This is a genomic window from Paraburkholderia phenoliruptrix (genome assembly GCF_902859825.1).
Taxonomy (GTDB): domain Bacteria; phylum Pseudomonadota; class Gammaproteobacteria; order Burkholderiales; family Burkholderiaceae; genus Paraburkholderia; species Paraburkholderia phenoliruptrix.
The window spans coordinates 57,672-114,694 of the sequence record NZ_CADIKB010000023.1 but is presented as its reverse complement, the minus strand read 5'-3'; the positions used below and the strand labels follow the sequence as shown (position 1 = coordinate 114,694).

General features: G+C 64.9%; 50 protein-coding genes (2 of these 50 cut by a window edge). 28 read left to right on the top strand and 22 right to left on the bottom strand.

Going from position 1 to position 57,023, the window contains the following annotated elements; genetic code table 11:
- The 9 genes from tadA to HV711_RS21380 all read left to right on the top strand — a co-directional run.
- Positions 1-572, top strand: partial view of a tRNA adenosine(34) deaminase TadA gene (gene tadA / locus HV711_RS21420; protein WP_082201432.1) — the 3' portion only. The gene continues 112 nt to the left of window position 1, outside the view; 572 of the gene's 684 nt are visible here — the last part of the coding sequence; the start codon falls outside the window, past its left edge; its stop codon occupies positions 570-572.
- A gap of 48 nt (positions 573-620) precedes the next feature.
- A complete protein-coding gene (ldcA, locus tag HV711_RS21415) occupies positions 621-1,550 on the top strand; it encodes a muramoyltetrapeptide carboxypeptidase (protein ID WP_035479717.1) in 930 nt (309 codons plus the stop codon).
- A 309-nt stretch (positions 1,551-1,859) separates the two neighbouring features.
- Complete coding sequence (locus HV711_RS21410) at positions 1,860-2,684, top strand: GntR family transcriptional regulator (RefSeq protein ID WP_028361132.1); 825 nt, start codon at positions 1,860-1,862, stop codon at positions 2,682-2,684.
- 350 nt (positions 2,685-3,034) lie between these two features.
- Positions 3,035-4,525, top strand: a complete 1,491-nt coding sequence (locus HV711_RS21405) for an NCS1 family nucleobase:cation symporter-1 (protein WP_035479719.1) — start codon at positions 3,035-3,037, stop codon at positions 4,523-4,525.
- A 90-nt stretch (positions 4,526-4,615) separates the two neighbouring features.
- Positions 4,616-5,443, top strand: coding sequence for an aspartate/glutamate racemase family protein (locus HV711_RS21400; protein ID WP_035479721.1), 828 nt, complete (start codon positions 4,616-4,618; stop codon positions 5,441-5,443).
- A gap of 194 nt (positions 5,444-5,637) precedes the next feature.
- Positions 5,638-6,588 (top strand): allantoinase PuuE, encoded by a 951-nt coding sequence (puuE, locus tag HV711_RS21395; RefSeq protein ID WP_035479723.1) that lies wholly within the window; start codon positions 5,638-5,640, stop codon positions 6,586-6,588.
- Positions 6,585-7,106 carry a 2-oxo-4-hydroxy-4-carboxy-5-ureidoimidazoline decarboxylase gene (uraD, locus tag HV711_RS21390; RefSeq protein ID WP_013588125.1) on the top strand — a complete coding sequence of 174 codons (522 nt, stop codon included), beginning with the start codon at positions 6,585-6,587 and terminating at the stop codon, positions 7,104-7,106. The genes puuE and uraD overlap by 4 nt, the downstream gene beginning before the upstream one ends.
- Before the next feature lie 87 nt (positions 7,107-7,193).
- Positions 7,194-8,207 carry an allantoicase gene (gene alc / locus HV711_RS21385; protein ID WP_035479724.1) on the top strand — a complete coding sequence of 338 codons (1,014 nt, stop codon included), beginning with the start codon at positions 7,194-7,196 and terminating at the stop codon, positions 8,205-8,207.
- On the top strand, positions 8,204-8,716 hold the full coding sequence (locus HV711_RS21380) for an ureidoglycolate lyase (RefSeq protein WP_013588127.1): 513 nt from the start codon (positions 8,204-8,206) through the stop codon (positions 8,714-8,716). The genes alc and HV711_RS21380 overlap by 4 nt, the downstream gene beginning before the upstream one ends.
- A 422-nt stretch (positions 8,717-9,138) precedes the next feature.
- Here the strand turns inward: HV711_RS21380 and HV711_RS21375 are convergent, their stop codons facing one another.
- Together HV711_RS21375 and uraH are read right to left on the bottom strand one after the other, a co-directional pair.
- A complete protein-coding gene (locus HV711_RS21375) occupies positions 9,139-10,332 on the bottom strand; it encodes a urate hydroxylase PuuD (RefSeq protein ID WP_035479726.1) in 1,194 nt (397 codons plus the stop codon).
- Between the two features lie 197 nt (positions 10,333-10,529).
- Entirely contained in the window at positions 10,530-10,883 is a 354-nt protein-coding gene (gene uraH / locus HV711_RS21370; RefSeq protein WP_035479729.1) for a hydroxyisourate hydrolase, read from the bottom strand.
- A gap of 261 nt (positions 10,884-11,144) precedes the next feature.
- On the opposite strand from uraH, the gene HV711_RS21365 reads away from it, so the two are divergent.
- Positions 11,145-11,306 carry a hypothetical protein gene (locus HV711_RS21365; RefSeq protein WP_156946588.1) on the top strand — a complete coding sequence of 54 codons (162 nt, stop codon included), beginning with the start codon at positions 11,145-11,147 and terminating at the stop codon, positions 11,304-11,306.
- 110 nt (positions 11,307-11,416) lie between these two features.
- Positions 11,417-12,826 carry an 8-oxoguanine deaminase gene (locus HV711_RS21360; protein WP_035479731.1) on the top strand — a complete coding sequence of 470 codons (1,410 nt, stop codon included), beginning with the start codon at positions 11,417-11,419 and terminating at the stop codon, positions 12,824-12,826.
- A gap of 78 nt (positions 12,827-12,904) precedes the next feature.
- Here HV711_RS21360 and HV711_RS21355 read toward each other — a convergent pair whose 3' ends face one another.
- Positions 12,905-13,837 carry a LysR substrate-binding domain-containing protein gene (locus tag HV711_RS21355; protein WP_006051768.1) on the bottom strand — a complete coding sequence of 311 codons (933 nt, stop codon included), beginning with the start codon at positions 13,835-13,837 and terminating at the stop codon, positions 12,905-12,907.
- Positions 13,838-14,084: 247 nt separating this feature from the next.
- Here HV711_RS21355 and HV711_RS21350 point away from each other — a divergent pair, with 247 nt between their 5' ends.
- The 4 genes from HV711_RS21350 to HV711_RS21335 are packed head-to-tail and all read left to right on the top strand — an operon-like array spanning position 14,085 to position 19,001.
- Positions 14,085-15,707: an ABC transporter ATP-binding protein gene (locus tag HV711_RS21350; RefSeq protein ID WP_035479733.1), complete on the top strand. Its 1,623-nt coding sequence runs from the start codon at positions 14,085-14,087 to the stop codon at positions 15,705-15,707.
- Between the two features lie 46 nt (positions 15,708-15,753).
- The gene (locus HV711_RS21345) at positions 15,754-16,860 is read left to right on the top strand and encodes an ABC transporter permease (RefSeq protein ID WP_013588132.1); all 1,107 of its coding nucleotides are present in this window, start codon (positions 15,754-15,756) and stop codon (positions 16,858-16,860) included.
- A 48-nt stretch (positions 16,861-16,908) separates the two neighbouring features.
- Positions 16,909-17,838, top strand: coding sequence for an ABC transporter permease (locus HV711_RS21340; protein ID WP_013588133.1), 930 nt, complete (start codon positions 16,909-16,911; stop codon positions 17,836-17,838).
- 56 nt (positions 17,839-17,894) lie between these two features.
- Entirely contained in the window at positions 17,895-19,001 is a 1,107-nt protein-coding gene (locus HV711_RS21335; protein WP_013588134.1) for a BMP family ABC transporter substrate-binding protein, read from the top strand.
- 132 nt (positions 19,002-19,133) lie between these two features.
- On the opposite strand, the gene HV711_RS21330 is transcribed toward HV711_RS21335, so the two are convergent.
- On the bottom strand, positions 19,134-19,343 hold the full coding sequence (locus tag HV711_RS21330; protein WP_006051763.1) for a dodecin: 210 nt from the start codon (positions 19,341-19,343) through the stop codon (positions 19,134-19,136).
- 201 nt (positions 19,344-19,544) lie between these two features.
- Here HV711_RS21330 and HV711_RS21325 point away from each other — a divergent pair, with 201 nt between their 5' ends.
- The 5 genes from HV711_RS21325 (at position 19,545) to HV711_RS21305 (ending at position 25,968) form a co-directional block, all read left to right on the top strand.
- Complete coding sequence (locus HV711_RS21325; RefSeq protein ID WP_035479735.1) at positions 19,545-20,633, top strand: NAD(P)-dependent oxidoreductase; 1,089 nt, start codon at positions 19,545-19,547, stop codon at positions 20,631-20,633.
- A gap of 97 nt (positions 20,634-20,730) precedes the next feature.
- The gene (locus HV711_RS21320) at positions 20,731-22,323 is read left to right on the top strand and encodes an ABC-F family ATPase (protein ID WP_013588136.1); all 1,593 of its coding nucleotides are present in this window, start codon (positions 20,731-20,733) and stop codon (positions 22,321-22,323) included.
- A 162-nt stretch (positions 22,324-22,485) separates the two neighbouring features.
- Positions 22,486-23,910 (top strand): aldehyde dehydrogenase family protein, encoded by a 1,425-nt coding sequence (locus HV711_RS21315; RefSeq protein WP_035479738.1) that lies wholly within the window; start codon positions 22,486-22,488, stop codon positions 23,908-23,910.
- A gap of 129 nt (positions 23,911-24,039) precedes the next feature.
- On the top strand, positions 24,040-25,230 hold the full coding sequence (locus HV711_RS21310) for an NAD(P)H-dependent flavin oxidoreductase (RefSeq protein WP_035479739.1): 1,191 nt from the start codon (positions 24,040-24,042) through the stop codon (positions 25,228-25,230).
- Positions 25,231-25,299: 69 nt separating this feature from the next.
- Entirely contained in the window at positions 25,300-25,968 is a 669-nt protein-coding gene (locus HV711_RS21305; RefSeq protein ID WP_013588139.1) for an OmpW/AlkL family protein, read from the top strand.
- Positions 25,969-26,043: 75 nt separating this feature from the next.
- On the opposite strand, the gene HV711_RS21300 is transcribed toward HV711_RS21305, so the two are convergent.
- The 3 genes from HV711_RS21300 to HV711_RS21290 all read right to left on the bottom strand — a co-directional run bounded on the left by HV711_RS21300 (position 26,044) and on the right by HV711_RS21290 (position 29,112).
- Positions 26,044-26,247, bottom strand: coding sequence for a DUF1289 domain-containing protein (locus HV711_RS21300; protein ID WP_013588140.1), 204 nt, complete (start codon positions 26,245-26,247; stop codon positions 26,044-26,046).
- Between the two features lie 95 nt (positions 26,248-26,342).
- Positions 26,343-27,704 carry a phospholipase A gene (locus HV711_RS21295; RefSeq protein WP_035479742.1) on the bottom strand — a complete coding sequence of 454 codons (1,362 nt, stop codon included), beginning with the start codon at positions 27,702-27,704 and terminating at the stop codon, positions 26,343-26,345.
- A 112-nt stretch (positions 27,705-27,816) separates the two neighbouring features.
- Complete coding sequence (locus tag HV711_RS21290; protein ID WP_015002443.1) at positions 27,817-29,112, bottom strand: Nramp family divalent metal transporter; 1,296 nt, start codon at positions 29,110-29,112, stop codon at positions 27,817-27,819.
- A 595-nt stretch (positions 29,113-29,707) separates the two neighbouring features.
- Between HV711_RS21290 and HV711_RS21285 the strand changes: the two genes are divergently transcribed.
- The 4 genes from HV711_RS21285 (at position 29,708) to HV711_RS21270 (ending at position 33,811) form a co-directional block, all read left to right on the top strand.
- Positions 29,708-30,808 (top strand): polyamine ABC transporter substrate-binding protein, encoded by a 1,101-nt coding sequence (locus HV711_RS21285; RefSeq protein WP_013588143.1) that lies wholly within the window; start codon positions 29,708-29,710, stop codon positions 30,806-30,808.
- A 92-nt stretch (positions 30,809-30,900) separates the two neighbouring features.
- Positions 30,901-32,067, top strand: a complete 1,167-nt coding sequence (locus HV711_RS21280; protein ID WP_013588144.1) for an ABC transporter ATP-binding protein — start codon at positions 30,901-30,903, stop codon at positions 32,065-32,067.
- Entirely contained in the window at positions 32,064-32,993 is a 930-nt protein-coding gene (locus HV711_RS21275; protein WP_035479744.1) for an ABC transporter permease subunit, read from the top strand. The genes HV711_RS21280 and HV711_RS21275 overlap by 4 nt, the downstream gene beginning before the upstream one ends.
- Positions 32,993-33,811 carry an ABC transporter permease subunit gene (locus HV711_RS21270; RefSeq protein ID WP_013588146.1) on the top strand — a complete coding sequence of 273 codons (819 nt, stop codon included), beginning with the start codon at positions 32,993-32,995 and terminating at the stop codon, positions 33,809-33,811. The genes HV711_RS21275 and HV711_RS21270 overlap by 1 nt, the downstream gene beginning before the upstream one ends.
- A 65-nt stretch (positions 33,812-33,876) precedes the next feature.
- On the opposite strand, the gene HV711_RS21265 is transcribed toward HV711_RS21270, so the two are convergent.
- The 3 genes from HV711_RS21265 to HV711_RS21255 all read right to left on the bottom strand — a co-directional run bounded on the left by HV711_RS21265 (position 33,877) and on the right by HV711_RS21255 (position 38,241).
- Entirely contained in the window at positions 33,877-35,280 is a 1,404-nt protein-coding gene (locus tag HV711_RS21265; RefSeq protein WP_028361145.1) for a methyl-accepting chemotaxis protein, read from the bottom strand.
- 363 nt (positions 35,281-35,643) lie between these two features.
- A complete protein-coding gene (locus HV711_RS21260; RefSeq protein WP_015002449.1) occupies positions 35,644-36,645 on the bottom strand; it encodes an alpha/beta fold hydrolase in 1,002 nt (333 codons plus the stop codon).
- A 96-nt stretch (positions 36,646-36,741) separates the two neighbouring features.
- A complete protein-coding gene (locus tag HV711_RS21255) occupies positions 36,742-38,241 on the bottom strand; it encodes a flavin-containing monooxygenase (RefSeq protein ID WP_035479746.1) in 1,500 nt (499 codons plus the stop codon).
- A gap of 182 nt (positions 38,242-38,423) precedes the next feature.
- Between HV711_RS21255 and HV711_RS21250 the strand changes: the two genes are divergently transcribed.
- Positions 38,424-39,113 carry a TetR family transcriptional regulator gene (locus HV711_RS21250; RefSeq protein WP_051224034.1) on the top strand — a complete coding sequence of 230 codons (690 nt, stop codon included), beginning with the start codon at positions 38,424-38,426 and terminating at the stop codon, positions 39,111-39,113.
- 94 nt (positions 39,114-39,207) lie between these two features.
- On the opposite strand, the gene HV711_RS21245 is transcribed toward HV711_RS21250, so the two are convergent.
- From HV711_RS21245 to HV711_RS21235, 3 genes are all read right to left on the bottom strand, one after another.
- Complete coding sequence (locus tag HV711_RS21245; protein WP_035479747.1) at positions 39,208-40,404, bottom strand: tetratricopeptide repeat protein; 1,197 nt, start codon at positions 40,402-40,404, stop codon at positions 39,208-39,210.
- Between the two features lie 92 nt (positions 40,405-40,496).
- Positions 40,497-41,177, bottom strand: a complete 681-nt coding sequence (locus HV711_RS21240; protein WP_013588153.1) for a PspA/IM30 family protein — start codon at positions 41,175-41,177, stop codon at positions 40,497-40,499.
- 447 nt (positions 41,178-41,624) lie between these two features.
- Entirely contained in the window at positions 41,625-42,305 is a 681-nt protein-coding gene (locus tag HV711_RS21235) for a plasmid mobilization protein (RefSeq protein WP_035479812.1), read from the bottom strand.
- A gap of 467 nt (positions 42,306-42,772) precedes the next feature.
- Between HV711_RS21235 and HV711_RS21230 the strand changes: the two genes are divergently transcribed.
- Complete coding sequence (locus HV711_RS21230) at positions 42,773-45,274, top strand: penicillin-binding protein 1A (RefSeq protein WP_035479813.1); 2,502 nt, start codon at positions 42,773-42,775, stop codon at positions 45,272-45,274.
- Positions 45,275-45,497: 223 nt separating this feature from the next.
- Here the strand turns inward: HV711_RS21230 and HV711_RS21225 are convergent, their stop codons facing one another.
- From HV711_RS21225 to HV711_RS21215, 3 genes are read right to left on the bottom strand one after another with little or no spacing between them, the layout of a single operon-like run.
- The gene (locus tag HV711_RS21225; protein WP_035479750.1) at positions 45,498-47,069 is read right to left on the bottom strand and encodes an efflux transporter outer membrane subunit; all 1,572 of its coding nucleotides are present in this window, start codon (positions 47,067-47,069) and stop codon (positions 45,498-45,500) included.
- Between the two features lie 2 nt (positions 47,070-47,071).
- On the bottom strand, positions 47,072-50,215 hold the full coding sequence (locus HV711_RS21220) for an efflux RND transporter permease subunit (RefSeq protein ID WP_035479751.1): 3,144 nt from the start codon (positions 50,213-50,215) through the stop codon (positions 47,072-47,074).
- Positions 50,212-51,375: an efflux RND transporter periplasmic adaptor subunit gene (locus tag HV711_RS21215; protein ID WP_035479752.1), complete on the bottom strand. Its 1,164-nt coding sequence runs from the start codon at positions 51,373-51,375 to the stop codon at positions 50,212-50,214. Before HV711_RS21215 ends, HV711_RS21220 begins: the two co-directional genes overlap by 4 nt.
- Positions 51,376-51,590: 215 nt before the next feature.
- On the opposite strand from HV711_RS21215, the gene HV711_RS21210 reads away from it, so the two are divergent.
- On the top strand, positions 51,591-52,208 hold the full coding sequence (locus HV711_RS21210; protein ID WP_013588159.1) for a TetR/AcrR family transcriptional regulator: 618 nt from the start codon (positions 51,591-51,593) through the stop codon (positions 52,206-52,208).
- 82 nt (positions 52,209-52,290) lie between these two features.
- On the opposite strand, the gene HV711_RS21205 is transcribed toward HV711_RS21210, so the two are convergent.
- Entirely contained in the window at positions 52,291-52,503 is a 213-nt protein-coding gene (locus tag HV711_RS21205) for a hypothetical protein (protein WP_013588160.1), read from the bottom strand.
- 264 nt (positions 52,504-52,767) lie between these two features.
- On the opposite strand from HV711_RS21205, the gene HV711_RS21200 reads away from it, so the two are divergent.
- Entirely contained in the window at positions 52,768-53,769 is a 1,002-nt protein-coding gene (locus tag HV711_RS21200; protein ID WP_035479753.1) for a LysR family transcriptional regulator, read from the top strand.
- A gap of 12 nt (positions 53,770-53,781) precedes the next feature.
- Here the strand turns inward: HV711_RS21200 and HV711_RS21195 are convergent, their stop codons facing one another.
- From HV711_RS21195 to HV711_RS21175, 5 genes are all read right to left on the bottom strand, one after another.
- Positions 53,782-54,171: a cupin domain-containing protein gene (locus tag HV711_RS21195; RefSeq protein ID WP_028362408.1), complete on the bottom strand. Its 390-nt coding sequence runs from the start codon at positions 54,169-54,171 to the stop codon at positions 53,782-53,784.
- 157 nt (positions 54,172-54,328) lie between these two features.
- Positions 54,329-55,234, bottom strand: a complete 906-nt coding sequence (locus tag HV711_RS21190; RefSeq protein WP_035479754.1) for an AraC family transcriptional regulator — start codon at positions 55,232-55,234, stop codon at positions 54,329-54,331.
- Entirely contained in the window at positions 55,231-55,461 is a 231-nt protein-coding gene (locus HV711_RS21185) for a DUF2795 domain-containing protein (RefSeq protein ID WP_013588164.1), read from the bottom strand. Before HV711_RS21185 ends, HV711_RS21190 begins: the two co-directional genes overlap by 4 nt.
- Positions 55,462-55,636: 175 nt before the next feature.
- The gene (locus HV711_RS21180) at positions 55,637-55,891 is read right to left on the bottom strand and encodes a hypothetical protein (protein ID WP_013588165.1); all 255 of its coding nucleotides are present in this window, start codon (positions 55,889-55,891) and stop codon (positions 55,637-55,639) included.
- A 258-nt stretch (positions 55,892-56,149) separates the two neighbouring features.
- Positions 56,150-57,023, bottom strand: partial view of a C45 family autoproteolytic acyltransferase/hydrolase gene (locus HV711_RS21175; RefSeq protein ID WP_035479755.1) — the 3' portion only. It continues 464 nt past the right edge of the window; only the last 874 of its 1,338 coding nucleotides appear in the window; its start codon lies off the right edge, out of view — the gene reads right to left on this strand; the stop codon is at positions 56,150-56,152.

The window sequence follows — 57,023 nt, the reverse complement described above, 5'->3', positions numbered from 1 at the left end:
TCGGCGAGGCCACAGCGTCCGCCCAACCTATCTCCGACCGCGACCGCCGCTTCATGGCGCTGGCTCAGGCGGCCGCCGAAGAGGCGCGTGCGGCCGGCGAAGTGCCCGTCGGCGCCGTGCTCGTGCGCGGCGACGAAGTGATTGCCAAAGGTTTCAACCATCCGATCGGTGCGCACGATCCTTCGGCGCACGCGGAAATGATCGCCTTGCGCACCGCGGCGCAGATTGTCGAGAACTATCGCTTGCCCGGCTGCGAACTGTATGTGACGCTCGAGCCCTGCCTGATGTGCGCGGGCGCGATCATGCACGCCCGCATCGCCCGTGTAGTATTCGGCGCGCGCGATCCCAAGACGGGCGCGTGCGGCAGCGTCGTCGACGCCTTCGCGAACCCGCAACTGAATCACCACACGGAGGTCGTCGGCGGCGTGCTCGAAAGCGAATGCGGCGCGGCGCTGAAGTCGTTCTTCGCCGAGCGGCGCCGCGCCAGCCGCGAAGCGCGTGCTGCGGCGCGCGCGGGTGTCGAAACACCGGGCGGGCATCATGTGCAAAGCGATCCGGACAAGGCGCTGTAGCTGCAAACCGGCCCAACGTTTTCCCAACAAAACACACCGCTCCCGCCGATGACCGTCCACCGCACCTTCGATCTGATCGCACCATCCGGCTATCCGCACGACCCGGCCGTGCTGACTCGCGCGCTGGAACGCCTGCGCGCCCAAGGGCATCACGTGCAAGGCGTGGAAGCGACTCAGCGCCGCTATCAGCGCTTTGCGGGAACCGACGGCGAGCGCGCGGCGGACCTCAATCGGCTCGCCGACGCAGCGCATGCGCTGCCGGATATCGTGCTCGCCGTGCGCGGCGGATACGGCGCGGTGCGCATTCTGGCCGAGCTCGACTATGCGGGCCTGCAACGCCGGCTGGCCGATCAGCCGGTCGCGCTTGTCGGCCACAGCGACTTCACGGCGATTCAGCTCGCGCTCTTCGCCCGCGCTGGGCTCAAAACGTTCAGCGGCCCGATGCTGCTGAGCGACTTCGGCGCGGAACACGTCAGCGAATTCACGATGCAGCACTTCTGGGCGGCGCTGACCGTGCCCTCCGTGACGATCGCGCGGAACGTGCCGCAGGCGCGCGCGGTGGACGTCTGCGGTACCTTGTGGGGCGGCAATCTGGCGGTGCTCACGTCGCTGATCGGCACGCCGTATATGCCGGCGGTACGGGGCGGGGTGCTGTTTGTCGAGGACGTCAACGAGCAACCGTTTCGTATCGAGCGCATGCTTTATCAACTGCATCTGTCGGGCATTCTCGATCAGCAGCAGGCGCTCGTGCTCGGCGATTTTTCGGGCGGCAAGTCGTTCGACTACGACAACGGCTACGACCTCAACGCCGTGATCGACCAGATGAGGTCGGTGACCGGCATTCCGATTGTGACCGGCTTGCAGTTCGGTCACGTGCCGGACATGTTGACGCTGCCGGTCGGAGCCGACGCACACCTTGTCGCGGATAAAGACGGCTTCAGGCTGACCTTGTCCAACTATCCGTGCCTGCGCGGATAGCGCGAGAGACGAAAGCGGGCTTCGGCCCGTTTTTTTATGGACTAAGTACGCAACTAACTGATGACGCTGCAACGCCAGTTGGACCGGCAAACACCGTCTGAAGCACGACAATTTTGTCGACAAAATTGGGTGCGCCAGGACGGTGAAAAGCCTGGCGACTTTGCCGCTGCTTCAATCCCCACATGGATTACGACCGTGCGCGCCCGCTGCGTTCAGCACGGGGCGAGGAAAATTGTCGAAGATGCCAGCAAAAATTGTTGACAATCTTTATGTCCGTTCTATTATGACCAACATACCGAGACGCAAATCATGTCCGACACCGAATCGACCAGCGCGAATAGTTCGAAGCCCGAAGCAATTGCCGAGCGCATCCGCGCCGCGATTCTCGAGCATCGGCTGGCGCCGGGTGCCAAACTGACGGAAGCACAGTTGTGCGAAGTATTCGACGTGAAGCGCGGCCCGATCCGACAGGCGCTCGCGCAGCTTGCGACGGACCGTCTCGTGGACCTGGAGCCGAACCGCGGTGCGTTTGTCGCGAGTCCCTCGCTTCAGGAAGTGCATGAGGTGTTCGAGATGCGCCGCATCATCGAGCTGGCCGTCGTCGAAAAGATTTGCAGCGGGCACGGCATGCGCCGCCTGAAAAGCATCGGCAGCATGATCGGCCGCGAACGCAAAGCGTTCGAGACGCGTGATTTCTCTTCGTGGATTCGCCTGTCCGGCGAGTTCCACACGGAGTTGGCCCAGCTCACCGGCAATACGGTGCTGTGCGACTGCCTGAACGGACTGGTGGCGCGCTCCACGCTGATTTCGGCGTTATACGAATCGCTTGGCCGCAGCCCGTGCTCTTTTGAGGACCACGAAGCCATTCTCGCCGCGCTCGACGCCGGCGATGCAAAAGCGGCGGCGGCATTGATGTCGCGCCATCTGCAAAGCGTCGAGTTGAAGATGCTGGAGCGGCCCGCGCGCGGCGCAGCCGACCTGCATGAGGTGTTCGGCTCGATGAGCGGTGCAACCAGTGTCCCGAAGATCAGCGCAAAGAGCATGGAAACAGGCGGCGCAATGAACGGCGCCGGCAAGGCGTCATTCGAAGAAGCACCCGTCAAGTCGTCCAAACGCAAGTCCGCGCCAAGCTGAGGCACGCGGCCGGCGTGCGCCCGTTGCTGGTGCGCGCCGCACTGAACTGAACCGAATCCAGCGAGCGTTGCGAGGCGGCGCGGGCGCTGTCGGCCGGCGCGCGCACGTCCGTCGCCAGGCGTCGGGCGAGACTGTCAGCAGCCCCATTGCCGGAGATCCGCGGAAGGCCGGCAATGCGATAACCACAAGTACTTCAGTACGGAGACACCCGCGGCGTGGCCATGACGGCAGCGCGCTCCTCTTCCGGTGGAGTGGAAGAAAGCTGCGCGGCGCGCAATACAGCCGCAACTGGCATGGCCAATGCAGTGCCCTTCGATTCGCAATCGACGGTCCCATCACAAGGAGGAATCATGGCTCAGTTCAGTGCAGCGCCCGGCAGTTCCGCAATCCCCCCTTATGCAGACGGTGCAAACGGCGACACTTCCGGCGAGACAGCGCTGCCGGCCGGCTACAGCGAGCGCTTGTATAACGCGGACCTCGCGCCGTTGCGTCACCAGACCTGGGGCGCCTACAACATCTTCGCGTTCTGGATGTCGGACGTGCACAGCGTCGGCGGTTATGTGTTTGCCGGGAGCCTGTTCGCGCTAGGCCTGACGAGCTGGCAGGTGCTGATTGCGCTGCTGGTCGGCATCACCATTGTCAACGTGCTGTGCAACATGATCGCGAAGCCGAGCCAGGCGAACGGCGTGCCGTATCCGGTGGCCTGCCGCGCAACCTTCGGCGTGCTCGGCGCCAACATTCCCGCGGTGATTCGCGGCCTGATCGCGGTGGCGTGGTACGGCATCCAGACCTATCTCGCGTCGAGCGCGCTGGTGATTGTCGTGTTGAAGTTCGTGCCGCAACTCTTGCCCTACGCAGACGTGCATCGCCACGGCTTCATGGGACTGTCGACGCTCGGCTGGTGCGGCTTCATGCTGCTGTGGGTGTTGCAGGCGCTGGTGTTCTGGCACGGCATGGAGACGATCAAGAAGTTCATCGACTTCGCCGGTCCGGCGGTGTATGTCGTGATGTTCATTCTCGCGGGCTATATGGTGTATCGCGCAGGATGGCGCAACATCGGCATCAACCTGGGCGGCGTCAAGTATCACGGCATGGAGGTGCTGCCGGTCATGATTACGGCAACCTCGCTCGTGGTGTCGTACTTCTCGGGGCCGATGCTCAATTTCGGCGACTTTTCCCGCTACGGCAAGAGTTTTCGCAGCGTGCAGCGCGGCAACTTCTGGGGACTGCCGGTTAACTTCCTCGCGTTCTCGCTCGTGACAGTGGTCACCACGGCGGCCACGCTGCCGGTGTTCGGCCAACTGATCACCGATCCTGTCGAAACGGTCGGCCGCATCGACTATCCGACCGCCGTGATTCTCGGCGCGCTGACTTTCACGGTTGCCACTATCGGCATCAACATCGTCGCGAACTTCGTGTCGCCGGCCTTCGACTTCTCGAACGTTGCGCCGAAGCTCATCAGTTGGCGTGCGGGCGGCATGCTGGCGGCGGTCGCGTCGGTCTTCATCACGCCGTGGAATCTGTTCAACAATCCCGCTGTGATCCACTACACGCTGGACGTGCTCGGCAGCTTCATCGGACCTTTGTATGGAATCCTGATCGTCGATTACTACCTCGTGAAACGTCAGAAGGTCGTGCTCGACGATCTGTACACGGTCGCGCCCACGGGTTCGTACTGGTATCGCAACGGCGTCAATTATCGGGCAGTGGCCGCGCTTTTGCCGGCCGCCGTTATCGCCGTGCTGTGCGTGATGGTGCCCTCGCTTGACGGTATGGCGAATTTTTCGTGGTTCATCGGCGCGGGTCTTGGGGCGCTGTTCTATCGCGTGCTGGCACGGTGAGGGTCGGCAGCTAAGGGCAGCTAAGGGCAGCTAACGGAAGCTGAAGGGCAGTGCCGCTGTACTGCTCGCGCAGAGGGAAGAGGAGACGAGATGCGTATCAAACTGATCAATCCGAACACGACGCAGCGCATGACCGATGCCATGGGCCGCTGCGCACGCGAAGTCGCCACGCCGGGCACGGAGGTGATCGCAGTGAGTCCGACGATGGGCCCGCCGTCCATCGAAGGCTATTACGACGAAGCGCTCGCGACGCCAGGCCTTCTCGCCGAAGTCATGGCGGGCGAGCGCGAGGGCTGCGACGGCTACGTGATCGCGTGTTTCGGCGACCCAGGCCTCTACGCGGCGCGCGAGCTCGCGCGCGGGCCGGTGATCGGCATTGCGGAGGCGGCCATGCATGCGGCGAGCGTGCTGGCGCCGGGCTTTTCCGTCGTCACGACGCTCGCGCGCACCTGCGGCATGGCGTGGCATCTCGCCGAGCGCTACGGCATGAAGCGTTTTTGCCGCAACGTCCGTGCGACCGACGTCGCCGTGCTCGATCTGGACAAGCCAGGCTCGGCGGCGCGCCGCATCATCCTCGACGAATGCCGGCGCGCGCTGGCCGAAGACGGCTCGGACGCGATCGTGCTCGGCTGCGCGGGCATGGCCGAGCTATGCGCGGAAATTCAGGACGCGCTCGGCGCGCCCGTCATAGAAGGCGTGACGGCCGCCGTCAAATGGACCGAAGCGCTCGTCGCCCTGCGGCTTTCAACGGCCAAGCGCGGCGACTACGCGCGGCCGCTCGCAAAGCGTTACGACGGTGCGCTGGAATCGTTCAGTCCGTCGGCGGCGGGGCCGAACGCCGTGGCGCCGCGTGCAATGAGTGCCGATTCGCTGCGGGTAAACACCAGCCAGGCCGAGCCGCACATACATTCAGTCTGACACGCACTATCTGTGCGGCTGTATGGGCGCGTCGGGGTGTTTTCGCTACACTGATCCAACTCGGTGCGGGCTGCGCGACGGGCTTTCCGTCGCGCCCACGCAGGCCGTCGCGGCCACGTCGCGCGCGACTCGCGGCGCACCGTACGCCGAGCCTCGCGAACACCCACGTATTGTCACCACGCATTCGTCAAACCATGCCACTCGACCCCAACTATCCACGCGATCTGATCGGCTACGGCCGCCACCCCGTGCAGGCGAACTGGCCGGGGCGAGCGCGCGTCGCAGTGCAATTCGTCCTCAATTACGAGGAAGGCGGTGAAAACTGCGTGCTGCACGGCGATCCCGGCTCGGAGCAGTTTTTGTCGGAGATCGTCGGCGCGGCTGCCTATCCGGCTCGTCACATGAGCATGGAGTCGATCTACGAGTACGGATCGCGCGCCGGCGTGTGGCGCATTCTGCGGGAATTCGAAAAGCGCGGCCTGCCGCTCACGGTGTTCGGCGTCGGCATGGCGATTGAACGACACCCCGAGGTCGCGCGCGCTTTCGTCGAACTCGGTCACGAGATTGCCTGTCACGGCTATCGCTGGATTCACTATCAGGACGTCTCGCCGGAAAAGGAAGCCGAGCATATGCGGCTCGGCATGCAGGCTATCGAACGTGTAACCGGTGAGCGGCCGCTCGGCTGGTACACCGGCCGCGACAGCCCGAACACGCACCGGCTCGTCGCTGAACACGGCGGCTTCCTGTACGACTCCGACTACTACGGCGACGACCTGCCGTTCTGGATGGACGTCGAGGTCACGGGCGGTTCGACGGTGCCGCAACTGATCGTGCCGTACACGCTCGACACCAACGACATGCGTTTCGCGAGTCCGCAGGGCTTTAACACGGCGGACCATTTCTTCACGTATCTGCGCGACGCGTTCGACGTGCTCTACGAAGAAGGCGACGAAGCGCCCAAGATGCTGTCGGTCGGCATGCACTGCCGGCTGCTCGGACGCCCCGGGCGGTTTCGCGCGCTGCAGCGCTTTCTCGATCACATCGAGCAGCATGACCGCGTGTGGGTGACGCGGCGCGTCGATATCGCGCGGCACTGGCGCGAACATCATCCCTATCAGCAAACCAACCGCGGGGCAGCGGCATGAAGGCGATGCAATACACACTGGACCAACTCAACAGCCTTTCGACCGACGCGTTCGTCGCGGCGCTGTCGGGCATTTTCGAGCACTCGCCGTGGGTTGCGGAAATCGCCGCGCGCGAGCGGCCGTTTGCGAGCCTCGACGAATTGCATCGCAAGATGTCGAACATTGTCGAGACAGCAGGCGAAGAGAAGCAGCTCGCACTCATCAACGCCCACCCGGAACTCGCCGGCAAGGCCGCGGTGCGCGGCGAACTCACCGCGGAATCGACGCGCGAGCAAAGCGGCGCTGGCCTGTCGCAATGCACGCAGCAGGAGTTCGACAAACTGCTCGCGCTGAACGCCGCCTATCGCGAGAAGTTCGGCTTTCCCTTCATTCTCGCGGTGCGCGGCTATGACCGTCACGGCATCATCGCGAACTTCGAGGCGCGCGTGAACAATAGCCGCGCCGACGAACTGCGCGCGAGTCTGGATCAGATCTACCGTATCGCCCGTTTGCGGCTCGAAGACCTGATCGACGCGTGATGAACGCGTGAGCGCCGCTGCGCGTGCGCGCGGCGGCGCGTCACCGGAACGTTTTCTAGCCCTAAACAAACATCAAGGAAGACAAAGATGGCACTCCCGATTCTCGACCCCAACGCACCCGAATTCACGCGCCGCTACGTGAATCTGGCGGACCCGCGCCTCGGCGCGCAGGCGCTCGAGGCCAGCGACGAATTCTTCGCCCCGAAGGAGCGCATGCTGAATCCGGAACCGGCCGTCTTCATTCCCGGCAAGTACGACGAGCACGGCAAATGGATGGACGGCTGGGAAACGCGCCGCAAGCGCGTGACGGGCTACGACTGGTGCATCGTCAAGCTCGCGCGTCCGGGCGTGATCAAGGGACTCGACCTTGACACGAGCCACTTCACCGGCAACTTTCCGCCGGCCGCTTCCGTGCAGGCTGCGCGCGTGGTGGACGGCGTGCCGAACCAGTCGACGCAATGGACCGGAATCGTGCCGTCGACCACCTTGCAGGGCAATAGCCATCACTATCTGGAAGTCGGCGACGCGACTGCCTACACGCACCTGCGCGTGAACATCTATCCGGACGGCGGCATCGCGCGTCTGCGCGTGTACGGCCAGCCGCAAGTCGACTGGGCGGGCGCGAGCCGCACCGAGCTGTTCGATCTGGCCGCGATGGAAAACGGCGCCTACCTCGTCGCCGCGAATAATCAGCACTTCGGCGCGGCCTCCACCATCCTCATGCCGGGGCGCGGCGTGAACATGGGCGACGGCTGGGAAACCCGGCGCCGCCGCGAACCCGGCAACGACTGGGCGATCGTCGCGCTGGCACAGCCGGGCGTGATTACGAAGATCGAAGTCGACACCGCGCACTTCAAGGGCAATTATCCGGACCGCTGCTCGATCCAGGCCGCGTATGTCACCGGCGGCACGGACAGCTCGCTCATCACCCAGGCCATGTTCTGGCCGGTGCTGCTCGGCGAGCAGAAGCTGCAAATGGACAAGCAGCATTACTTCGAAAGCGAGATCGCCGCGCTCGGGCCGGTCACGCACGTGCGCTTTAACATCATTCCGGATGGCGGCGTGTCGCGTCTGCGTCTGTGGGGCACGCTCGCATCATGAAGACACTCGCGATCGAACCGTTGACAAAGGAAGCCTTCGCCGCGTTCGGCGATGTGATCGAGCTCGAGGGCGCGAAGCAGATTCCGATCAATCTCGGCACGACGATCCGCTATCACGATCTGGCGAAAGTGGACGTGACGGACGAGAACGGCCGCACGCTCGTGAACCTGTTTCGCGGACAGCCGCGCAGCCTGCCTTTCGAAGTGAAGATGCTGGAGCGGCATCCGCTCGGCAGCCAGGCGTTCGTGCCGCTGAACGACAAGCCGTATCTCGTCGTCGTCGCGCCGGTGGGCGAGCTCGACGAATCGAAAATCCGTGCTTTTGTCACGAGCGGTTGGCAGGGCGTCAATTACGCGAAGGGCGTGTGGCATCACCCGTTGATCGCGTTGGGCGACGTGAGCGACTTTATCGTCGTCGATCGTGGCGGGGAGGGACTCAACCTCAACGAGCAGGATCTGGCGCAGCCGCTGTGGTTGACCGAGGATGCATTGAGCGCGGTGGCGGTTTAGGTTTTCGCATCGGTGCGTTCCTGCCTTCCTGCCTTCCGACGGCAAGCGGTAGCGGTGTTTGAAGGGCTCACGGCAGACATGCCGTGAGCCTTTTTTGCTTGCCGGTTCTGTTGCTGCGGAGTTCCGTCGTGTGGCGCCAGGCGCCGCCTCGCAGTTCACGCACGCAAACTGCCGAAGGGCTGGGGGCAGGCGTGCCACTGCTGTGGCGCAAGCTGCTGTGGCCCAAGCTGTGCCCCACACCTCGCCACGGGCGCCGCGTTTTGGCCGCGGCCGGCCGGCAGCTTTCGACCGAGCGCCGAGGCGTGAGGTCCACGGTAAGTCCATCTGTCCAACCAGCAAAAAAGCGGGCTTCCCGCTTGCGCGAAAAGCCCGCTTTGAGACATTCACCGGCCGGGACAACAAGCGGCCCGGCCCCGCTTCAATCACTTCGCCGCGCCCCCCTGGAACCAGGCCGCGATCTTCATCCGCTCGTCGTCGGTCATGTGGGTCACGTTGCCGAGCGGCATCGCCTTGAGCGTGACCGCTTGCTGGTAGATCCGCCGCGCGTTCTGCGAGATTTCATCCGGCGTATCGAGCAGCACGCCGGCGGGCGCGCTGCCCATCATCGTCGGATGCGCGGAGTGGCATGCCACGCAGCGCTGCTGCAACACCGGCGCGATGTCGGCCACTTTCACCGTGGGCGCGTTCGCGGCCTGCGCCTGCGCGACCATCGGCTTCGGCATGGTCCAGAAGAGGGCGCCGAACATCAGCGCGATGCCCACGAGCGGCAGATACCACAGCACCTGGCCGCGATGACGCATCACGAAGAACTGACGGATCAGCGCGCCGGCCAGCATGATCACGACGAGCACGGCCCAGTTGTACGGATGCGTGTACGTCATCGCGTAGTGGTTCGACAGCATCGCGAAGACCACCGGCAAGGTGAAATACGTGTTGTGCACCGAGCGCTGCTTGCCGCGCTTGCCGTAGATCGGATTGGGCGTGTCGCCCTTCAGCATCGCGTCGACCATCTTGCGCTGGCCCGGAATGATCACGAAGAACACGTTCGCCGACATGATCGTTGCGAGCATCGCGCCCATGATCAGATAGGCCGCGCGTCCCGCAAAGATATGACACGCGAGCCACGCCGCGATCAGCACATACACGCCGACGCAGATGCCGAGCACCTTGTCCTTGTTGCCGAGCATCCGGCACAGCGAGTCGTACACGATCCAGCCCGCCGCGAGAAAGCCGAGCGCCGACGCGACGGCGACCACCGGGCCCATGTCGAGCACATTCCTGTCGATCAGATACGTGGACGGCGAAAACAGATACAGCACGGTGAAAAGACCGAAGCCCGACAGCCACGTGGTGTACGACGGCCACTTCGACCAGTGCAGGTCGTCCGGCATTTCGGGCGGCGCGACCGTGTACTTCTGCATGTTGTAGAAGCCGCCGCCGTGCACGTGCCACAGTTCGCCGAACACGCCGCGCCGGCGCTGGTTCGGGTCCTGCGGCGGTTTCAGGCTGTTGTCGAGCGCGACGAAATAGAACGACTCGCCGATCCACGCAATGGCGGCGATGACGTGAAACCAGCGAATCGCGAGATTCAACCAGTCGGTGATAAAGCCTTCCATGAAACTCCTCCACTTCTGATTCGTTGTTCGCGCAGCGGCGGGCCGTGCCTCGCGCATCCGCCTGACGGATGGATTGCGCCTGCCGGACGCCGCCCCGCGGACTGCGGGTGAAAGACGCCATGCGCTCAGTTCGCACGGCGTCGTTTTGCCGGGTTTTTATTGGGCTCTTGCGTAGAACACGTATTGCGCCGACGCGCTCAGCTGCCCCGATAGGTGCTGTACGACCACGGCGACACGAGGAGCGGCACGTGATAGTGCGCAGCAGCGTCGGCGATGCCGAAGCGCAACACGACGCGATCCACGAAACGCGGCTCGGGCACCCTCGTGCCGATCGACGCGAAGTAGTCGCCCGCCGCGAACACCAGTTCGTATTCGCCTGCGACAAGCGCGTCGCCTTGCAGGAGCGGCTCGTCGCAGCGGCCGTCGTCATTGGTGAGCGTCGTTTTCAGCGCGCGGCGTGTGTCGCCCGAAAGCGCGAAGAGTTCGATCTTGATGCCCGCGCCGGGACGGCCGTTCGCGGTGTCGAGCACATGGGTAGTGAGCTTTCCCATTCGCAGTTTTCCTTGTGTGTTTGCGAGGTTTCGGCGGCGGCCCGATCCAGATACGTGTGCGGCGGATCGAGGCTCCACGTCAGTGGCTACATACCCGTCGGCGAATTGAAGCGAGCGCCGTGGCAGCCATTGTAAAAAGTTGTTCTGTCCAGCGCGCGCGCGATAAGAAAGATAATAGCTGGCGCATGAAGGACAGTGCGCTGCAAGCCCCGCGACGCTTCAGGCGCATACGATCCCCACTGGATCGTACCGGCGTCAAAAATGACCCACTATATCGGCAGCCTGAAGATGGTTATCGCAGCGGCGCGAGTTGCCAGCGTTATTTTGGCCGTCGAAGGTTACGCCTGTGCGCCGCAGCAACGGCCGGCCCGGGCAGACAGCACGGGCCTGCTGCGCGGCGCACGTCCCGAAGACGGCGCATGACGCTGGGTAACCGGGCCAACGGCGTTCGACGGGACGCGGCGGCGCGGTTCGTGCGCCGTCACATCGCGTTCGGACGACTTTGCACGGAAGCAATCAGGCGGAGAAAACGGATGACGATGCGGATGACGATGGCCGAGGCATTACAGAACACGAACAAGCCGCGCAGAACCCTGCTGGTGAAGCACGCAGACGTGCTCGTCACGATGGACGGCGCGCGGCGCGAGTTGCGCGACGGCGGCCTTTATATCGAGGACAACCGCATCGTCGCGGTCGGGCCGACGGCGCAACTGCCGCCCACCGCGGAAGAGGTGCTGGACATGCGCGGGCATCTGGTGATTCCGGGCCTCGTGAACACGCACCACCACATGTACCAGAGCTTGACGCGCGCGATCCCGGCCGCGCAGAACGCCGAGCTGTTCGGCTGGCTCACGAATCTGTACAAGGTGTGGGCGAATCTCACGCCGGAGATGATCGAAGTATCGACGCTGACCGCGATGGCCGAGCTCTTGCTCTCCGGCTGCACCACGTCGAGCGACCATCTGTATATCTACCCGAACGGCAGCCGGCTCGACGACAGCATCGCCGCCGCGCGCCGCATCGGCATGCGCTTTCACGCGGCGCGCGGCAGCATGAGCGTGGGGCGCAAAGACGGTGGCCTGCCGCCCGATTCGGTGGTGGAGCGCGAGGCGGACATTCTGGACGACACGCAACGGCTCATCGAGACATATCACGACGACGGCCGTTACGCGATGCTGCGCATGGTCGTCGCGCCGTGTTCGCCGTTTTCGGTGAGCCGCGACCTGATGCGCGAGTCGGCGGTGCTGGCGCGGCACTATGGCGTGTCGCTGCATACGCATCTCGCCGAGAACAGCAACGACATTGCCTATAGCCGCGAGAAATTCGGCATGACACCCGCGCAATATGCAGAAGATCTGGGCTGGGTCGGGCGCGACGTGTGGCACGCGCACTGCGTGCAGCTCGACGATGCCGGCATCGAACTCTTTGCGCGCACGGGCACGGGCGTCGCGCATTGTCCGTGCTCGAACATGCGGCTTGCGTCCGGCATCGCGCCAGTCGGGCGGATGCGGCGCGCGGGTGTGCCGGTCGGCCTCGGCGTGGACGGCTCGGCGTCGAACGACGGCGCGCAGATGGTTGCCGAAGTGCGCCAGGCGTTGCTGTTGCAGCGCGTCGGTTTCGGCCCGGATGCGATGACCGCCCGCGAAGCATTGGAGATTGCCACGCTCGGCGGCGCCAGGGTGCTCAATCGCGACGACATCGGCGCGCTCGCGCCCGGCATGGCGGCGGACTTCGTGTCGTTCGATCTGCGTCAGCCGCTCTTTGCCGGCGCGTTGCACGACCCGGTGGCGGCGCTGGTGTTCTGCGCGCCGTCGCAGGTGAGTCATAGCGTGATCGGCGGCAAGGTCGTGGTGCGGGACGGGCAGTTGACGACGCTGGAACTGGGACCGGTCATCGAGCGGCATAACCGGCTGGCGCAAACGCTTGACGAAGCCGCGGCGTAAGGCGCGGTGCGGCGTGCCGCGGGCGCTCCTGCGAGCCGTTGCACGCACGCGCCCGCGGCGACGCCCGGCGCGGCGGCATCAAGGCTTGTCGATCAGCGTTCTGGTCGCTTCGGCGACGAGGCTGCGCAGCCAGCGCACTTCGTCCGAATAATGGACGCGCTCGTGCCAGAGCTGGTAGTACTGCATGGGCGGGAAGTCGAGCGGCGCGGGCACCACGGTGAGCGGCAGGAACTTCGCGTAGTAATCGGCGAAAAGGCGCGTCGTCGTGAAGATCAGATCCGATTTGATCAGCACGTACGGCGCGAGATTGAAGTACGGCAGCGTGACGACCACGTGGCGTTTCAGGCGTTCGCGCGCGAGATGCACGTCGATCGCGCCGCGCTGGCCGACTGAATACGGAGTGGGCGCTAGATGCGGGGCGTTCAGGTACTGGTCGAGCGTGAGGCCGCCGCGCTTGGCGAACGGGTGCGTGTTGCTCATCAGGCAGACAATCTGGTCGACGAACAGGTTGGACAGATGCAGCTGCTCGGGCGGCTCCGGCCAGTTGCCGACGACGATGTCGAGCTTGCCGTCCTCGAGCGCCAGTTCGTAGTCGAACGCGGGGCCGAGCGAATGAAATTCGAGCGTCGCGTTCGGCGCCGCCTGACGGAATCGCTCGACCACCGTCGGCACGAACAGCACGTTGAGATAATCCGGGCAGCCGATCCGGTAGCAGCGGATCGACGTCGCCGGATCGAAGTTGTGTTGCTGGAACTTGATGCGTTCGATTTCCCGCAGCGCGTTCTGCACCGGTTCGAGCAGGCGCAGGCCATATTCGGTCGGCACCATGCCCGACTTGCCGCGCACGAGCAGCGGGTCACCGGTGATGTCGCGCAGGCGGCGCAGCGCGGCGCTGATCGCAGGCTGCGATTGATTGAGTTTGACGGCCGCGCGCGTGACGCTGCGCTCCATCAACAAGGTGTGCAAGACGCGTAAAAGATAGGTATCGATCGCCTCGCGTTGCTGACTCATGACTTCTCCGAAATATATGTTCTGGCTGATCGACGGGGTGGTGGGGTATATGCGTTTTAATATGAACGAAAAGCGGCGTCAAGGGAGGCATACCCGCAGAGCTTGCTGTGGCGGGGCTTTCCGCGAATTTTGTCGGCTCGACTGAGCGGGGCGAATTAGGTATTGTCATCCGGTTGTGGTGACGGATCGTCGGGGCGCAACGCGACGAACGTACCCAACCGGCTTTACTGACGCATGACGGAATCACATGAGCGACTCTTTTTATAGCGACGGCGCTGCCGCGCAGCCGGCACGCGGGACGGCACCCCGGCCGGAACAGGCGGCGCCGCGGTTGATGCTCAAGGGCATCAGCAAACAATATCCGGCCGTGCGAGCCAACGACGACGTCACACTGATCGTCGCGCCGGGCGAGATCCACGCGGTGCTCGGCGAAAACGGCGCGGGCAAGAGCACGCTGATGAAGATCATCTACGGCGCGGTGCGGCCGGACGCGGGCGAAATCCAGTGGGAAGGCGAGACGCTCGAGATCGCGAGCCCGGCGGCGGCGCGCAAGCTCGGCATCGGCATGGTGTTTCAGCACTTTTCGCTGTTCGAGACGCTCACGGTCGGGGAGAACATCGCGCTCGCGCTCGACGAGCCGTTCGACCTCAAGGCGCTTGCAAAACGCATCCGCGAAGTATCGGCCGATTACGGCCTCGACATCGACCCGCAGCGCCACGTGCATAGCCTGACGGTCGGCGAACGCCAGCGTGTGGAGATCGTGCGCTGCCTGTTGCAGAACCCGCGTCTTCTCATCATGGACGAACCCACGTCCGTGCTCACGCCGCAGGCCGTGCGCAAGCTCTTCGCGACGCTGCGCCGCCTCGCCGCGGAAGGCTGCAGCATTCTGTACATCAGCCACAAGCTCGACGAAATCCAGGAACTGTGCGACACCGCGACGGTTATGCGCGGCGGCCGTGTGACCGGCCACGTGAAGCCGAAAGAGGAAACGCACGCGTCGCTCGCGCAACTCATGGTCGGCCATTCGCTGCCGGACTACACGCGCCGCGAGCACAATCCAGGCGAGGTGCTGCTCGACGTCAAGGCGTTATCCGTGACGAGCGACGACCCGTTCGGCACGTCGCTCGACAATGTCTCGTTTGCCGTGCACGCGGGCGAAATTTTCGGCATTGCCGGTGTATCGGGCAATGGCCAGGCGGAATTGCTGTCGGCGCTGTCGGGCGAAAAGCGCGGCGCGAGCCGGCAGCCGGCCGACGCCATCAGGATCTGCGGCAAGCCCGCGGGGCGCCTCGGCGCGGGCGCGCGGCGCGCGCTCGGCTTCGGCTTCGTGCCGGAAGAGCGGCTTGGCCGCGGCGCCGTGCCGGCGATGACGCTCTCCGAAAACGCGCTGTTGACCGCGCATCGTCAGAAGATGGTGAGTTCGGGCTGGATCCGGGCGGGCGCGATGCGCGCGTTTGCAAAGCGCTGCATCGAAGCCTTCGACGTGCGTTGCGGCGGCGCCGAAGCGCTCGCGCAGAGTCTGTCGGGCGGCAATCTGCAGAAGTACATCGTGGGCCGCGAGATTCTCCAGGCACCGAAGGTGCTGGTGGTCGCGCAGCCGACATGGGGCGTCGACGTCGGCGCCGCGGCCTTCATTCGCCAGCAGTTGCTGGATCTGTCGGCGCGCGGCGTGGCGATCCTCGTGATTTCCGAGGAACTGGAGGAGCTCTTCGACATCTGCGACCGCATTGCGGTGCTCGCGGGCGGCAGGCTCTCGCCGGTGCGCGCCACGGGCGCGACCAACGCCGAGGAAATCGGCCGCTGGATGGCGGGCCTCTTCGGCGGCCGCGAGGGCACGGCGCCTTCAGCCGGGCATCCGGCGCACGTCTGAGCCCGCCGGCGCCCCGTACAAGAACCGGACAATAACCACGCTACCCATGATTCTTCCGTATCGACTCGAAGCGCGCACCACCCCGTCGCGCACCATGCAGCTCGCCGTGCCGCTGATCGCCGCGTTGCTGACGCTCGCCATCGGTTTCGCGATCTTCGGCCTCGTCGGCCGCGATCCACTGCAGGCCATGCATGCGTTTTTCATCGAACCGCTGTCGAGCGTGAACGGCTGGTCGGAGCTTCTGCTGAAGGCTTCGCCGCTGTGCCTGATCGGCCTCGGCCTTGCAATCGGTTATCGCGCGAACGTCTGGAATATCGGTGCCGAAGGGCAGATGCTGCTCGGCGGCATTGCCGCAAGCGGCGTGGCGATCTATTTCGATCAGGCCACCGGCTGGTGGATCCTGTTTCTGATGATGCTGGCCGGCGTGATCGGCGGCATGGTGTGGGCGGCCATTCCCGCGCTGCTGAAAAGCCGTTTCAACACCAACGAAATTCTCGTGAGCCTGATGCTTACCTATGTGGCGACGCAGTTGCTGATCTATCTCGTGAGCGGTCCGTGGCGCGATCCGCAGGGCATGAACTTTCCACTGTCGGAAATGTTCAGCGGCGACGCGCTCTATCCGACGCTTTACGGCGACTGGCACTGGAAGTGGCTGCGCGGCACGCGGCTGAACGCGTCCGTGTTCATCACACTCATCGCGATTCCGCTCGTCTGGCTCTTCATGAGGAAGAGTTTCGCCGGCTACCGGATGAACGTCGGCGGTCTCGCGCCGCTCGCCGCGCGCTACGCGGGCTTCTCCGACAAGAAGACCATCTGGATGTCGCTCCTCATCAGCGGCGGACTCGCCGGTCTAGCCGGCATGGGCGAGATCGCCGGGCCGATCGGCCAGTTGCAGGCCACCTGGTCGCCGGGTTACGGCTTCACGGCGATCATCGTCGTGTTCGTGGGACGGCTGCATCCGCTCGGCATCGTGCTCGCGAGCCTGCTGATGGCGCTGTTGTATCTCGGCGGGGAGGCCGTGCAGACGTCGATGCAACTGCCGCAGGCGCTCTCGGGCGTGTTCCAGGGGCTCTTGCTGTTCTGCCTGCTCGGCGCCGACCTGTTCGTCAATTACCGCGTGCGCCGGCGCTCCGTGGCCGCGCAAGCGCACTGACCCGTTCACCGTTCGGCTCCTGCCGCTACCATTTAGCCGCCGCATTCCATGGATATTCAACAAGCCAGCGCGCTCACCTCGAGCGCCGTCACCGCCGCGATTCCGCTGATGTTCGCGGGCGCGGGCGAACTCGTCGCCGAAAAGTCGGGCGTCCTCAACCTCGGCGTGGAGGGCATGATGCTGATGGGCGCCGTAACCGGCTACGCGGTCACCGCGATCACCGGCAGCCCGTGGCTCGGCGTGCTGGCCGCCATCGGCGCGGGGCTCGCCATGTCGCTGCTGTTCGCGTTCCTCACGCTGACCATGCTCGCCAACCAGGTCGCCACGGGTCTCTCGCTGACCATCTTCGGCATCGGGCTCTCTGCGTATGTGGGCAAACCGTATACGTCGGCGGCCGTGCGCGCCAGCATCGACACATGGGCCATTCCCGGTCTCTCGAAGATTCCGGTGCTCGGGCCGGCGCTCTTCAGTCTTACGCCGCTCGATTACCTCGCGTTCGTGATGTTCGCGGTGATCGGCTGGTTTCTGTATCGCACGCGCGCGGGGCTCGTGCTGCGCTCGGTCGGCGAATCGCCGCAGGTCGCGCATTCAGTGGGCTTTCCGGTGGTCGGCGTGCGCTACGGCGCGGTCGCGTTCGGCGGCGGCATGGCGGGGCTCGCGGGCGGCTATTACTCGATCGTCAATCTGCACCTCTGGCAGGAACAGCTCACCTCGGGCCGCGGCTGGATCGCGCTCGCGCTCGTCGTGTTCGCGACGTGGCGCCCCGGACGCCTGCTGATCGGCGCGCTGCTGTTCGGCGCGGTGACGGGCCTGCAGTTCTACGCGCAGGCGATCGGCGTGCCCGTGCCGACGCAGTTTCTCGCGATGCTGCCGTATGTCGCGACGGTCGTCGTGCTGGTGCTGATTTCACGCAACCCGAACACGATTCGCCTCAATGCGCCGGCGTCGCTCGGCAAGCCGTTTTTCTCGGCGGGCTGACGCGCCGCGTTCATGGCCAAAGTTTCAATGACTGGATCAACACGACAGGAGAAAACATGAAGAAAAGAAATCTGCTGACCGCTTTCGCATGGGGCGCCGCCTCGCTCGCGCTCGCTGCGGCCGTTACCGCGCCGCTCGCGCAATCGGCGCAGGCCGCGGACGCGCCGGGCGTCGCGTTCGTCTATCTCGGCAATCCGGGCGATGCCGGCTGGACCTTCGCGCACGACCAGGGCTCGAAGGAAGCCGAAGCGAAGTTCGGCAACAAGATCAAGATCACGCGCGTCGAGAACGTGCCCGAATCGGCGGACTCGGAGCGCGTGTTCCGCGATCTGGCGAACAAGGGCAACAAGGTCATCATCGGGACGAGCTTCGGCTATCAGGATTTCGAGCTGAAAGTCGCGAAGGATTTCCCGGACACGGTCTTCCTGCACGCGACCGGCTACAAGAAGGCGCCGAACTTCGGTACCTACGACGTGCGCATGTATCAGGGCGCGTATCTGGCCGGCGTCGCCGCGGGCTATGTCACGAAGACGAACACGCTCGGCTTCGTCGCCTCGGTGCCGATTCCGGAAGTGGTGCGTAACATCAACGCGTACACGCTCGGCGCGCGCTCGGTGAATCCGAAGGTGCACACCAAGGTCATCTGGATCAACAGCTGGTTCGACCCGGGCAAGGAAAAGCAGGCCGCCGAAACGCTGATCGGGCAGGGCGCCGACGTGCTGCTGCAGAACACCGACTCGAGCGCGACGCTCGCCACCGCGTCCGAAAAGCACGTGCACGCGTTCGGCTGGGATTCGGACATGAAGAAGTTCGGCCCGAACGCGCATCTCGGCTCCGTCGTGGCGCACTGGGGCGTGTACTACGACGCGGCGATCCAGCAGGTGCTCGACGGCAAATGGAAGAACGATCCGGTGTGGTGGGGCATTCCGCAGAAAGCCGTCGATCTCGAAGATCTGAATAGCTCGGCGATTCCGGCCGACGCGCAGAAGAAGGTGGCCGCGAAGCGCGACGAACTCGCGGGCGGCAAGTGGGACGTGTTCTCCGGCCCGATCAAGGATCAGTCCGGCACGGTGAAGGTGCCGGCCGGCAAGACGCTCACCGATCCGGAACTGCAGCGTCTGAACTGGTACGTCGAAGGCGTGGACGGTTCGCTGCCGAAGTAAGCGGACAACGCCTGGCGGGATCGTCTGCTCCCGCCTTGATGACGGAAGAGCTGCGTCCCTTTGTAGGGAAACGCAGCTCTTTTTGTCTGATTCGTGCGATGCGGCGATGCCGCGTGCCGCGCCCGGACGGCGTCAATCGTCGATGCGCAGGCCGACCTTGATCGTCACTTGCCAGTAAGCGACGCGGTCGTTTTCAATCTGGCCCCGCGTTTCCGTCACCTCGAACCAGTGCAGGTTGCGCAGCGTTTTCGACGCCTTGGCGATGGCGGTGCTGATGGCGTCGTCGATCGATTTCGTCGATGAGCCGGTCAGTTCGATCTGCTTGTAGACGTGGTCTGACATGAGGTTTCTCCTTTGATCTTCGTTGGCGTTCAGAAAGTATAGGAAACGCGGCCGCTCACACACGGCCGCTGCATGAGCGCGTGATGTCGCACGCCGCATGCCCGCTATGTCCTTTATGTCCCGCATGGCCGGCATGCCGCGCCTCGCGCCGCGCCGTTATGATGTCCGTCCGATGCAATCTGAACGCGACGAGGTTCGAAAGTGGAAATTGGGTTTTGCGGTCCGGGTCTGATGGGTGCGCCGATGATCCGGCATCTGCTGCGCGCGGGGCACACGGTGCACGTGTGGAATCGCACGCGGGCGAAGGCGGAGGCGCTCGCGGCGCACGGCGCGAAGGTCGTCGATACGCCGCGCGAACTCGCCGGGCGCTGCGACGCGGTGCTGCTGTGTCTCGCGGATGCCGCGGCGGTCGAGCAAACCGTGTTCGGCCCGGCAGGGCTGCTCGATGCGGGCGGAGACTCCGCGCCGCGCCGGGTTCGCTGGATCGTCGATCATTCGAGCATTCCGCCCGCGGCGACGCGCGCGTTGGCGCGGCGGGCGGCGGAGTTGACTGGGGAAACGAGCGGAAAAATGAGCGGAGAACCGGCCGGAGAATCGGCGTTGCGCGCGGGCGCGGGCGCTGCGCCTGAAGCCGGCGCCGCGCTGGCCGCAACCGGGCGAGAAGCCGCGGTTTCGGCAGCGCCGGCAAGCTCAGCGAGCTCAGCGGCGCCAGCGAACACCCCCGCAACACCCGCCACCGCGCCGATCGGCTGGATCGACGCCCCTGTATCAGGCGGCGTGGCGGGCGCCGAGGCCGGCACGCTCGCGGTGATGGCGGGCGGCGCCACGGCCGATGTCGAGGCCGTCAGGCCCTTGCTCGCCGCCTACGCGGCGCGGGTGACCCACATGGGCGACGTCGGCGCGGGCCAGACCGCCAAGCTCTGCAATCAGACGATCGTCACCGCGACCATCGCGGCGATTGCCGAGGCGGTGAGCCTTGCCGCGCGCAGCGGCATCGACGCCGCGAGGCTCCCCGAAGCGCTCGCGGGCGGTTGGGCCGATTCGGTGCTGCTGCAAAGCTTCGTGCCGCGCATGACGCAAGGCGGCTTTGCGCCGATCGGCGCGTTGCGCACGTTCCAGAAGGACGTCGATACCGTCGCCGCCACGGCCTATGAGACCGGCACGCCGATGCCGGTTGCATCGACGGTGCAGCAGTTGTTGCGGCTCGGCGCCGCCATGGGACTGGGCGAGGCCGACTTTTCGGCGTTTATCGACATTCTGCAGACGCCGCGCGGCGACGCCCGCCAGTAGCACGCCGCGCGGCAGGTTGGATCGGCACCGGGTTGAATTCCGGAAACCTGCTAAAATATTGGGTTTTTCGCCGATATCACATTCAAAGGGACGCGCCGTGCTGTCTACTGCCAATATCACCATGCAATTCGGGCCGAAGCCCCTCTTCGAGAACATCTCGGTCAAATTCGGGGAAGGGAACCGCTATGGCCTGATCGGTGCGAACGGCTGCGGTAAATCCACCTTCATGAAAATTCTCGGTGGCGACCTGGAGCCGAGCTCGGGCAACGTCATGCTCGAGCCGAACGTGCGCCTCGGCAAATTGCGCCAGGACCAGTTCGCGTACGAAGACGTGCGCGTGCTCGACGTCGTGATGATGGGCCACACTGAAATGTGGGCCGCCATGACCGAGCGCGACGCAATCTACGCGAACCCCGACGCGACCGACGACGACTACATGCACGCCGCCGAGCTCGAAGCGAAGTTCGCGGAGTACGACGGCTACACGGCCGAAGCGCGCGCGGGCGAACTGCTGCTCGGCATCGGCATTGCCATTGAAGATCACAACGGGCCCATGAGCAACGTCGCGCCGGGCTGGAAACTGCGCGTGCTGCTCGCGCAGGCGCTGTTCTCGAAGCCGGACGTGCTGTTGCTCGACGAACCGACCAACAACCTGGACATCAACTCGATCCGTTGGCTGGAAGACGTGCTGAACCAGTACAACTCGACGATGATCATCATTTCGCACGATCGTCACTTTCTGAACCAGGTCTGCACGCACATGGCGGACATGGACTACGGCACGCTGAAGGTCTACCCGGGCAACTACGACGACTACATGCTCGCGAGCACGCAGGCGCGCGAGCGCCAGCAGGCCGCCAACGCCAAGGCGAAGGAGCGCGTGGCCGACCTGCAGGACTTCGTGCGCCGCTTCTCGGCGAACAAGTCGAAGGCGCGCCAGGCCACCAGCCGTCTGAAGATGATCGACAAGATCAAGATCGAGGAATTCAAGCCGTCGTCGCGGCAGAATCCGTTTATCCGCTTCGAGTTCGAGAAGAAGCTGCACAACATTGCGGTGGTCGCGGAAAGCATCTCGAAGAAGTACGAGCGCACTATCTTCAACAACTTCAGCATCAGCGTGCAGCCGGGCGAGCGCATTGCGATCATCGGCGAAAACGGCGCAGGCAAGACCACGCTGCTGCGCTCGCTGCTCGGTAATCTGCAGCTCGATCACGGCACGGTGAAGTGGGCGGAAAACGCAAACATCGGCTACATGCCGCAGGACACCTACGAGGAGTTTCCCGACGACGTCACGCTGATGGAATGGATCGACGCCTACCGCAAGGAAGGCGACGACGAGCAGATGGTGCGCGGCACGCTCGGCCGGCTGCTTTTCAATGCCGACGACATCCGCAAATCGGTGAAAGTGCTCTCGGGCGGCGAGAAGGGCCGCATGATCTGGGGCAAGCTCATGCTCGGCCGCCACAACGTGCTGATGATGGACGAGCCGACCAATCACATGGATATGGAATCCATCGAGTCGCTGCAGATCGCGCTCGACAAGTTCGAAGGCACGCTGATTTTCGTCTCGCACGACCGCGAGTTCGTGAGCGGGCTCGCGAACCGGATCATCGAAGTGAAGACGGACGGCACGCTGAACGACTTTGGCGGGAATTACGAGGACTTTCTGGCGAGCCAGGGGGTGCAGTAAAGTCCGCCTGGCCGAATCCAGGTCCGTATTCTGGAACGCAAAGCCCGCTTCGTCGAAGCGGGCTTTTTTCATTCGGCCGGCTCGCGCCCGCCGGCGCCCCCAATCTCTTAGTCCCGCGCTGGTTAGAATAGAACCACCATCATCCGACGCCAGGGCCGAATCATGAAGACCTGCGACACCCTCTATATCGACGGCAAATGGATCGCGCCCTGCGGCACGGGCACGATCGACGTGATCGATTCCGGCACCGAGGAACTCATGGGGCGCATCCCCGAAGGCGTCGAGGCGGATGCCGAAAGCGCGATTGCCGCGGCGCGCGTGGCGTTCGACGGCTGGGCAGCGACGCCCGCTGCTACGCGCGGCGAGTATCTCAAACGCATCGCGGCCAATCTGCAAGCGCGCACCGAGGAACTGGCCGCGCTCATCGCCGGCGAAGTCGGTATGCCGCTCAAGCTCGCGCGCGCAATCCAGGTGGGCAGTCCCGTCTATAACTGGAACGCGTACGCCAGGCTTGCCGGGAGCTTCGAATTCGAGGAGCGCGTCGGCAATTCGCTCGTCGTGCGCGAGCCGGTCGGCGTGGTCGCGGCGATCACGCCCTGGAACTATCCGCTCAACCAGATCACGCTGAAGGTCGCCGCGGCGCTCGCGGCCGGCTGCACGGTCGTGCTCAAGCCCTCGGAGATCGCGCCGCTCAATGCGTTCGTCCTCGCGGAGGCGATTCGCGAAGCCGGGCTGCCCGCCGGCGTATTCAATCTCGTCAGCGGTTACGGGCCGGTGGTCGGCGAAATCCTGGCGAGCCATCCATCGGTCGACATGGTGTCGTTCACGGGCTCGACGCGCGCCGGCAAACGCGTGTCCGAACTGGCGTCCGCGACGATCAAGCGGGTCGCGCTCGAACTGGGCGGCAAGTCGGCGTCGGTCATTCTCGACGACGCCGATTTCGCCGCCGCCGTCAAAGGCACGGTCAGCGCGTGCTTCCTGAACTCCGGGCAGACGTGCTCCGCGCACACGCGCATGCTGGTGCCCGAAGCCCGCTACGACGAAGCGCGTGCGCTCGCGAAACAGGCGGCCGACAGCTATGCACCGGGCGATCCGCGCGACGAAAAAACGCGCCTTGGACCGTTGGCGTCGGCGGCGCAGCAGGCGCGCGTGCAGCAGTACATTGCGAAGGGTATCGAAGAGGGCGCCGAGCTCGTGACAGGCGGCGCGGGACTGCCGGACGGCTTGACCAAAGGCTTCTTCGTCAAGCCGACGGTGTTCGGCCGCGTGCATCCGAAAGCCACCATCGCGCAAGAGGAAATCTTCGGCCCGGTGCTGACCATTCTCACCTATAAGGACGAAGAAGAAGCGATTCGGATTGCCAACGATTCGCTGTATGGACTCGGCGGCGCGGTATGGGCCGGCAGCGACGAGCGCGCGCAGCGCGTCGCGCGCCGCATGCGCACGGGCCAGGTTGACATCAACGGCGGCGCGTGGAATATGGCCGCGCCGTTCGGCGGCTTCAAGCAGTCGGGCTTTGGACGCGAGAACGGCATCTACGGCCTCGAGGAATATCTCGAACTCAAGTCGATGCAATTCAAAGTCTGATAAGCATGACCGGCGTCAAGCGCGACACAGACGCGGCGCCTGCATTCGCCAGCCGGTTGACCTGACGCAACCCCGGCTGCCCCCGACGGACGATGATCCACGCTTTGCCAATCGTCCGTCGGGTCAGCCATGCTCCATTCACATTCGTTGTCCCCACTCGTTATTCGCGGCCGCTCGCTACTGCCGATCGTGCAGGGCGGCATGGGCGTCGGTGTCTCCGCACACCGGCTCGCGGGTAGCGTCGCGCGCGAGGGCGCGCTCGGCACCATCGCCAGCATCGACCTGCGGCATCACCATCCCGATCTCGTTGAACGCTGCCGCCAGTCGCCCGAACGCGCCACGCTGGACGAGGCGAATCTTACGGCCCTCGCGCGCGAAATCCATGCGGCGAAGACACTCAGCGAAGGCCGCGGCATGATCGCCGTCAACGTGATGAAGGCGGTCAGCGCGCAGGCGGATTACGTGCGCGTCGCCTGCGAAAGCGGCGCGGACGCGATCGTGATGGGCGCAGGCTTGCCGCTCGATTTGCCGGAGATGACGCAAGGCCACGACATCGCGCTGATTCCGATTCTGTCGGATAGCCGCGGCGTCTCACTCGTGCTCAAGAAGTGGATGAAGAAAGGCCGTTTGCCGGACGCGGTCGTGATCGAACACCCCGCGCATGCGGGCGGGCATCTCGGCGTGAGCAACATCGCGGATATGAACGACCCGCGCTTCGACTTCATGCGCATTATCGAGGAACTGGGCGCCGTGTTTGTCTCGCTCGGACTCGATCGCCGGGACGTGCCGTTGATTCTCGCGGGCGGCATCAATAGCCACGAGGCCGTGCGCAGGCTGCTCGACGCCGGCGCGAACGGCGTGCAGCTGGGCACGCCGTTCGCCGTGACCGAGGAAGGCGATGCGCATCCCAACTTCAAGCGCGTGCTGGCTGAGGCGGCCCCGGAAGACATCGTCGAATTCATCAGTGTGACCGGCTTGCCGGCGCGTGCCGTGAAAACGCCATGGCTCACGCGCTATTTGCGGCACGAGGCGCGGATTCGCGAGAAGGTCGGCGCGCTCAGGCATGCGTGCCCGACCGTGCTCGAGTGTCTGAGCGTGTGCGGCTGGCGCGACGGCGTGGAGAAGTTCGGCCACTTCTGCATCGACACGCGGCTTGCCGCGGCGCTGCGCGGCGACGTGGCAAACGGCCTCTTTTTCCGCGGCAAGGAAGCGCTGCCGTTCGGCTCGGCCATTCGCAGCGTGCACGACCTGATCGAACTGCTGCTGACCGGCGTGATGCGACCGGCTGTCGCAGGCCGCTGGGCGTTCTCGCTCGGTTGATGGGCGTCAAACGGCCGCCCGGCCGCAGCTTCGACAATCCACGCACATCACCACTATTCGGGGAAGCAAATGAAACTCTTGCTCAGCAACACAGTCAGGGCTGCCGTTGTGGCCTCGGCCATGTTTTGCGCGGCCGCGTTGACGACTGAGGTCCATGCAGAGGCGAATGCCGCCGGCGACGACGCGATGAGCGGCATTCACGCCGGCGACGTGCTCGTGCGTCTGCGCGCGATCAGCATCATGCCGAGCGTCTCGACGACAGGCGCGCTGTCCACGCTGAACACCGACGTGAACAACGCGACCGTGCCCGAGCTGGATCTGACCTACATGATCCGCGATTACCTCGGCGTCGAACTGATTCTCGCGACTTCGCGGCATCAACTGACGTCGAGCATCGGTGGGTTGGGCGGCGTGAATGTGCTGCCGCCGACCTTGCTGCTGCAATATCACTTCAATCACGCCGGGCGCGTGCGCCCCTACGTCGGCGCGGGGATGAACTACACGCTGTTCTACAACAACGGCCTGCACGCGGGCGGGCAGCCGGTGTCGATCCGCAATCACAGCTTCGGTCCGGCGTTGCAGGCGGGCGTCGACGTGCAGGTCACGAAGACGCTGTTCGTCAACGCGGACATCAAGAAAATATGGATGCACACGGACGCGTCGCTCGGCGGCCAGCCGCTTGGCCGCGTGAGCATCGATCCGGTGGTGGTGGGGCTTGGCGTCGGCATGCGCTTCTGACGACGCGGGCCAGCGCATGAACTAAGCCTGCAGGCGGCTATGCCGGGACGTCTGAAGCGGCGCCCGGCGAATGTCTCACAGCCTGTCGTTCTGAAAGCGCATGGCCGTGCCTTCCTGCTCGATGCGCGTCCACACGGCGCGCTTTTCTTCGTCGCTCATGAACACCCAGTTGGATACCTCGCCGGCCGTGCGGCCGCAGCCCTTGCAGACTTCGTCGAAAAGGGTCGAGCACACGCCGATGCAGGGGCTGTCGGGAAGAGCATGAAGATTGGAAGCCATCGGAAACCTTGCAGCAGGAAAGCGGAGTTCCGCTATGTTAACCGATACGCGGCGCGAGCCCAGGTGCGCCGAGCCGCGCACTCGCCCCCGCCACTTCATCGCGCAATGCTGTAACCGATCCGCGCCATCCAGTGCTGACGGTTGTTGTAGTCGAGCAGATCCTCGCCGTAGCCGTTGAAATAGCCGATCCACAGATAGCCGCCCCACGCGCTGCCGATGAGCTTCGCGAGCGGATAGGTGAATTGCGTGTCGACGCTGCCGTACCAGTGCTTCGTGCCTTTGCGCAGCGTGGTGGCGAGTTGCCAGCCGTCCGGGCTGCCGTATTTGACGAGCAGGTCGACGTAGCCGCGATAGGCTGCAATATCGGGGTTGTTCTTTGTGCCGAAGTAGTAGTAGATCTTCGGCGACACCGTCAGATGGTTCGCCGTCAGATCGCCGAATTCCCATGTGGGGCGGATAAAGGGCATGTTGATGCTGCGCGAATTGTTTCCGCCTTTGCCGTTCGATTCATGCGCGACGCCGGCGGCGAACCCCATCCTCGTGAAGAACGGGCTGCGCCAGCCTGTGTCCGGCACGTAATAGAACAACTGCGGCGAATACGTCGTGTCGCGAAACGGCCGCGAAGCCGCGGAGAGGTCCCATACCGACGTCTGCGTATAGGCGAAGTACAGGTTGTCGGTGAACGCTTTGGAGCGCAGGTCGTCCGGAATACGCAGGCGATACTTGAAGCTCAACTGCAGCCGCGCATTCGTGTCGCCGTTGTGGCCGGCGGCAAAGTACACCGGCTCGTAGTAGGAGAGGTGAGCGAACACGCCGCGCCCGGTCGTCGACAGCGAGTCGCCTGGCGGGGAGATTGCGTCGCCCGAGGGGCCGTCGAGCACCGCGGCCGTCGCCGCGGCCTGCGCGGGCGTGCTCGCGTGCGCTTCGCTGCGCTCGGCCTGTGCGATCGCGTCCTGGTCGCGGCCGCGATTGATGACGACGAGCGCGGGCGAAGCGTCGAAACCCAGCGGGTCGATGCGCACTTCGCCGCGCGCCGCGTCCGGCCAGGGCGCCGTAAAGCGCACCTTGCGGAACTGGCCCGGCCGCAGACGCAGCGTGTCGGGCACGCCCGCCTCGCGTGCGAGTTCGAGCGGCCGCGGGGATTGTTCGCCGCCGCTCAGGTTCACGCGCAAGGTGTACGGAACGGTGACGGTGAGCGGGGTGGCGTCGTCGGCGGAATAGAGCAGTGTGAGCTGCAGCGGCTCGTTGGCGGCGGCGATGCGCGCCGGCTGCAGCAGCGCGACCGTGGCGGCCGCGTCGCCTGAGTGCGCGCTCAACAAGGCCAGCACCGCGAGAGCGCCCGCGAGTCTGCCGCGGCCGACGTGCCGGGGCGCGCGGCGTTGCGTCATGAAGGCGCGGTCGGTGATGCGATTGAGTGAAGCAACAAGACGCGCGAGGCAGAAGGAAACAGGAGGCATGGGCTGTCGTCCAGGGCGAGGGCGCGCGAGCGAAACGGCGCGAGGCTTGTAGGGCCGCGGGTGCGCGGCAACCACGGGCGAACGGGTCGCCGCCGCCGTGCGAGTGCGCGTATCAACTGCCGAACGCCACCTGCCACAGCAGCGCGCCGTTGAGCAGGATGATGAAGCCCGCCGACAGCCACGCCAGCACGAGCGGCACGCCGTGCACGCGCCAGCCGCGCATCAGGCGGGCATCGGATGCATAGCGGATCAGCGGCACGACGGCGAGCGGCAATTGCAGGCTCAGCACCACCTGGCTTGCGACCAGCAACTGGTTCGAGCCTTCCTGGCCGAACATCGTCACCGCGACGAGCGCCGGTCCGATTGCGAGCGCGCGGGTGAGCAGCGCGCGCTTCCAGCGCGGCAGACGCAGTTGCAGAAAGCCCTCCATCACCGCCTGGCCCGCCAGCGTCCCCGTGACGGTCGCGCTGAGGCCGCACGCGAGCAGGGCGGCCGCGAACAGAATGCCCGCCCAGCGCGTGCCGAGGAGCGGCGCGATCAGACGATGGGCGTCCGCGAGATCCGTGACGTCGCGGTGGCCGCTCGAGTAAAACACCGCCGCCGCGACGATCAGCAGTGCCGCATTGATCACGAAAGCAAACAGAAGGGAGCCGATGGTGTCGATATTGACGACATGCAGCGCGGCCCGGATCTGCGCGTCGCTGTGGTCCGGCGCATGGTGCTTGACGAGCGACGAGTGCAGATAGAGGTTGTGCGGCATCACCGTCGCGCCGACGATGCCCGCCGCCAGCCACAGCATGCCCGCGTTGCGCAGCAGCGCGCCGCTCGGCGCGGTACCAGCGAGCGCTGCGTGCCAGTCGGGCCGCGCGAGCGCCAGTTCGATCACGAAGCACAGGCCGACGAAGCCGATCAGCGAGGCGATGACCGCTTCCAGCTTGCGGCCGCCTTTCTGCTGGAGCGCGAGCAGCGCGAACGTGCAGACCGCCGACATCAGGACGCCGACCGTCAGCGAAACGCCGAGCAGCAACTGCAACGCGACGGCGCTGCCGACCACCTCGGCGACGTCGCAGGCGATGATCGCCACTTCGCTCGTCAGCCACAAAAAGATCGTGCGGCGCCGCCCGGAACGCTCGCGGCAAACCTGCGCGAGGTCGCGCCCGGTGACGACGCCAAGCCGCGACGACAGCCATTGCAGCAGCATCGCCATCAGGCTCGACAGCACCACCATGCCCAGCAGTTGATAGCCGTAGCCGGCGCCCGCGCCGAGCGCCGTCGCCCAATTGCCGGGATCGATATAGCCGACGGCGATGAGCGCGCCCGCGCCGACGAACGAGAACCAGTGCGCGGGGCCTCTTTCGGGCAGACGTCGACGGCGGTTTGGGCGCAGCGCGAACGGATTCGTGTTCATGGATGCCTGAGGTCAAGGACGGCCTGATTTCGCAAGGCTTGTGCCCGGTGGGACGGTTGGCGGCCAGCCAACGTGCCGGCGTCACGCGGCGGGCGATATTGGGCTGCAGTTTGCCCGGCGGCGGCAGACGGTTGCCGGCGAGCCTGAACCGGCCAACCGAGCCGACTGAGCCCACGAAGCCCACGCCCGCGGCCCACGCCGCCGTACGTGCTGTCAGCTATTGTGCGCCGTCGTCCGGCTTCGCGCCGGCTCGCGATCCGCGCGCGAAGCTTGCTGCAAGCCTGCATCGGGCCAGCCCGCGCCCGATACTCGATGCCCACCGGATAGCCGGCCAGCCCGCCGCCTTGCCGGCGCCCGGCCCGCCGGGGTTTTTTTCAGGTAGACACGCGCCGATAACCCGCTAAAATTGCGCCCATTTTCCGGCGGCGCGGCTTGCGCTGTACCGTTTGCGCGACAGTGCGGCATTTTTTTTGGTCCGCGCAATAATTAATGGTAGTTTTCGGGTTTTTCAGGGGAGCCGCAGGCGCAGCATAGGCGCTGCATCGCGGCGTGCGTGAGGACGGCCGGCTCGGACCGGTCTGGATCGGAGAACGGAATGAAAAGACGGGTAGTGGGGCAAGTGGCTGCGCTGGTCTTGTGCGCGGCGCCGTGGCTGACGGCGGCAGCGAAAGATACGCAGCTCAACGTGTATAACTGGTCCGATTACATCGCCAAGGACACCATTCCGAACTTCACCAAGCAGACCGGCGTTCAGGTCAAGTACGACAACTACGACAGCGACGACACGCTGCAAGCCAAGCTTCTGACAGGCAATTCCGGTTACGACATCGTCGTGCCGACCAGCAATTACGCCGGCAAGCAGATCGCGGCCGGCATTTTCGCGCCGCTCGACAAGTCGAAGCTGCCCAATCTCAAGTATCTGGACCCGTCGCTGATGGCGCTCGTCGCCGGCGCGGATCCGGGCAACAAGTTCACGGTGCCCTGGGCCTACGGCACGACCGGACTCGGCTACAACGTCACGAAAGCGCAGCAGATCCTCGGCAAGAACGTGCCGCTCGATAACTGGGACATTCTCTTCAAGCCGGAAAACATCTCCAAGCTGAAGGCCTGCGGCGTCTCCGTGCTGGACGCGCCGGACCAGATGTTCGCCGCCGCGCTGCACTACATCGGCAAGGACCCGATGAGCACGAACCCGGCCGACTATCGCGCCGCGCTCGCCATGTTGAAGAAAATCCGTCCGTATATCACGCAGTTCAACTCGTCGGGCTATATCAACGATCTGGTCGGCGGCGACGTGTGCTTCGCCTACGGCTGGTCGGGCGACGTCGTGATCGCGAAACATCGCGCGCTCGAAGCGAAGAAGCCCTACAAGATCGAGTATTACATTCCGAAGGGCGGCGCCCCTGTCTGGTTCGACGTGATGGCGATTCCGAAGGACGCGAAGAACAAGGAAGCCGCGCTCGAGTGGATCAACTACATCGAAACGCCGCAAGTGCACGCCGCGATCACCAACGCCGTGTACTACCCGAGCGCGAACCTCGAAGCGCGCAAATACGTGGACAAGGACGTCGCGAACGATCCGGCCGTGTATCCGCCGCAAGACGTCATCAAGACGCTGTTCCTGCTGAAGCCGCTGCCGCCCGAAGTGCAACGGCTGCAGACGCGGCTCTGGACCGAGTTCAAGTCCGGCCGCTGACCGCGGCCGGAATGAACGGGTCGGCATCATCAAGAAGCCCTCGGTTGTTCACCGGGGGCTTTGTTCGTCAAACGCCGGAGTAATGCATTGTGATGAGTAGTGAGCAGTCGGGCGCGCTGGACCGGACGGCCGTGCCGCCCGCCGGCAGCAACGCCGCGGTCAGCGACGCAGCCGACAATTTCGTGCAGGTTGTCGACGTCGTGAAGAAGTTCGGCGAAACCGTGGCCGTGAAAGGGGTCAATCTGTCGGTGAAGAAGGGCGAGCTGTTCGCGCTGCTCGGCAGTTCCGGCTGCGGCAAGTCGACCTTGCTGCGCATGCTGGCCGGGCTCGAAACCGTGACCTCGGGCAAAATCCTGATCGACGGCGAGGACCTCGCGCAACTGCCGCCGTATCGGCGGCCGGTCAATATGATGTTCCAGTCGTACGCGCTTTTCCCGCACATGACGGTCGAGTCGAACGTCGCGTTCGGTTTGAAGCAGGAGGGCGTGCCGAAGGCCGAATTGAAGGAGCGCGTGCAGACGGCGCTCGAACTCGTCCAGATGGGCCGTTTCGCGAAGCGCAAGCCGCATCAGCTCTCCGGCGGCCAGCAGCAGCGCGTCGCGCTCGCGCGCTCGCTGGTGAAGCGGCCGAAGCTGCTGCTGCTCGACGAACCCATGTCCGCGCTCGACAAGCAGATCCGTCAGCGCACGCAGATCGAACTGGTGAACATTCTCGACAAGGTCGGCGTGACCTGCATCATGGTGACGCACGATCAGGAAGAAGCGATGACGATGGCGAGCCGCCTCGCCGTCATGAGCGAAGGCGAGATCGTGCAGCTCGGCACGCCGCACGAAGTGTACGAGTATCCGAACAGTCGCTTCTCGGCGGAGTTCATCGGCTCGACGAATCTGTTCGAAGGTCATACGGTCGAGGACGAGCCCGATCACGTGTTCATCGAAACGCCCGATCTGACCTGCCGGCTCTATGTGAGCCACGGCATTACCGGTCCGCTCGGCATGCCGGTGACGATCTCGGTGCGGCCCGAGCGCATCGCGCTCACGCGCAAGCCGCCCGAGGGCGCGTTCAACTGGGGCAAGGGCGTCGTCTCCAACATCGCGTACATGGGCGGCTACTCGCTCTATCACGTGAAGCTCGACGGCGGCAAGACCGTGATCGCCAACGTGACGAGCCTTGCGCTCACCGAGATCGATCCGCCCACGTGGGGCGACGAGGTATACGTGCGCTGGAGCGCATCGGCCGGCGTGGTGCTGACGTCATGAGGCGCGCGTTCAATTCGTGGCTCGACTGGCCCGTGCGCCGCTTCAACCTGAGCGGGCGCACTGCGGTGGTGGCCGGCCCTTTCGTCTGGCTGCTGCTGTTTTTTCTGGTGCCGTTCCTGCTGGTCGTCAAGATCAGCTTTGCCGATTTGCAGCTTGGCATTCCGCCGTACACGGAGCTGACGAACTTCGCGGACGGCGCGCTCAGCATCAAGCTCGATTTGTCGCATTACGCGTTTCTCGTCACGGACAGCCTGTATTTCGCGACCTATGTGAATTCGGTCGTGGTGGCGGCAATTTCGACGCTGCTGTGCCTGCTGATCGGTTATCCGATGGCGTATTACATCGCGCGTTCGAATCCGGCGCGACGTAATCTACTGATGATGGCCGTCATGCTGCCGTTCTGGACGTCGTTCCTGATTCGCGTGTATGCGTGGATCGGCATTCTGAAGAACAACGGACTGCTGAATAATTTTCTCATGTCGGTGGGGCTGATTCATTCGCCGATCGAGCTGTATCACACGAATACCGCCGTTTATATCGGCATGGTGTATTCGTACTTGCCGTTTCTCGTCATGCCGCTCTACGCGCATCTCGTGAAAATGGACATGACCCTGCTGGAAGCCGCATACGACCTCGGCGCAAAGCCGTGGAAAGCGTTCTGGCAGATCACCTTGCCGCTTTCGAAGAACGGCATTATCGCGGGTTGTCTGCTGGTATTCATTCCGGCGGTGGGCGAGTACGTGATTCCGGAATTGCTCGGCGGCGCGAATACGCTGATGATCGGCCGCGTTATGTGGAACGAGTTCTTCGATAACGCCGATTGGCCGATGGCTTCGGCCGTGACGTGTGCGATGGTGCTGTTGCTGTTGGTGCCGATGGCGTTTTTCCAGTACGCGCAGGCGAAGGCGATGGAGGAAAGACGCTGATGAAGCCGAACCGGATTCTGCAGTTCACCGCCCTGGCATTGGGCTTTCTGTTTCTGTATGTGCCGATTGTCAGTCTGATCGTCTATTCGTTCAACGAATCGCAGCTCGTTACCGTCTGGACGCGTTTTTCGACGCGCTGGTATGCGGCATTGCTGCACGACGACGAACTGATCGCCGCCGCATGGCTTTCGTTGAGGGTGGCGGTGCTGACGGCGTTTGCGTCGGTGATTATCGGCACGTGGGCGGGTTTCGTGCTCGCGCGCATGGGGCGTTTTCGCGGTTTCACGCTGTATACCGGCATGATCAACGCGCCGCTTGTGATTCCCGAAGTGATTCAGGGCATATCGTTGCTGTTGCTGTTCATCGAAATGGCCAAGTGGCTCGGCTGGCCGGCGGGGCGCGGCATTTTCACGATCTGGATCGGCCACGTAATGCTGTGCATTTCGTATGTGGCGATTATCGTGCAATCGCGCGTGAAGGAATTGCATCCTTCGCTCGAGGAAGCCGCGCTCGATCTCGGCGCGACGCCGCTGCGCGTCTTTTTCTCGATCACCTTGCCGTTGATTTCCCAGGCGCTCGTGTCGGGTTGGCTCTTGTCTTTTACCCTGTCGATCGACGATCTGGTGTTGTCCGCGTTCCTGTCCGGGCCTGGATCGACGACATTGCCGCTGGTGGTGTTCTCGCGCGTCAGGTTGGGCCTGAATCCCGAGATGAACGCTTTGGCCACCTTGTTCATTGCGGTGGTGACTGTCGGAGTCATCGCGGTGAATTACTTCATGCAGCGGGCCGAGAGAAAAAAGATGGGCGTGATGGCGTGAGTTCCCGGTGGCCTTTCCTCGATGCCCGCGCTGCAATCGCGGAAAGGCCGACGGTTTAATGTGCCCTAAACCCGGTAGCCGATTCTGACGCCGCCCCAATGCTGTCCCTGCACAAAAATCGGCGCGGACGCATCCTTCATCAAAACAAACTCGCCGCCCCCCATGTCGCGGCGATATGTTTGCAGCAGAAACTTCTTGGTATGCGAGCCGGCGGCAAGCCCGGTACGGTCGTTAAATAGGCGCCGGTTGCGGCAATTGGCCATATTCCACACCACATCGTCACGCTGCGGCAACGAGAACTTCAGATTGTGCGTCGGCAGATAACCGCGCACGTCGATCGCGGCGCAGAATGCGACTCGCGGATCCAGGTTCAGTAACGGCTCCTGAATCGCCGGCAAGACGCGGTCGGTGAAAGCCGTAAAGCGCGTCATGAACTGCGGCGGATTGCTGCCCGGCACGGGCACATAGTGTTGATCGAAGAGATCGTCGAGCGAAATTTCGCCGCGCGCCACAGCCGCCTCGAACGCCTTGCTGACCGCGGCAGCCGCATCCTGCACGGCCTCGATAAAGCGCGTGTCCGCGGTTTCCACGCCCGCCGCCGCGGTCAGCTCGATCAGGGTCTCCGAGACGCCGAGAAGATTGCCGAGCCGATCTTTGGCCTGCACGAAGTTTTCACTCGAATCTTCGACGCCGCTCGCCATGTCCAGCACCTGCGCCTCGAGTCCGCCGCATTGCGTCTCGATCTCGCCGGTCAGCGCGGCAATCTGCTCGGCCTCGTTGTTCAGATGCGCGATGGCGTCGCCCGTCGCATGCACGACGTCGCCGATCTTGCGCGTGCCCTCGCGCACCCGATGCGCCCGCTCGGTGTTCACCGAACCTTCGTTGATCAGCTGCTCGGTCTGCTGCGTAAGCTGGGCGAGCGTCGTCTCGATCTGGCCCGTCGCCTGCGCGGTTTTCGCCGACAGGTTCTTCACCTCGGCCGCCACCACGGCGAAGCTGCGCCCGGATTCGCCGGCGCGTGCGGCTTCGATCGCTGCATTCAGCGCGAGCAGGTGGGTTTGCCGCGCGATCAGCGAGATTTCCTCGGAGACGCGGCTGACATGGGCCAGCGCGCTGCGCAGTGCGCCGATCTGACTTTCGATCACCGTCACGCCTTCCACCAGCCCGTGGATGTCGGCGAGCGACGCCTCCAGCGTCTCCTGCGACGCCTCGACGCCGGTCGCCGCTTGCGCCGATACGTCACGCATGCCGCGCGCGGCGGTGGCTATCCGGTGATTGCCCGCGAGCGTCTGCGCGGCCGACTCGCGCAGCGCGCGGCACACCTGCGCCTGATGCTGGACGCGCGCGGCGACTTCATCCACGTGGCCTGACACATCGCAGATTTCGATACCCAGTTTGCCCGCCTGCGCGGCGATATCGCCGACGACCCCTTGTGAACGGGCCGGCCGCCGAAAGCTGAAACGCGACATGAACGTCTCCTTGATGACGCTAGCAACGCTGCCGCAGCGCACTCGTCGTGCGCGAACACAGCGTCTTCTCGATGCGTTTACGGCTCGCTTTCGGCCGACTTGATACGGGGTATCCCGCAGTCGTTATCATGTGCGCTCCGGCGCCGCGGCCGGCCTGGAGAGGCGGGCCGCCGCGGCCATTCCCGAGCAACGGTAACGATGATCGAATCTTTCGCGCGCGTTTCGGGCTGGCAACAGCTCTATCATTTGTGGCAGTTGATCGCCATGCTCTGCCAATTTCTCTGGAGCCTGCTGCGGTTTCTCGGAGGCGGCGGCTAGCACCGCTCTTGACGCCGCAAGACCCAGTTCGCGCCATGCGCTCCTTCATCCCGCCAGCGCAGGAACAGCGGTTTTCCCGGCGTCCGCGCCGAGAAAGGCACGCAGGTCGGCCAGCACGCGCTCGGGCGCTTCCTCCATCGGAATATGGCCGAGGCCCGGATACATGACCGACTTCGCGCCGGGAATGCGCTGCGTGAATTCAGCGGCGTGCGCGGGCGGAATCCAGCGGTCGTTCGCGCCCCACAGCACGAGCGTCGGGACCGTCAGCGTGCTGAGCACAGTCGTATCCAGTTCGGCGAAGTCGAGCGTCGGTACCATCTTGCCGATCGCGGTGCGCGTGCCTTCGCCGTGAAAGAACTCGACGTAGCGCCGCAACGTAAGCGCGTCGATTTTGCGTGGATCGCCATACACGTTGCGCACTGCGCTTTTGATGATCGCCTCGGGCAGCCAGCGCGGCGAACTCGCGCGCACCAGCGCGCTGTTGAAGAGGCCGATGTAAATCGGAAGCCGCATCGGAAAACCCGCCGAGTCGATCAGCACGAGCCGCTCGACGGCCTCGCGGTGCCTCACAGCGTAGTCCCACGAAATAAGCCCGCCGAGCGAATTGCCGATGAAGGTCGCTCGCGCAATGCCGAGAGCCTGCAAGAAGGTGTCGATGAGACGCCGGTAGGTCGGCAGGTTCATCGTTTCGATCGCGCCCGTGCTTGAGCGCAGCGGACCTGTCACGCCGAACGGCGGCAGGTCGAGACGGATCACGCGGTAAGCGTGCTTGAGCTCATCCGCGACACGGTCCCATGTGTGCAGCGACGACGCGAAACCGTGAATCATCACGATGACGCCGCCGCCCCGATCGCTGCCTTCGTCGACGTAATGCACGTCGGCGCCCATGATGCGGATGAATTTCGAGCCGCTTTGCGTATAGCGCCGCCGCAATTCGTCGCGCGGTACGCTCGTGATGCCGAGCCGCGCGGCGAGCGGGCGGCGTGGCAGCGGGGCAGTGGAGCTCGGTCCGGAGCTAGTCGACGACCGACATTCGATGCTTGCCATGTTTTTGTCTCCCTTGTTATTTGAATCGGACTCCTGATAGACATGAAAGTGAACGCGAAACCGGGCCACTCGAAATTGGCGCTTCCGGCCGTCCCATCAAGGCAAAAAGCGATAGTCGCCCGGCCGCGCGCGGCGAGTTCGTTTGCGAAAGCTGAACGTGAATCCGGGCCACAGCGCGGTGACTTTGCCGCTTTGCGTCTGATACCAGCTATGGCAGCCGCTCGACCACACCGAGCGCCGCATATCCTGCTGCAGGCGCGCGTTGTAGTCGCGCTGTACGTCGGGCCGCAGGTTCATCGCGCGCGCGTTGCGCTCGCGCAGCACGCGCAGGCAATCGGCGATGTACTGCACTTGCGACTCGATCATGTAGATCATCGAGTTGTGGCCGAGCCCGGTGTTCGGCCCGACGATCATGAAGAAGTTGGGAAAGTCGGCAACGCTCACGCCGAGGTACGCTTCCGGGCCGTCGCGCAGCCACAGCGCGCCGAGGTCCGCGCCGCCGACGCCCGTCACCTCGAACGGTGCGCGCACGTCGTTGACCTGAAAGCCGGTGCCGCAAATGATCGCATCCACGGCATGATGCACGCCGTCTTCGGTAACGATGCCGTCCACGACGATTTCGCGGATGCCCGTCGTGATGACATTCACATTGGGTTCGACCAGCGCGCGATAGTAGTTGCTCGACAGCAGCACCCGTTTGCAGCCGAGGCGGTAGTTCGGCGTGAGCTTGGCGCGCAGCTCCGGGTCTGTCACGCGCCGGCGCAGATAGCTCGTGCACAGCTTCATCGGCCGCTTCATGAGTTGTGGAGTCCTGATGAATGCAATGGCCTGTGACTCGAGCCTCCAGTAGATCGCGCTGCGCACGAACCGCTGCGTGAACGGCAGGTGCTCGAATAGCCAGCGCGCGCGCGGGCCGATAGGTTTGTCCGGCTTCGGCATGATCCACGGCGCCGTGCGCTGGAACAGATCGAGTCGCGCGACCTGCGGCTGGATTTGCGGCACGAACTGGATTGCGCTCGCACCCGTGCCGATGACGGCGACGCGCTTGCCTTCCAGCGAATACGCGTGGTCCCAGCGCGCGGAATGGAAGAGCTTGCCTTTGAAGCTGTCGAGCCCTGGAATGCGCGGCATCGCAGGGCGCGACAGCGGACCGCTCGCGCCGATCAACACGTCGGCTTCGATATGCTCGCGCGCCCCGCCCGCATCGAGCTCGATTTGCCACACATGACGCGCTTCGTCAAAGCGCGCGGCCACCACGCGCGTATTGCAACGCACGTACGCTTCTACGCCGTACTTGCGCGCGCAATGTTTCAGGTAAGCCAAAATTTCGGCCTGTCCGCTGAATACGCGCGACCACGCCGGGTTCGGTTCGAATGAAAACGAATAAAGATGCGAGGGCACGTCGCAACCGGCGCCCGGATAGGTATTGTCGCGCCAGGTGCCGCCGATATCCGCGGCGGCTTCATAGATCGTGAAGGACGTGATGCCCATTTTTTGCAGCCGCACGGCCATGCCAATGCCCGAGAAGCCGCTGCCCACGATCGCGATGCGCGGCGTGACGGCTTGGTAGGATGCGGCGGATAAGGCGGATGTCACGTCGGTCTCCTGCAAAGGGTTCGGGCGCGATCGGCGCGCACGGCAGGCAGCGTAGCCGTCGACGGTAGCCGCTCAAACGTAACGCGCAGAGTAGACAACTGTACACATCGCGTCAAGATCGTTTAGAGTACCTCTATTAAACGCGCGTCCCGCGCGCTGATTCAAAGCCCACCATCAAAGCCATGAGATCGGTATTGGAAGGAGCGCGAAAGCCGGAGCCCGACACAGAGGGCGCGCACGATTTGCCGGCGGGCAAGCGCAAACTGATCGAGGCGGCTTTGCGCCTGACGGCGGGCGGACGCAGCTTCGCGAGTCTCGGCCTGCGCGAGCTCGCGCGCGAGGCCGGTCTGAATCCGAACACGTTCTACCGTCATTTCGACACGCTCGACAATCTCGCGCGCGAGGCGGTCGACTCCGTCAGCCAGCGCTTGCGGCCCATGCTGCGCCGCGAGCGCTGGCTCGCCGCGCACGACGAGCCGCATAACGTGCCGCGGCGCGCATGCGTCGCGTTCTTCGTGTTTGCGTTGGACAACCGCGAGGCGTTTCTCAGCGCGTTGGCGGAATATCACGGCACGTCGCCCGCGTTGCGCGACGCGGTGCGCGCGACGCTTCACGCGGTGTCGGCGGAAATGGCCGACGACGTCGTGCAATTGCAGCTCATGCCGGCACTCGCGCGCGATGTCGTCGATGAAGTCTGCACGCAGGTCGTGCTGCAGCTGTTTCATCTGTCCGCCGAGTATCTGAATGCGGACGCTGCACGCCGCGATGCGCTCATCGACTATGCCGAGCGTTTTATCGTGCGGCTCTTTGCCGGCTCCGTGCTGCTCGCGCAGCAGGAAGAAGAGCGGACGCCGGTTTCCCGGCGCGCGTGATGGGCTGAACGTGCAGGCAAAAAAACAGGCTCCGTGGGGGGAGCCTGTTTGCGTCGTCTATCACAATGCGCGGTTTGAATAACGGTGCGAAAGCTCAGGTATCGTCGCTCCAGCCGCCGGAATCGTCGTTGCTGCCCATGTCGATGCCGCCGCCGTTGTCGCTCCAGTCGTTCGACCCCTGGCCGAAGTCGAGGCCGCCGCCGTCGCCGTTACCGCCGCCGTTGCCGCGGCGGCGCGCTTCATCGTCGACGATCACGTCGCGTTCCACCACGCGTTCGCGGCCGGAGTTCAGCGCTTCACCGAGCAGCACGCCGGTCAGCAATCCGCCCATGCCGCCGCCGAAACCGCCGCCTTGCTGCACGACGACGGGCGGCTGCTGTTGATACGGTCCTTGCTGCGGATAGGGCGCTTGCGGCGGATTGCCGAAGCGCTCGGCTTCGCGTGCGTACGGCGACTGCTCGCTGCCCGCCGCGGCGGCCGCGTTCGGATCTGGCCGGCCTTCGGCGCGCGCCCGCAGGCTGCCGATGCGCTGCTCCAGTTCGTCGAGCTGATAGGGCGGCACGGGATTCTTGCCGTTCGACAGGGTTTCGACCAGCGTGCGCAACTGGTCTTCGGTGGCTTCCACTTCCTTTTCCAGCGCTTCGTGGCCGGGCGCGGTGGAGAGCTTCACGTCGAGTTTCAACGAGCGCACGGCGTTGAGCAGATCGGTTGCACGCTTGAGTTGCGCGCGACGCTCGTCGTCCGCGCGGGTGTCGTCCTGCGTGCGGGCGCGGCGCAAGGTCCAGCGCAACACCAGCGCGATCATGCCGACGAGGATCAGAAGCCCGACCCACATGCCGATGCCCGGACCATGGCGCTCGGGCGCTTTGGGCGCGAATCCCGGCTGCTGCTGAACGGCCGGTGCGTTTTGCTGGACGAAGGGATTGTCGGCGCGGCTCGTCGACTTTGCGCCGGTGTTGCCCGCGCGCTCGGCGTCGCGGCGAAGGCGTGCCTCGACTTGCGCGAAGCGCGTCGGGTCGGTGAAACGAATTTGCGGGTCGAGCGTCTTCGCCTGTTGAAGCTGTGCGAGCGCGTCGCCATAACGGCCTTCGCGATCGAGCACCTGGCTGTACAGGTAATGCGCGCGCGCATTGTTCGGATGCGCCTGCAGCACTTCGGAGAGGCCCGCGTCGGCCTGCTGCCAGTTGCCTTGCGACATCGCGGATTCGATCTGCTGAACCGTGGGTACGGCAAACGCCGCCGCCGACACGAGCATCAGCGAGACGAATGCGCCTGCAATCAGTTTTTTCATGTGCGGACCGGGCGCGAGGCGCCCGTCTCCTTCAGTCGAGTGTGACGGCCGGCGATCCGGGGGCGGCCCACCGTCATGCACTACTCACGCAATTACTGGGCCGGCGTATTGAGCTGCTTTTTCAGAGCTTCCAGACGGTCGTCCACCGACGGGCCGCGGTTCAGGTCCGCCAGTTTGTCGTCGAGCGCCTTGCCGCTTTTCACGTCGGCGGAATTCAGGCGGGCGTCGGAGCGGGCATTCGAGAGCGCAACCTTGTCTTCGAGCTTCTGAAAATCTTCGGACAGGTTCTTTCCGCCGATACCGCCGAGCGCCGTCGCGGCGACATCTTTCGCCTGCGCGATCTGCTGCTTGGCTTGCAGAATATTGGACCGCGCATTGAGGTCGTTGCGCCGCGCGCGCATGTCTTCAATCTGGCTCTTCAACTGCGCGACGGAAGGCTCCAGCGTGGCCAGTTCTTTCGTGAGCGCGTCGCGTTCCGCCTCGGCAGTGGCTTGCGCGCCGAGCGCTTCACGCGCGAGGGCTTCGTCGCCAGCTTGCAGCGCGCGCTTTGCGCCGTCTTCGTATTTCTTCGCCTTGTCGGCGGCAACGTCGCGCTTGCTTTGTTGCGTGGCGACCTGCGCCTGAATCTCGATCAGCGAATTTTCGGCCTTGCCGATGCTCTCGTCGAGCTCGCGCACGATCTGGCGCGAGTCGCGCGACGGGTCTTGCACGGAGTCGGCCGCGTCGTTCAGGAGACCTTTTAGCGTGCGCGAAATGCTGTCAAAAAGCGACATGAAAACCTCCAAGGAATGGTGTCGGCGCTGAATAATTTCCGCGCGTTCAACTGCTTGCCACTGCTACTTTACGCCGCCGCGCGACAGGCCGCGCAGCGTTCGGACCGCAGGTCGGGGCGTGCGCGCCAAATGCAATAGCGGATGCGCAAATTGTCCGGCTCGCTCGCGCATGCATGGCCCGATGAAGCGTGCAGGCTTTGAAGTTCAACATGCGCGTGGCGCCCTCGGCAGTTCGCGGATATTACACCACGGGCTCTCTTAAAATGCCCTTAAAGGGCACGATGACAAGTGATGCGCGCGCAAGGCGAGTGTGCGAGCGGCGAGTGTCGCCGGCGTGAATTGCGCGCGAGGGCGCGAGTGCAAATTTACAGACGACGCATGCGGGCTCGAAGGCGCCGCGTCGCGCATCGGCGTGGTACTGCGATTGCGTTTCGCTCACGTAAAGCGTTACGCGAAGCGGCCGCCCTCGGGACCCAGGTCGCCTTCCGCGTCATCGTCGTCGCGCACCGTGTCGAGGCGTGGGCGCTTCAACACGCTCTTCACGTGCGTCCGGGTGCTGAGCGCCGCGGGCGCGGTCTCTTCGGCGGCCGCCGCGCGGGCTGCGGCGATTCGGGCGACGGCCTCGGCGGTCGCGACGGCGTCTTCGTCGATTTCGGCGGTGAGGGCGGCCAGCACATCGGCGGGCAGGAGCGGGGCAGCGGGAGCAGGGGGCGGGATGCTATCTGCAGGCGCTCTGACGGCGGACGTGGTCGACCGGCGCATCGCGCGGCCGTCCGTGCCGCCTGCTGCATCCGCTAGCGCGTTGCCCGCATGCTCATTCGCCTGCAAGGCTGCGCCCGCGTCGCTGCCCGCACGCGACTGCAAGGCTGCAGGCAATGATGTGCGCGCGTGCGCCGTGTCGTGTGCGAGCCGCTGCAGCGCCGCGTCGAGTGCATCCGGCGCGCGCGGCGCGTTGAGCCGATCGACGATGCTCGCTGCTTTCACCTGCTCGCTCGTCGCGCCGAAACTGAGCACCGCACGCCGCATGAGCTCGCTGACGCTGATGCCCAGTTCGTCGGCGGTGGCGGAGATCGCGCGCTTCTGCGCGGGCGTGACGAATACGACGATGCGTTCGCTGGGCTTTGTCATGATCGGCTCGGATACTTGTTGGCATGGCGCTTCGCGGCGCGCATCGGCGTGCGCGCAATCCATCATATGACGAGTTGCACCGATGGGAAACGGGCGCGTCGTGAAAATGCCGTGACATCAACGGCTTGTCGCGCTTTTTGTGGGTTTGTCCACAGGCCTTTCAACATTTTCTGTTGATAACTCGGGCAGTGTGCGCAAGCGCATCGAAAGCTTGCCGAATCTACTCGGCCCTACGCCGCCGAGCCCCGGCGCGAAGGGAATTCTTACAAAAAAACTGCGTTGAGCGCCGCTTGATTTCTTTAAAATGCGCTGTTACGTTGCGCCGGTCACTGTCCCTGGCGCGCCGTGGCGACTCGCGGGGGCAAAGAGTCGCGCGGCGGTTTGCGTCCGGACAACGCCCGCTCAGGATTCATGCGCGCCTCATGCGCGAGAACAAGGCGCTGAGTCACGCGCCCACTATTCCAGACATGCCTATCATCAAACGACCGCATTCTTCGCAATCTCCGGCCGGTCAAGACCGGGACTCCTACCGCCGAACTGAGGGACGCAACGCCGCTTCGCGCGACGCCGGCGAAGGCGGCCGCTCGCTCGGCGCGAGCATCGCCCTGTGGTTCGCGAGCTTCATTGCGGTCATCGCCGTGGTGGGCGCACTGATCCTCGGTTATGCGCTCGTCGTGATGGGGCCGCAACTGCCTTCGCTCGACGCGCTGACCGACTATCGCCCGAAGGTGCCGCTGCGCGTCTACACGGCGGACCACGTGCTGATCGGCGAATTCGGCGAGGAACGGCGCAGTCTCGTGCGCTTCCAGGACATTCCGGATCAGATGAAAAAAGCGGTGCTCGCCATCGAAGACTATCGCTTCTACGAGCACGGCGGCGTTGACTTCGTCGGCATTCTGCGCGCGGGCTTCGCGGACCTCGCGCACGGCGGCGCGTCCCAGGGCGCGAGCACGATCACCATGCAGGTGGCGCGCAACTTCTTCCTGTCGAGCGAGAAGACCTACACGCGCAAGATCTACGAAATGCTGCTCGCGTACAAGATTGAACGCGCGCTGACAAAGGACCAGATTCTCGAGCTGTACATGAACCAGATCTATCTGGGCGAGCGCGCTTACGGTTTTGCGGCGGCGGCGCGCGTGTACTTCGGCAAGGACCTGAAAGACATTACGCTGGCCGAGGCGGCCATGCTCGCGGGTTTGCCGAAAGCACCGTCCGCGTATAACCCGGTGGTGAACCCGAAGCGCGCGAAGATCCGTCAGGAGTACATTCTTCGGCGCATGCTCGAACTGCGCTATATCAGCCAGCAGCAGTACGATCAGGCGGTGAAGGAAGAGATTCACACGCGCAATCCCGGCAACGAATACAGCGTGCACGCGGAGTACATCGCCGAAATGGTCCGGCAGATGATGTACGCGCAGTACAAGGACGAGACCTACACGCGCGGCCTGAACGTGACGACCACGATCGACTCCGCGGACCAGGACGCCGCCTATCGCGCGGTGCGCAAGGGCGTGATGGATTACGAGCGGCGCCACGGTTATCGCGGACCCGAGGGTTTCGTGCAACTGCCGGCGGCGGGCGACGACCGCGACCAGACGATCGACGACGCGCTCACCGACCATCCGGATAACGGCGAAATCATCGCCGCCGTTGTGACGGACGCGAGTCCGAAGCAGGTGAAGGCGCAACTGGTCGACGGCACGCAGGTCACGATCAGCGGCGAAGGGCTGCGCTTCGTGGCGAATGCGCTCAGCGCGCGCGCCGCGGCCGCGACGAAGATCAAGCCGGGCTCGATCGTGCGCGTCATGAGCGACGACAAAGGCAACTGGCAGATTACGCAACTTCCGCAAGTGGAAGGCGCGCTCGTGTCGCTCACGCCGCAGGACGGCGCGATCCGCGCGCTCGTCGGCGGCTTCGACTTCAACAAGAACAAGTTCAACCATGTGACGCAGGCATGGCGTCAGCCGGGTTCGAGCTTCAAGCCGTTCATCTATTCGGCGGCGCTCGACAAGGGGCTCGGGCCGGCCACCATCATCAACGACGCGCCGCTGTACTTCCCGTCGAGCACGCCCGGCGGCGAAGCCTGGGAGCCGAAGGACGACGACCAGCCCGACGGCCCGATGCCGATGCGCCTCGCGTTGCAGAAGTCGAAGAACCTCGTGTCGATCCGCATCCTGTCCTATATCGGCACGAAGTACGCGCAAGACTTCGTGACGCAGCGTTTCGGTTTCGACGCCGACAAGACGCCGCCCTATCTGCCGATGGCGCTCGGCGCGGGACTCGTCACGCCGTTGCAGTCGGCGGGCGCGTATTCGGTGTTCGCGAACGGCGGCTATCGCATCAATCCGTATCTGATCAGCGAAGTGACGGACGCGCGCGGCGAGCCGCTTTCGAAGGCGCAGCCGCTCACCGCGGGCCGCGACGCGCCGCGCACGCTCGAGCCGCGCAACGCGTACATCATGAACAGTCTGCTGCATTCGGTCGCGACGGCGGGCACGGGCGCCGGTACCAACGTGTTGCATCGCTCGGATCTGCAGGGCAAGACCGGCACGACCAACGACGCCAAGGACGGCTGGTTCGCCGGCTATCAGCAGTCGCTCGTCGCGGTCGCGTGGATGGGCTACGACCAGCCGAAGACCCTCGGCAGCCGCGAATTCGGCGCACAGCTCGCACTGCCTATCTGGGTCGAGTACATGCAGCGCGCGCTGCGCGGCGTGCCGCAAAGCGAGCCGGCGCAGCCTGACGGCGTGACCACCGTCGACGGCGAATTGTTCTATTCGGATATGACGCCGGGCAATGGTTTTGTCGCGAGCATCGGTCTCGATTCCGCCAATCCGACAGCGGGCGTGAGCGATGCAGTCGGCGGCGTGGGGCCGGCGGGCATGACGCCGCCGGCGGTGCCGCCGCCGAGCGTGTCGTCGAATGAGAAGAAACAGATCATGGATCTGTTCGAGTCGAACAAGCCTTGACGGCAGGAACGTGGGCGCGCCGGCGGGCTTGCATCCACCGGCGCCGCGCTTCATAAAACCCTACGCGTCAAGCACTTGAATGCGCGGTCCCGAGGTTATCAACAAGGCTGTCAACAAAAACTGGGGATAACCTCGGCGAACACACAGGTTGTGTGCGCTTTCCCATTGACACTTGGCAGGTGTCATGCATCATTTCGCACCGCGCCGCATTACTCCAATGCGTTCAACGGCTTAGCCCGCTTGTCAGAAGGTTTTCAACAGGCTCTTCAACATCGGTTGGGGATAACTGCGAACCCTGCTTCCTGTCGGCCGCCACCGGCAAACTGCCCATCGCCTGAAAGAGCGCCGCCGTATCCGCGAGCCGCGCGCTCGTGTAGCGGATCTCGTCGAGCTGCGCATTGCGAAACTGCTGCTCGCTCGCGCGCGCCGACGCGAGCGGCACAGCGCCGAGCCGGTAACGCCCCGACGTTTCATCGAAAATGCCCTGCGCCGAACGCGCCGCCGTGTTCGCGGCGTGGAGCGCCTGTGCGTCATGTTCGAGCGCGGCGAGCGTGTCGGCGACATTCTGGAACGCGGCGAGCACCGTTTGCTTGTATTGCGAGACGGTCGCCTCGTAAGTGTTCATGGCCGCGCGGCGTTGTGCCGCCAGCGCACCGCCGTGAAAGAGCGGCTGCGACAGCGAGGCGCCGATGCTCCAGATCGCGCCCGCGCCCGACAGCGCGACGGGCCAGCTAAAGCCGCCTTGTCCCATCGACGCGCTCAGCGACAGGCTCGGAAACATCTGCGCGGTCGCCACGCCGACATCGGCGGCGGCGGCTTTCAGGGCGGCGTCGGCGGCCTCTACGTCCGGGCGTGCGCGCAGCAGCTCGCTCGGCACGACGACCGGCACCTGCTCGGGCAAATGCAGTGCGGCCAGTTCGAGGTCGCCGGGCGCGGCGTCCGGCGTGCGGCCGAGCAGCACGGCGAGCGCGTGACGCGTGCTCTGCCATTGCTGTTTGAGCCCGGGCAGACTCGCCGACACGCTCGCCGCGCTTTGTTGCGCGCTCAACTGATCGGCATGCGAAACGGCACCGAGCGCATAGCGCCGCGCGGCGTCGCGCGCCTGATCGTCGGCGAGCGTCACGAGCCGTTCCGTCGTGTCGATCTGCGCGCGCAACGCGGCGCTCGTGATCGCGGCGCTCACGATATTGGCGGCGAGCGCGCGCCGCGCGGCATCGAGTTGGTACGCCTGCACGTTCACGCGCGCGGCCAACGCGGCATCGGCGAGACGCGACGCGCCGAACAGGTCGATCGTGTAGTGCGCCTGCAATTGGCCCACGAAGATGTTGTAGAGAAACGTGTTCGAGCCGATCTCGGGAATCGCCAGCGCGCGGTTGCGCGTGGCCTGGCCGCCCGCGTCGATGGTGGGCAGCATCGAGCTGCCGACTTGCGCGCGCAGTTGCTCACGCGCGGCGGCGAGCGTCTGTTCGGTAGCGGCAAGCGACGGGCTGTTACGCAGCCCTTCGTCGACGAACGCGTTCAGCGCATCTGACCTATACAGCGTCCACCATTCGGGCACCGGCTTCGCACCGACCATGAACTGCTGTGCAACACCTTGCGCGGCCACTGTTTGCGCGGGCTGCGGCTCGCTGCCGTAGTGGACAGGCTGCGGCAGCGCCGGCGGCTCGCCGTTCGGTCCGAACGAGCAGGCCGCCAGCGTCAGCGTGGAGACAGCAAGGGCGGCGCTCCACGCGAGGCGCGCCGGTGCGAGAAACGAAGCGCTGCGGCAAAGCCGCGAATCGGCGAAGTAGGTCATGCTCAATTTCCCGTGTGCGCGGCGCCGGACGCGGACGGCGTCGGCGGCTCGCGCTCGTCGTTGCGCACTCTGAACGACATCGCATAGAGCGCCGGCAGATAGAACAGGGTGAGGATGGTCGCGCTCGTAATGCCGCCCATCAGCGCGGTCGCCATCGGTCCGAAAAAATTCGAGCGCAGGAGCGGAATCAACGCGAGCACGGCGGCCGCGGCGGTCAGCGTGATGGGCCTGAAGCGCCGCACGGTCGCGCCGACAATCGCGTCGAAACGCTTGTGTCCGGCGGCAATGTCCTGCTCGATCTGGTCGACGAGAATCACCGAGTTGCGCATGATGATCCCGAACATTGCAATCACGCCGAGCATCGCGACAAAGCCGAACGGCTGGCCGAACAGCAGCAGCGTAAGCACCACGCCGATCAATCCGAGCGGCGCGGTGAGCACCACCATCAGCACCCGCGCGACGCTTTGCAGTTGCACCATCAGCAGCGTGAGCACGGCGACGATCATGATCGGTATCTGCGCATTGATCGACGTCTGGCCCTTGCCGCTTTCCTCGACGGAACCGCCAATCTGGATCCGGTAGCCGACCGGCAGGCTCGCGCGAATCGGCGCGAGCGCGCGGTCCACGGCATGCGTCACGTCAATGCCTTGCGCGCCCGGCGCCACGTCGGATTGCACGGTGATGGTCGGCTGGCGGTCGCGTTCCCAGATCACGCCGTATTCCAGATCGTTACGCAGACGCCCGAGCGTGCCGAGCGGCACCGCGCCGTTCGGCGTGGGCATGGCAAGCGTGACGAGCTTCGCCGGGTCCACGCGCTCGGCCTTCGGCGCGCGCAGATCGACGCTGATCAGCTTGTCGCGCTCGCGGTACTGCGTGACCGTATAGCCGGAGAGCGTCATCGCGAGGAAGCTCGATATGTCGTCGGAGCTCACGCCTAGCTCGCGCGCCTTTTTCTGGTCGACTTCGAAGCGCACGGAGCGCTCGGCCGGTTCGTCCCAGTCGAACTGCACATTGCGCGTGCCGGGGTCCGCACGCAGCGTAGCGGCGACGCGCCCGGCGATCGCGCGCACCGTCGCGATGTCGTCGCCGCTCACGCGAAACTGCACGGGATAACCGACGGGCGGACCGTTTTCGAGGCGCGACAGGCGCGTGCGGATCGCGGGGAAATGATTGCGCAGCTCCGGCTCGAGCCATTGCGCCAGTGTCTCGCGGTCTTTCACGGACTTCGCGGTGATCACGAACTGCGCGAAATTCGGCTGCGCCAGTTGCTGATCGAGCGGCAGGTAAAAACGCGGCGCGCCGCTGCCGACAAAGTCCACCGAGTGGTCGATCTCGGGGCGTCCCACGAGCGCCTTCTCGAGCCGCTTCGCCTCGCGCAGCGTTGCTTCGAACGACGCGCCCTCGGGCAGGCGCACATCCACGAGCAGCTCGGGCCGGTCCGAGCTCGGGAAGAACTGCTGCGGCACGAGCGAGAAGCCCGCCATGGCCAGCAGAAACAGCACGACAGTCACGGCGAGCACGGCGAAGCGCCGCTCGATACACCAGCCGATCCAGCCGCGCAGACGCGTGTAAAAGCGCGTGTCGTAGATGTCGTGCTCATGCTCGTGCGCCTCTGCGTTGCCGGCCTCGTGCGCCGCGCGCTTGCGTTCGGGCAGCAGGTGATAGCCGAGCAGCGGAATCAGCACGACCGCCGCGAGCCACGACGCAATCAACGCAATGGCCGACACTTCGAAAATGGAGCGCGTGTATTCGCCCGTGCTGGACTTGGCCAGCGCGATGGGCAGAAAGCCCGACACGGTGACGAGCGTGCCGGTCAGCATCGGAAACGCCGTGCTCGTGTACGCGAACGCCGCAGCGCGCGTGCGGCTCCAGCCTTGTTCCAGTTTCACCGCCATCATTTCCACGGCGATGATCGCGTCGTCGACCAGCAGCCCGAGCGCGAGCACGAGCGTGCCGAGCGAGACCTTGTGCAAACCGATGTCGAACAGATACATGCACAGCGCCGTGACGGCGAGCACGACCGGGATCGAGATCACTACCACCATGCCGGTGCGCACGCCGAGCGAGACGAGGCTGACCACCAGCACGATCGCGACGGCTTCGGCCACGGCTTCCAGAAAGTCGTCGACGGAATGGGCAACCGCGTGCGGCATGCTCGACACTTCCGTCAATTGCAGGCCGGCGGGCAGGGCGCGGCGCAGGTGCAGCATTTCCGCATCGAGCGCCTTGCCGAGGCGGATGACGTCGCCGCCCGGCTGCATCGTCACGCCGATGCCGAGCACCGGCTTGCCGCCCGCGCGCATCTGCGTGACGACGGGGTCGTCGTAGCCGCGCTTGATCGTCGCGATATCGCCGAGCCGGAACGAGCGGCCGTTGATGCGGATGAGCGTGTCGGCGAGCGCCTCGACGGTCTGGAACTGGCCGGAAGGACGCACGAACACGCGGTCGTCCGCCGTGGTCAGCGTGCCCGCCGGCGACACCGCGTTCTGCCGGTTGATCGCCTCACCGAGCTGCTGCGGCGAGATGCCGAGGCGCGTGAGCTGCGTGTTGCTGATCTCGATGTAGATATGCTGGTCGGGGTCGCCGAAATAGTCGACCTTTGCGACGCCGGGCACACGCAGCAGCACGGTGCGCAACTGGTCCGCGTAGTCGTGCAGTTGCGCGGGCGAAAAGCCGTCGCCTTCGAGCGTGTAGATATTGGTGTAGACGTCGCCGAATTCGTCGTTGAAGAACGGCCCCTGGACGCCTTGCGGCAAGGTGGCCGCCATGTCGCCGACCTTTTTGCGCACCTGGTACCACGTGGCGGGCACCTCGCTGACCGGCGCGGAGTCCTTCATCGTGAAAAAGATCAGCGACTCGCCGGGGCGCGAGTAGCTGCGCAGAAAGTCGATGGCGGGTGTTTCCTGCAGCTTGCGGCCGATGCGGTCCGTCACCTGCTCCTGCACCTGCCGCGCGGTCGCGCCGGGCCAGAAAGTGCGGATCACCATCACGCGGAACGTGAACGGCGGGTCTTCGGATTGCGCAAGGCGCGTGTACGCGAGGATGCCGAACGCGGTAGCGAGGGCGATCAGAAACACGACCAGCGCCTGATGGCGCAGCGCCCATGCGGAGAGATTGAAGCGTCCTTCTTCGGGCGTCGTGCTCATGAAGCAAAGTCCTCCGGATGCAGCGGCGCGATGGCGCGGACCGGCTCGCCCGCGCTCACGGTGTGCACGCCTTGCAACACGACCTGCTCGCCGTCCTTCAGGCCCTGGCTCACGACGATCGTGCGCTCGTCATAGCGCGCGACCGTGACGCGGCGCAGTTCCAGCTTGCTGTCCGCCGCACGCACGACCCATACCGCCGGCTCTTTGCCGTCGTGAAAGAGCGCGGTGGCCGGCAGCACGAAAAAGCCGTGTTGAGCTTCAGCGCCGCTTGCCGTTGATGACGAACGCACGCTGAGCGCGATGTCGGCGGTCATGCCGAGGCGCATGTCGGGCCCGGGATTGTCGAGCGTGAGCTTCGCGCGGTACGTGCGGCTCTGTGGATCGGCGGCTGGCGAAAGTTCGCGCACGCGCGCGGTGAAGGTGCGGCCCGGCAACGCGCCGAGCGTGACTTTCGCCGTCTGTCCGAGGGCGAGAGCGGCGAGCGCGCTTTCCGGGACGTCGCAGACTACGTCGAGCTCGCCGCTCCACGCGAGGTTGTAGACGGCCTGGCCCGCCGACACGTTCTGACCCGTGTCGGCCTGCTCCGCGGTGATGACGCCCGCGTGATCGGCGACGAGCGTGGTGTACTGCAACTGGTCTTTGGCGAGCGCCGCCTGCTGCGCGGCCTGATCCCGCTGGGCGGCGGCGGACGCATAGGCGTTCGTGGTCTGCTCGAGTTGCGCAGGCGCGATCAGATTTTCTTTGGCCTGGGCGCGGTCGCGTTCGAGCTGCTGTCTGGCGTACTGATAGCTGTGCTCCGCGGCGGCAAGCTGGGCTTGCGCGCCGGCTGCGTTCTTCTGCGCATCGGCGGGATCGAGCCGGGCGACGATCTGGCCGTTCTTCACTACGTCGCCGAGGCGCACGCGCCGCTCGACGATCTTGCCGCCGACGCGAAACGACAGCGGCGTCGAGTAGCGCGCCTGCACTTCGCCGGGCAAGGACATCACGGGCGCCGTATTGCCGTCCGCATGAACCGCGGCGGCCACCACAGGCCGCGGCTCGGGCGCCGCCGCCTCTTTTTTCGAGCATCCGCTTAAAGCAAGGAAGCCCGCGAGAGCAAGCGCCAGAGCCGCGTGCTGCGGCTCGCGATGCCGCGCGAGACGAGGGACCTGCCGACGCATCGCCAACGATGCCGGAAAAACGGGACGCTTCACAATGACCCCAACAGGAAACAGCGAAGAATGACGGCAAGCCGCAACGCCGCCGCGAACAGCGCAGGCCCGCTCATGCAATCGGCATACGCGTCTGACTTCCAATGAAGGATCGCATTCTAATACACACCTGTATTTGAATGTCGAGGTGAATCGGAATTCTTTTCGGTGCTAGACTTGCGGCCATGAAACGGCAACGACTGACACGCGAGCAGAGCAAGGACCAGACGCGGCAACGTCTGCTCGACGCTGCGCAAGCAATTTTTATGAAGAAGGGCTTCGTCGCGGCGAGTGTCGAGGACATCGCGGCAGCGGCGGGCTATACGCGCGGCGCGTTCTATTCGAATTTCCGCAGCAAGAGCGAACTCTTTCTCGAGTTGCTGCGGCGCGACCATGAAACCATGCAGGCCGGTCTGCGGGCCATTTTTGAGGACGCGGCCACGCGCGAACAGATGGAAGAGCGTGTGATGCGTTACTACAGCAATCTGCCTCGCGAGAACAAATGCTTTCTGCTGTGGGTGGAGGCGAAGCTGCTCGCGGTGCGCGACGGCCGTTTCAGGCTGCGTTTCAACGCTTTCCTGCATGAAAAGCTGGAGCAGCTGGCGGCGTATGTCCGCGAATTTTCAGAACGCGTCGGCACGCCGCTGCCGCTGCCGGCCGAGATGCTGGCCATGGGGCTGATGGGTTTGTGCGACGGCGTGCAGTTCTTCCATGCGGTGGATCCGCAGAACGTGCCGGGAGAGATGGCGGAAGCGGTGCTGACGGGCTTTTTCGCGCGCGTCGTGTACGGACGCAGCGCCTGAGGCGCGCAACGCTCGCGGCGGAGCCGGAGCGCAAGCGCAGCGGGGCGGGCGGCGCCTGCGTCATCGGGCAAACGTGCCCGAATCAGTTCGTGGCGAGTTGCGTGCAGCTATCGGCGACGGGGCTCGCGCAGACGAACGAATACTCGCCGCTGTAGCGCAGCACTTCCTCGCCCGCATGCAGGACGACCTTGATGTCTGGGCAACGCTCATAAGCGATGAAGGCCGAGCAGGCTGCGGCGGACCAGCAGACCAGAGAAAACGCGATTTTTTCGAGAAGCTGGAAACGATGTGTCATGGCAATCGACTGGCAGTGAATTTCTTCCTGGCGATATCTTACCAGCCTCTAAGGGTTTATACCTAGTCAAACGCCGTACTCATGCGTCAAGCTGTGGTATCGACGCGTCGGCCAAGCTGACGCGATTGCCATCCACAGGTCAGGGTTGGGACAGGTCGGGTCGATACAATCGATTCGTTGGGCAAATCCGCGCGAGCCTTGCCGCGCGGGTGAGACAGGCGGCAGCGCTGCGCCGGCCCGGCATCTCGAGGCAGGAGTCGTCCCATGAATCAATTGCAGTCCATGCGCGTGTTCGTCAGAGTGGCGGACCTCGGCAGTTTCGTTCGCGCGGCCAATGCGCTGGATCTGTCCACCGCGGTGGTCACCCGCCATGTGGCGGATCTCGAAGCACGGCTCGGCACGCGTTTGCTCAATCGCACCACGCGCCGTCTTTCGCTGACCGAAGCGGGCGCGACCTATCTGGAGCGCGTGCGCCATATCCTCGACGATCTGGAAGGCGTCGAGCAGATGCTGGCGGCGCGTCATCATGAGCCCGTCGGGACTTTGCGGATCGTGGCACCCGTGGTGTTCGGGCTGCAGAGCCTCGCACCGGCGGTGCAGTCCTATGCCGCGCGCTACCCCGAGGTGGTGCCCGACGTGACGCTTGCCGACCGGCAGGCGGATCTTGTCGAAGAAGGTTTCGACGTCGGCATCATGGTCGGGCGTCCGGCTCGCAGCGCGAGCATCGTGACGCGGCGGCTCACCACCTGTCAGTTGACCGTCTGCGCGACGCCGGACTACCTGGCGCAGCACGGCACGCCGGCGCGGCCCGACGATCTGCTGGCGCATCCGTGCCTGAGCCGGCCGCCCGAGCAGGGCGGCGAGGAACGGCTCTTCAGCGGACCCGAGGGCCTCGTGCGTGTGAGGACCGCCAACGCGATCGCCGCGAACAACAGCGAAATGCTGCGGCAGTTCGCGCTGCTCGGCATGGGCGTCGCGATCCTGCCGAGCTATCTGATCGGCCGCGATCTGGCGGCCGGCCGGCTTGTCGAACTGCTCCGCGATTACCGTCTGCCGGAGATCGAGATCACGATTGCCTATCCCAGCCGCCTTCACTTGCCGGCCAAGGTGCGGACGTTCGTCGATCACCTCGTCGGCCATTTCGAGTCGGATCTCACCGCGCCGGCCCGCGATTCGCGCCATGCGAGGCACGCGGCTGCACTTGCCCGTTCCGCAGCCCGGCGCTCGGGGGTGCGAGCGGCCGCCGCTGCGCCGTTGCCGGCCTGAGCGCGGCGCGGCTCAGATCCAGAGATCGTTGACGGCCGTGCGTTCGTTGGTGTCCTCGCCGGTATTCCTGACGCCGCGCGGCTCGATCAACAGCAGCTTGACCTCGCCTTGCGCGAACGGCTTGTGCTCGGTGCCCTTCGGCACGACGAACATCTCGCCCGCCGACAGCGTCACGAAGCCGTCGCGCATGTCGATGCGCAGCCGGCCGTCGAGCACGATGAAGGTCTCGTCGGTGTCGGCGTGCTGATGCCACATGAAATCGCCTTCGATACGCACGACCTTGAACTGGTAGTCGTTCATTTCGGCCACGACGCGTGGCTGCCACTGGTCGCGAAAGAGCGCGAGTTTTTCAGCGAAGTTGATGGCGCGGTAGGTCTGCGGGACGCTCGGGGTGCTGGACATGCGGATGCTCCTTCAAAAGATGGTTGCTGTCTCGGGAAAGAGCGTAACTCGCCATGAGCGGACGGGTCTTGAACGTTTGTGGGCGTGAAAGTCTGGGAGGCGTGGGAGGCTGGACACGCTGAACCGCGTGAACCGCGTGAATCGCCGAGCCCCCGCTTCACGCCTCGCCGGTACGCCGCGGCAAAGTTCCGAGCATGGCGAGCCACTGGCCAGGCGCGACGCCCCAGGCGCGCCTGAAGTGCCGCGTCATATGGCTCTGGTCGGAAAAGCCGCTGGCGGCGGCCGCGTCCGCGAGCGGCAGGCCCGCGAGCGCAAGTTGACGCACGAGGTCGAGCCGCCGCATGGTCAGATAGCGGTGCGGGCTCGTGCCGAAGAGGGCGCGGAAATCGTGCGAGAGGCTCCAGCGGTCGCGGCCGGCGGCGGCCGCTACATCGTCGAGGGTCACGGCGCGCTCGCGCGAAGCAAGCAGGTATTCGCGGGCTCGCCGCGCGGCGGCGTAATCCACCGGGCGGCGCGTCGGCGCCGCGCCCGCCGCCGCGTGAAGCGCCATGGCGAGTTCGTAGAGGCCGTCGTCCTGTTCGAGCGGGTCCATCGCGCGATCCATGCCGCGGAGCAGGTTGCGTGTGGCGGCGAAAAGGCGCGGATCGTCCGATAAACCGCCTTTGACGAAAGGCAGCGGCTTGCCGCCGAGCGCCTCCTGAAAGAGCGCCGGATCGACATAGATCATGCGGTAGCGGAAGCCTTCGCCGGTGCCGGCCTGGCCGTCGTGCGGCTCGTCCGGATGCAGCACGATGGTGCCGCCGGGCAGTCTGTGGCGCAGGCTGCCGCGATAGCGAAAACTCTGCACGCCCGCGAGCGTGCGGCCGATCGCGTAGGTATCGTGACGGTGCATTGCGTAGCCGGCGCCGTGGAAAAACGCTTCGATCCGCTCGATGCCGCCTGCGCCGTTCATGCCACCGGCGCCACCCACGGCGGTCGACGGCGGCGAGCGATAGATCCAGTCCACGCCGTGCTTTTCCACCGACGCCGCGAGGCGTCGCGGCGCGTGCGCATGCCCGCTCACGCGCTCAGACCGGGCCCGAAATTGCCGCCGATCAGACGCGTGACGGCATCGACGTCGGCGTAGTCCTGCTCAGGCAGGCCGTCGAGCATCGACAGCACCTCGTTGCTCGCGCCCGCCTCGCGGGCCGCGTCGACGAGCGCGTCCTTGTTGACCGGGAAGCGAACTTCGCTGAGCAGGTCGGAGATCTGGAGGTCGATGGATTCCCCGGGAATGGACGATGCCGTCATGCAAGCGCTCCTGCTGGTACGGTTAAAGTAGATAAGGGCCGCGGCTGGCACTGCGCGCGCTGACGTAACCCGACCCGGCGTCACGCCTTGCTGCCTGAGCGCGATGGCGAGCCGGTTCGCCGCACTGGCCCCTCGATCGCGGCCGACCGGGAAGCTCACGCGAGCGGCATCGCGCTCAGGTCTGCAGATGCTCGTTGCGCGCCGCATACCCCCGCTCGGGATGCCGCGACTTCGGCAAAACGATATGCTGCCATTGTTGTGGGCGATTGTCGTCGGTGACGGCCACGTCGGGCGCCGCCGGAGCGACTGGCGCGGCGTTCGCGCGGGCGGCAAGCGTGTTCGCCGGCATGCTCTCCTGCGCGGTGTGAACCGGCGCGGCAAAGCACGAAGCGGACAACGTCACCATGGTCAACAGCGTCGAGGTTTTCATGCCCGACCTCCTCAGCTCATGCGGCGCTAAGCGTTCAGCAAGGGCTGTGCCGTCCTCGCGTCGAAAGGAAAGCACAAGCCGCGCGAGGCCGGGCTGCGAGGCCGCGCGCTTTCGGCACGCGCGGCGCGCAAAACTTGCAACACACCTCGAGACCTCTCATTGTAGATCGCCGATGATGGCGCGGGAATGGCAGCCAGATAGCGGCAATCTTCAGGTGTTTGGGCGGCGCGGCATCTCACGCAGCACCTATCTGAGCACCTATCGCAACACCTCAAAGCGCGTCCACGGCCACGAAGGCCGGTCGCGCATATAGCCGTTCAGCCAGTTCCACTGCGGATGCCGTTTCATGAACGCCTGGGCGTCGAACGGTCGCCCGCACGGATGACCCCAGCGCGCGCTGAACGCCATGTCGCGCGCCATTTCGCTGTCGGCCACCTTGCCGTCGTTTGCGCCCCACGGATTGAACGGTCCGTGGTCCGAGCCGCCGAAACGCGCGTCGTCCAGTTCCAGATGCCCGCAGATGGTGCGCGAGCAGGGGTTGTCGTTGCGATCCAGATAGACGTCGTGATGATCGGCGATCATCGCCTTCGCGAGCTCGACGTCGATCTTGCCGCGGTGCATCTCTTGCAACTGCATGAAGCGCAGCCGCCGCGCGCCGTTCTTGCGCACGTCGGTGTAGTCTTCCCCTTCGCCGATACATTCCTGATTGCGGATCTTCAGGTCGGTCGCCGTGTTGTAGCCGCTGTAAAAGCCGTCCGTTGTGCTCTCGAAACCCGAGTAGTGCAGCCCCAATTCGTAGCGCGCGATTTCGCCGGTCTTGATGTCGCCGAGCAGCCAGCTGTTCGCATAGCCGCCGTTGTTGGCGAGCGCGAACATTTCGCACCATTCGCCGATGCTGTTCGCATACTGCGACGCCCGCCGCGAGCGGTAAAACTCGGGCGCGCCCGCCGCGTTGTAGCCGACGAAGTTGGAGATGGTGGTTTCCGTCACCATCAGGCCGGCGGCCGTGATCCAGAAATCGGTGAGGCTGGAAATGCAGCCCGGCAGGCCCTGCATCAGAATCCGGTTGCCCTGATCCGGCACGATGTCGAACACGACGTTGAAGGCGTCGCCGGCGGCGTAGCGGTCCCAG

Bases quoted from the DNA above. Each gene is read 5' to 3' on its own strand.
- ldcA (WP_035479717.1), top strand. From the start codon at position 621: ATGACCGTCCACCGCACCTTCGATCTGATCGCACCATCCGGCTATCCG.
- HV711_RS21410 (WP_028361132.1), top strand. From the start codon at position 1,860: ATGTCCGACACCGAATCGACCAGCGCGAATAGTTCGAAGCCCGAAGCA.
- HV711_RS21405 (WP_035479719.1), top strand. From the start codon at position 3,035: ATGGCTCAGTTCAGTGCAGCGCCCGGCAGTTCCGCAATCCCCCCTTAT.
- HV711_RS21400 (WP_035479721.1), top strand. From the start codon at position 4,616: ATGCGTATCAAACTGATCAATCCGAACACGACGCAGCGCATGACCGAT.
- puuE (WP_035479723.1), top strand. From the start codon at position 5,638: ATGCCACTCGACCCCAACTATCCACGCGATCTGATCGGCTACGGCCGC.
- uraD (WP_013588125.1), top strand. From the start codon at position 6,585: ATGAAGGCGATGCAATACACACTGGACCAACTCAACAGCCTTTCGACC.
- alc (WP_035479724.1), top strand. From the start codon at position 7,194: ATGGCACTCCCGATTCTCGACCCCAACGCACCCGAATTCACGCGCCGC.
- HV711_RS21380 (WP_013588127.1), top strand. From the start codon at position 8,204: ATGAAGACACTCGCGATCGAACCGTTGACAAAGGAAGCCTTCGCCGCG.
- HV711_RS21375 (WP_035479726.1), bottom strand. From the start codon at position 10,332: ATGGAAGGCTTTATCACCGACTGGTTGAATCTCGCGATTCGCTGGTTT.
- uraH (WP_035479729.1), bottom strand. From the start codon at position 10,883: ATGGGAAAGCTCACTACCCATGTGCTCGACACCGCGAACGGCCGTCCC.
- HV711_RS21365 (WP_156946588.1), top strand. From the start codon at position 11,145: ATGACCCACTATATCGGCAGCCTGAAGATGGTTATCGCAGCGGCGCGA.
- HV711_RS21360 (WP_035479731.1), top strand. From the start codon at position 11,417: ATGACGATGCGGATGACGATGGCCGAGGCATTACAGAACACGAACAAG.
- HV711_RS21355 (WP_006051768.1), bottom strand. From the start codon at position 13,837: ATGAGTCAGCAACGCGAGGCGATCGATACCTATCTTTTACGCGTCTTG.
- HV711_RS21350 (WP_035479733.1), top strand. From the start codon at position 14,085: ATGAGCGACTCTTTTTATAGCGACGGCGCTGCCGCGCAGCCGGCACGC.
- HV711_RS21345 (WP_013588132.1), top strand. From the start codon at position 15,754: ATGATTCTTCCGTATCGACTCGAAGCGCGCACCACCCCGTCGCGCACC.
- HV711_RS21340 (WP_013588133.1), top strand. From the start codon at position 16,909: ATGGATATTCAACAAGCCAGCGCGCTCACCTCGAGCGCCGTCACCGCC.
- HV711_RS21335 (WP_013588134.1), top strand. From the start codon at position 17,895: ATGAAGAAAAGAAATCTGCTGACCGCTTTCGCATGGGGCGCCGCCTCG.
- HV711_RS21330 (WP_006051763.1), bottom strand. From the start codon at position 19,343: ATGTCAGACCACGTCTACAAGCAGATCGAACTGACCGGCTCATCGACG.
- HV711_RS21315 (WP_035479738.1), top strand. From the start codon at position 22,486: ATGAAGACCTGCGACACCCTCTATATCGACGGCAAATGGATCGCGCCC.
- HV711_RS21310 (WP_035479739.1), top strand. From the start codon at position 24,040: ATGCTCCATTCACATTCGTTGTCCCCACTCGTTATTCGCGGCCGCTCG.
- HV711_RS21305 (WP_013588139.1), top strand. From the start codon at position 25,300: ATGAAACTCTTGCTCAGCAACACAGTCAGGGCTGCCGTTGTGGCCTCG.
- HV711_RS21300 (WP_013588140.1), bottom strand. From the start codon at position 26,247: ATGGCTTCCAATCTTCATGCTCTTCCCGACAGCCCCTGCATCGGCGTG.
- HV711_RS21295 (WP_035479742.1), bottom strand. From the start codon at position 27,704: ATGCCTCCTGTTTCCTTCTGCCTCGCGCGTCTTGTTGCTTCACTCAAT.
- HV711_RS21290 (WP_015002443.1), bottom strand. From the start codon at position 29,112: ATGAACACGAATCCGTTCGCGCTGCGCCCAAACCGCCGTCGACGTCTG.
- HV711_RS21285 (WP_013588143.1), top strand. From the start codon at position 29,708: ATGAAAAGACGGGTAGTGGGGCAAGTGGCTGCGCTGGTCTTGTGCGCG.
- HV711_RS21280 (WP_013588144.1), top strand. From the start codon at position 30,901: ATGAGTAGTGAGCAGTCGGGCGCGCTGGACCGGACGGCCGTGCCGCCC.
- HV711_RS21275 (WP_035479744.1), top strand. From the start codon at position 32,064: ATGAGGCGCGCGTTCAATTCGTGGCTCGACTGGCCCGTGCGCCGCTTC.
- HV711_RS21270 (WP_013588146.1), top strand. From the start codon at position 32,993: ATGAAGCCGAACCGGATTCTGCAGTTCACCGCCCTGGCATTGGGCTTT.
- HV711_RS21265 (WP_028361145.1), bottom strand. From the start codon at position 35,280: ATGTCGCGTTTCAGCTTTCGGCGGCCGGCCCGTTCACAAGGGGTCGTC.
- HV711_RS21260 (WP_015002449.1), bottom strand. From the start codon at position 36,645: ATGGCAAGCATCGAATGTCGGTCGTCGACTAGCTCCGGACCGAGCTCC.
- HV711_RS21250 (WP_051224034.1), top strand. From the start codon at position 38,424: ATGAGATCGGTATTGGAAGGAGCGCGAAAGCCGGAGCCCGACACAGAG.
- HV711_RS21245 (WP_035479747.1), bottom strand. From the start codon at position 40,404: ATGAAAAAACTGATTGCAGGCGCATTCGTCTCGCTGATGCTCGTGTCG.
- HV711_RS21240 (WP_013588153.1), bottom strand. From the start codon at position 41,177: ATGTCGCTTTTTGACAGCATTTCGCGCACGCTAAAAGGTCTCCTGAAC.
- HV711_RS21235 (WP_035479812.1), bottom strand. From the start codon at position 42,305: ATGACAAAGCCCAGCGAACGCATCGTCGTATTCGTCACGCCCGCGCAG.
- HV711_RS21230 (WP_035479813.1), top strand. From the start codon at position 42,773: ATGCCTATCATCAAACGACCGCATTCTTCGCAATCTCCGGCCGGTCAA.
- HV711_RS21225 (WP_035479750.1), bottom strand. From the start codon at position 47,069: ATGACCTACTTCGCCGATTCGCGGCTTTGCCGCAGCGCTTCGTTTCTC.
- HV711_RS21220 (WP_035479751.1), bottom strand. From the start codon at position 50,215: ATGAGCACGACGCCCGAAGAAGGACGCTTCAATCTCTCCGCATGGGCG.
- HV711_RS21215 (WP_035479752.1), bottom strand. From the start codon at position 51,375: ATGCGTCGGCAGGTCCCTCGTCTCGCGCGGCATCGCGAGCCGCAGCAC.
- HV711_RS21210 (WP_013588159.1), top strand. From the start codon at position 51,591: ATGAAACGGCAACGACTGACACGCGAGCAGAGCAAGGACCAGACGCGG.
- HV711_RS21205 (WP_013588160.1), bottom strand. From the start codon at position 52,503: ATGACACATCGTTTCCAGCTTCTCGAAAAAATCGCGTTTTCTCTGGTC.
- HV711_RS21200 (WP_035479753.1), top strand. From the start codon at position 52,768: ATGAATCAATTGCAGTCCATGCGCGTGTTCGTCAGAGTGGCGGACCTC.
- HV711_RS21195 (WP_028362408.1), bottom strand. From the start codon at position 54,171: ATGTCCAGCACCCCGAGCGTCCCGCAGACCTACCGCGCCATCAACTTC.
- HV711_RS21185 (WP_013588164.1), bottom strand. From the start codon at position 55,461: ATGACGGCATCGTCCATTCCCGGGGAATCCATCGACCTCCAGATCTCC.
- HV711_RS21180 (WP_013588165.1), bottom strand. From the start codon at position 55,891: ATGAAAACCTCGACGCTGTTGACCATGGTGACGTTGTCCGCTTCGTGC.